52 protein-coding genes (1 of these 52 cut by a window edge) are annotated in these 56,685 nt (G+C 58.4%); 31 read left to right on the top strand and 21 right to left on the bottom strand.

Translation table 11 applies throughout. The features are described from left to right. The first annotated feature begins 263 nt into the window (after positions 1–263). The 3 genes from feoA to feoC are packed head-to-tail and all read left to right on the top strand — an operon-like array spanning position 264 to position 3,087. Entirely contained in the window at positions 264–491 is a 228-nt protein-coding gene (gene feoA / locus BJ885_RS20485) for a ferrous iron transporter A (RefSeq protein ID WP_008503050.1), read from the top strand. A 30-nt stretch (positions 492–521) separates the two neighbouring features. Then, positions 522–2,840: a Fe(2+) transporter permease subunit FeoB gene (gene feoB / locus BJ885_RS20480; RefSeq protein ID WP_121932676.1), complete on the top strand. Its 2,319-nt coding sequence runs from the start codon at positions 522–524 to the stop codon at positions 2,838–2,840. A gap of 10 nt (positions 2,841–2,850) precedes the next feature. Next, positions 2,851–3,087, top strand: coding sequence for a [Fe-S]-dependent transcriptional repressor FeoC (gene feoC, locus BJ885_RS20475; protein WP_024907906.1), 237 nt, complete (start codon positions 2,851–2,853; stop codon positions 3,085–3,087). A gap of 33 nt (positions 3,088–3,120) precedes the next feature. Here feoC and BJ885_RS20470 read toward each other — a convergent pair whose 3' ends face one another. Together BJ885_RS20470 and bioH are read right to left on the bottom strand one after the other, a co-directional pair. Then, positions 3,121–3,390, bottom strand: a complete 270-nt coding sequence (locus BJ885_RS20470) for a YdgH/BhsA/McbA-like domain containing protein (protein WP_023309499.1) — start codon at positions 3,388–3,390, stop codon at positions 3,121–3,123. Between the two features lie 111 nt (positions 3,391–3,501). Continuing rightward, positions 3,502–4,275, bottom strand: coding sequence for a pimeloyl-ACP methyl ester esterase BioH (gene bioH, locus BJ885_RS20465; RefSeq protein ID WP_121932675.1), 774 nt, complete (start codon positions 4,273–4,275; stop codon positions 3,502–3,504). Between the two features lie 36 nt (positions 4,276–4,311). Between bioH and gntX the strand changes: the two genes are divergently transcribed. From gntX to gntT, 3 genes are all read left to right on the top strand, one after another. After that, the gene (gntX, locus tag BJ885_RS20460) at positions 4,312–4,995 is read left to right on the top strand and encodes a DNA utilization protein GntX (RefSeq protein WP_121932674.1); all 684 of its coding nucleotides are present in this window, start codon (positions 4,312–4,314) and stop codon (positions 4,993–4,995) included. Positions 4,996–5,056: 61 nt separating this feature from the next. Then, positions 5,057–5,632, top strand: a complete 576-nt coding sequence (gene nfuA, locus BJ885_RS20455; RefSeq protein WP_008503055.1) for a Fe-S biogenesis protein NfuA — start codon at positions 5,057–5,059, stop codon at positions 5,630–5,632. 394 nt (positions 5,633–6,026) lie between these two features. After that, positions 6,027–7,343 (top strand): gluconate transporter, encoded by a 1,317-nt coding sequence (gntT, locus tag BJ885_RS20450; RefSeq protein ID WP_029742207.1) that lies wholly within the window; start codon positions 6,027–6,029, stop codon positions 7,341–7,343. Between the two features lie 67 nt (positions 7,344–7,410). Here the strand turns inward: gntT and malQ are convergent, their stop codons facing one another. Then, positions 7,411–9,489 carry a 4-alpha-glucanotransferase gene (gene malQ / locus BJ885_RS20445; protein ID WP_121932673.1) on the bottom strand — a complete coding sequence of 693 codons (2,079 nt, stop codon included), beginning with the start codon at positions 9,487–9,489 and terminating at the stop codon, positions 7,411–7,413. Positions 9,490–9,498: 9 nt separating this feature from the next. After that, positions 9,499–11,892, bottom strand: a complete 2,394-nt coding sequence (malP, locus tag BJ885_RS20440) for a maltodextrin phosphorylase (protein ID WP_121932672.1) — start codon at positions 11,890–11,892, stop codon at positions 9,499–9,501. A gap of 586 nt (positions 11,893–12,478) precedes the next feature. Here malP and malT point away from each other — a divergent pair. After that, complete coding sequence (malT, locus tag BJ885_RS20435; RefSeq protein WP_023309505.1) at positions 12,479–15,184, top strand: HTH-type transcriptional regulator MalT; 2,706 nt, start codon at positions 12,479–12,481, stop codon at positions 15,182–15,184. Between the two features lie 62 nt (positions 15,185–15,246). Here the strand turns inward: malT and BJ885_RS20430 are convergent, their stop codons facing one another. From BJ885_RS20430 to glpE, 3 genes are read right to left on the bottom strand one after another with little or no spacing between them, the layout of a single operon-like run. Further along, the gene (locus BJ885_RS20430) at positions 15,247–16,005 is read right to left on the bottom strand and encodes a DeoR/GlpR family transcriptional regulator (protein ID WP_008503060.1); all 759 of its coding nucleotides are present in this window, start codon (positions 16,003–16,005) and stop codon (positions 15,247–15,249) included. 16 nt (positions 16,006–16,021) lie between these two features. Beyond that, complete coding sequence (gene glpG / locus BJ885_RS20425; RefSeq protein ID WP_121932671.1) at positions 16,022–16,852, bottom strand: rhomboid family intramembrane serine protease GlpG; 831 nt, start codon at positions 16,850–16,852, stop codon at positions 16,022–16,024. A 47-nt stretch (positions 16,853–16,899) separates the two neighbouring features. After that, positions 16,900–17,232, bottom strand: a complete 333-nt coding sequence (glpE, locus tag BJ885_RS20420; RefSeq protein WP_006177908.1) for a thiosulfate sulfurtransferase GlpE — start codon at positions 17,230–17,232, stop codon at positions 16,900–16,902. Between the two features lie 188 nt (positions 17,233–17,420). On the opposite strand from glpE, the gene glpD reads away from it, so the two are divergent. Beyond that, positions 17,421–18,929 (top strand): glycerol-3-phosphate dehydrogenase, encoded by a 1,509-nt coding sequence (glpD, locus tag BJ885_RS20410; RefSeq protein ID WP_121932670.1) that lies wholly within the window; start codon positions 17,421–17,423, stop codon positions 18,927–18,929. 95 nt (positions 18,930–19,024) lie between these two features. Here glpD and glgP read toward each other — a convergent pair whose 3' ends face one another. The 6 genes from glgP to asd all read right to left on the bottom strand — a co-directional run bounded on the left by glgP (position 19,025) and on the right by asd (position 29,746). After that, complete coding sequence (gene glgP, locus BJ885_RS20405) at positions 19,025–21,472, bottom strand: glycogen phosphorylase (protein ID WP_029740650.1); 2,448 nt, start codon at positions 21,470–21,472, stop codon at positions 19,025–19,027. 18 nt (positions 21,473–21,490) lie between these two features. Then, positions 21,491–22,924, bottom strand: coding sequence for a glycogen synthase GlgA (glgA, locus tag BJ885_RS20400; protein ID WP_023309509.1), 1,434 nt, complete (start codon positions 22,922–22,924; stop codon positions 21,491–21,493). Beyond that, a complete protein-coding gene (gene glgC, locus BJ885_RS20395; protein ID WP_121932669.1) occupies positions 22,924–24,219 on the bottom strand; it encodes a glucose-1-phosphate adenylyltransferase in 1,296 nt (431 codons plus the stop codon). The genes glgA and glgC overlap by 1 nt, the downstream gene beginning before the upstream one ends. Before the next feature lie 17 nt (positions 24,220–24,236). Continuing rightward, positions 24,237–26,210: a glycogen debranching protein GlgX gene (gene glgX / locus BJ885_RS20390; RefSeq protein ID WP_121932668.1), complete on the bottom strand. Its 1,974-nt coding sequence runs from the start codon at positions 26,208–26,210 to the stop codon at positions 24,237–24,239. Further along, entirely contained in the window at positions 26,207–28,393 is a 2,187-nt protein-coding gene (gene glgB, locus BJ885_RS20385) for a 1,4-alpha-glucan branching enzyme (protein WP_029740652.1), read from the bottom strand. Before glgB ends, glgX begins: the two co-directional genes overlap by 4 nt. Positions 28,394–28,642: 249 nt before the next feature. Then, positions 28,643–29,746, bottom strand: a complete 1,104-nt coding sequence (gene asd, locus BJ885_RS20380) for an aspartate-semialdehyde dehydrogenase (protein ID WP_059347490.1) — start codon at positions 29,744–29,746, stop codon at positions 28,643–28,645. Positions 29,747–29,923: 177 nt separating this feature from the next. Here asd and yhgN point away from each other — a divergent pair, with 177 nt between their 5' ends. Beyond that, the gene (yhgN, locus tag BJ885_RS20375) at positions 29,924–30,517 is read left to right on the top strand and encodes an NAAT family transporter YhgN (protein WP_003861574.1); all 594 of its coding nucleotides are present in this window, start codon (positions 29,924–29,926) and stop codon (positions 30,515–30,517) included. Positions 30,518–30,616: 99 nt separating this feature from the next. Here yhgN and tusA read toward each other — a convergent pair whose 3' ends face one another. Continuing rightward, positions 30,617–30,859, bottom strand: a complete 243-nt coding sequence (tusA, locus tag BJ885_RS20370) for a sulfurtransferase TusA (protein WP_008503071.1) — start codon at positions 30,857–30,859, stop codon at positions 30,617–30,619. Between the two features lie 167 nt (positions 30,860–31,026). Here tusA and BJ885_RS20365 point away from each other — a divergent pair, with 167 nt between their 5' ends. Continuing rightward, positions 31,027–31,692 carry a 7-cyano-7-deazaguanine/7-aminomethyl-7-deazaguanine transporter gene (locus tag BJ885_RS20365; RefSeq protein WP_023309514.1) on the top strand — a complete coding sequence of 222 codons (666 nt, stop codon included), beginning with the start codon at positions 31,027–31,029 and terminating at the stop codon, positions 31,690–31,692. Positions 31,693–31,764: 72 nt separating this feature from the next. Further along, entirely contained in the window at positions 31,765–32,322 is a 558-nt protein-coding gene (locus tag BJ885_RS20360; RefSeq protein WP_023309515.1) for a DcrB family lipoprotein, read from the top strand. Between the two features lie 4 nt (positions 32,323–32,326). Here BJ885_RS20360 and BJ885_RS20355 read toward each other — a convergent pair whose 3' ends face one another. Next, entirely contained in the window at positions 32,327–33,544 is a 1,218-nt protein-coding gene (locus BJ885_RS20355) for an MFS transporter (RefSeq protein WP_121932667.1), read from the bottom strand. Between the two features lie 145 nt (positions 33,545–33,689). Here BJ885_RS20355 and BJ885_RS20350 point away from each other — a divergent pair, with 145 nt between their 5' ends. The 20 genes from BJ885_RS20350 (at position 33,690) to acpT (ending at position 50,784) form a co-directional block, all read left to right on the top strand. Further along, positions 33,690–34,739 (top strand): AI-2E family transporter, encoded by a 1,050-nt coding sequence (locus BJ885_RS20350; protein WP_023309517.1) that lies wholly within the window; start codon positions 33,690–33,692, stop codon positions 34,737–34,739. 337 nt (positions 34,740–35,076) lie between these two features. Continuing rightward, positions 35,077–35,466 (top strand): hypothetical protein, encoded by a 390-nt coding sequence (locus tag BJ885_RS20345; protein ID WP_121932666.1) that lies wholly within the window; start codon positions 35,077–35,079, stop codon positions 35,464–35,466. Positions 35,467–35,535: 69 nt separating this feature from the next. Next, complete coding sequence (locus tag BJ885_RS20340; RefSeq protein ID WP_121932665.1) at positions 35,536–36,600, top strand: methyltransferase; 1,065 nt, start codon at positions 35,536–35,538, stop codon at positions 36,598–36,600. 68 nt (positions 36,601–36,668) lie between these two features. Further along, positions 36,669–37,391 (top strand): beta-ketoacyl synthase chain length factor, encoded by a 723-nt coding sequence (locus BJ885_RS20335; RefSeq protein WP_121932664.1) that lies wholly within the window; start codon positions 36,669–36,671, stop codon positions 37,389–37,391. Continuing rightward, on the top strand, positions 37,388–38,203 hold the full coding sequence (locus tag BJ885_RS20330; protein ID WP_032662215.1) for a 1-acyl-sn-glycerol-3-phosphate acyltransferase: 816 nt from the start codon (positions 37,388–37,390) through the stop codon (positions 38,201–38,203). The genes BJ885_RS20335 and BJ885_RS20330 overlap by 4 nt, the downstream gene beginning before the upstream one ends. Then, positions 38,184–38,441, top strand: a complete 258-nt coding sequence (locus BJ885_RS20325; RefSeq protein WP_008503081.1) for a phosphopantetheine-binding protein — start codon at positions 38,184–38,186, stop codon at positions 38,439–38,441. Before BJ885_RS20330 ends, BJ885_RS20325 begins: the two co-directional genes overlap by 20 nt. 10 nt (positions 38,442–38,451) lie before the next feature. Further along, complete coding sequence (locus BJ885_RS20320) at positions 38,452–38,703, top strand: acyl carrier protein (protein WP_024908875.1); 252 nt, start codon at positions 38,452–38,454, stop codon at positions 38,701–38,703. 6 nt (positions 38,704–38,709) lie between these two features. Next, positions 38,710–39,297, top strand: a complete 588-nt coding sequence (locus BJ885_RS20315) for a hypothetical protein (RefSeq protein ID WP_121932663.1) — start codon at positions 38,710–38,712, stop codon at positions 39,295–39,297. Continuing rightward, positions 39,290–40,651 (top strand): AMP-binding protein, encoded by a 1,362-nt coding sequence (locus tag BJ885_RS20310; protein WP_121932662.1) that lies wholly within the window; start codon positions 39,290–39,292, stop codon positions 40,649–40,651. Before BJ885_RS20315 ends, BJ885_RS20310 begins: the two co-directional genes overlap by 8 nt. Continuing rightward, positions 40,638–40,991, top strand: a complete 354-nt coding sequence (locus BJ885_RS20305) for a hydroxymyristoyl-ACP dehydratase (protein WP_045888417.1) — start codon at positions 40,638–40,640, stop codon at positions 40,989–40,991. The genes BJ885_RS20310 and BJ885_RS20305 overlap by 14 nt, the downstream gene beginning before the upstream one ends. Continuing rightward, on the top strand, positions 40,982–42,673 hold the full coding sequence (locus BJ885_RS20300; RefSeq protein ID WP_121932661.1) for a glycosyltransferase: 1,692 nt from the start codon (positions 40,982–40,984) through the stop codon (positions 42,671–42,673). The genes BJ885_RS20305 and BJ885_RS20300 overlap by 10 nt, the downstream gene beginning before the upstream one ends. Before the next feature lie 3 nt (positions 42,674–42,676). Further along, entirely contained in the window at positions 42,677–43,099 is a 423-nt protein-coding gene (locus BJ885_RS20295) for a thioesterase family protein (RefSeq protein ID WP_061716356.1), read from the top strand. After that, positions 43,096–43,701, top strand: a complete 606-nt coding sequence (locus BJ885_RS20290; RefSeq protein WP_029740662.1) for an outer membrane lipoprotein carrier protein LolA — start codon at positions 43,096–43,098, stop codon at positions 43,699–43,701. The genes BJ885_RS20295 and BJ885_RS20290 overlap by 4 nt, the downstream gene beginning before the upstream one ends. Continuing rightward, on the top strand, positions 43,670–45,994 hold the full coding sequence (locus BJ885_RS20285; protein WP_121932660.1) for an MMPL family transporter: 2,325 nt from the start codon (positions 43,670–43,672) through the stop codon (positions 45,992–45,994). The genes BJ885_RS20290 and BJ885_RS20285 overlap by 32 nt, the downstream gene beginning before the upstream one ends. Continuing rightward, positions 45,991–46,569, top strand: coding sequence for a DUF3261 domain-containing protein (locus BJ885_RS20280; protein WP_047646807.1), 579 nt, complete (start codon positions 45,991–45,993; stop codon positions 46,567–46,569). The genes BJ885_RS20285 and BJ885_RS20280 overlap by 4 nt, the downstream gene beginning before the upstream one ends. A gap of 1 nt (position 46,570) precedes the next feature. Next, positions 46,571–47,740 (top strand): beta-ketoacyl-[acyl-carrier-protein] synthase family protein, encoded by a 1,170-nt coding sequence (locus tag BJ885_RS20275; protein WP_121932659.1) that lies wholly within the window; start codon positions 46,571–46,573, stop codon positions 47,738–47,740. Further along, positions 47,737–48,210: a hypothetical protein gene (locus tag BJ885_RS20270; RefSeq protein ID WP_063441614.1), complete on the top strand. Its 474-nt coding sequence runs from the start codon at positions 47,737–47,739 to the stop codon at positions 48,208–48,210. The genes BJ885_RS20275 and BJ885_RS20270 overlap by 4 nt, the downstream gene beginning before the upstream one ends. Continuing rightward, positions 48,207–48,938 carry a 3-ketoacyl-ACP reductase FabG2 gene (locus BJ885_RS20265; protein ID WP_032662188.1) on the top strand — a complete coding sequence of 244 codons (732 nt, stop codon included), beginning with the start codon at positions 48,207–48,209 and terminating at the stop codon, positions 48,936–48,938. The genes BJ885_RS20270 and BJ885_RS20265 overlap by 4 nt, the downstream gene beginning before the upstream one ends. After that, positions 48,935–50,164: a beta-ketoacyl-ACP synthase gene (locus BJ885_RS20260; protein ID WP_029740667.1), complete on the top strand. Its 1,230-nt coding sequence runs from the start codon at positions 48,935–48,937 to the stop codon at positions 50,162–50,164. The genes BJ885_RS20265 and BJ885_RS20260 overlap by 4 nt, the downstream gene beginning before the upstream one ends. 2 nt (positions 50,165–50,166) lie before the next feature. Continuing rightward, complete coding sequence (gene acpT / locus BJ885_RS20255; protein ID WP_121932658.1) at positions 50,167–50,784, top strand: 4'-phosphopantetheinyl transferase AcpT; 618 nt, start codon at positions 50,167–50,169, stop codon at positions 50,782–50,784. Here acpT and arnF read toward each other — a convergent pair. The 6 genes in view from arnF to arnC are tightly spaced (each overlapping or abutting the next) and all read right to left on the bottom strand, a layout consistent with a single transcriptional unit that may run on beyond the window. Then, positions 50,732–51,121: a 4-amino-4-deoxy-L-arabinose-phosphoundecaprenol flippase subunit ArnF gene (arnF, locus tag BJ885_RS20250; protein WP_047646803.1), complete on the bottom strand. Its 390-nt coding sequence runs from the start codon at positions 51,119–51,121 to the stop codon at positions 50,732–50,734. The genes acpT and arnF overlap by 53 nt on opposite strands. After that, positions 51,118–51,453: a 4-amino-4-deoxy-L-arabinose-phosphoundecaprenol flippase subunit ArnE gene (arnE, locus tag BJ885_RS20245; protein ID WP_047646802.1), complete on the bottom strand. Its 336-nt coding sequence runs from the start codon at positions 51,451–51,453 to the stop codon at positions 51,118–51,120. Before arnE ends, arnF begins: the two co-directional genes overlap by 4 nt. Next, positions 51,453–53,108 carry a lipid IV(A) 4-amino-4-deoxy-L-arabinosyltransferase gene (arnT, locus tag BJ885_RS20240; RefSeq protein WP_121932657.1) on the bottom strand — a complete coding sequence of 552 codons (1,656 nt, stop codon included), beginning with the start codon at positions 53,106–53,108 and terminating at the stop codon, positions 51,453–51,455. Before arnT ends, arnE begins: the two co-directional genes overlap by 1 nt. Further along, a complete protein-coding gene (gene arnD / locus BJ885_RS20235) occupies positions 53,105–54,007 on the bottom strand; it encodes a 4-deoxy-4-formamido-L-arabinose-phosphoundecaprenol deformylase (protein WP_121932656.1) in 903 nt (300 codons plus the stop codon). Before arnD ends, arnT begins: the two co-directional genes overlap by 4 nt. Next, on the bottom strand, positions 54,004–55,986 hold the full coding sequence (gene arnA, locus BJ885_RS20230) for a bifunctional UDP-4-amino-4-deoxy-L-arabinose formyltransferase/UDP-glucuronic acid oxidase ArnA (protein ID WP_047646799.1): 1,983 nt from the start codon (positions 55,984–55,986) through the stop codon (positions 54,004–54,006). Before arnA ends, arnD begins: the two co-directional genes overlap by 4 nt. Next, positions 55,983–56,685, bottom strand: the 3' portion of a protein-coding gene (gene arnC / locus BJ885_RS20225) for an undecaprenyl-phosphate 4-deoxy-4-formamido-L-arabinose transferase (protein WP_121932655.1). It continues 281 nt past the right edge of the window; the window shows 703 of its 984 coding nt (coding positions 282–984); the start codon falls outside the window, past its right edge; its stop codon occupies positions 55,983–55,985. The genes arnA and arnC overlap by 4 nt, the downstream gene beginning before the upstream one ends.

The following is a 56,685-nucleotide window of genomic DNA, read 5'->3' as shown; positions in this document are numbered from 1 at the left end:
GTCCTCATGGGTGAGGGGAATAAAATCATATCGAAATATATGAAACCGATTGCATAGCCATATTTAAACCACGGATTATCACCCCGTTAACAAATACTCCCCTTTTCGTTTTCCAGGCAATTCAGCAAATATTGAGCCAGGTCAAACAGGCCGTAAATTAATACCGTAAACAACATTCCGTCACAGTTTTAATATTGCTGATAAAAACTATTCTCATTATCATCCCATAGTAGATAATTTAACCTTTCGTGGAATCAGGCGTTATGCAATTCACTCCAGACAGTGCATGGAAGATTACCGGTTTTACCCGCGAAATTAGCCCGGCCTATCGGCAAAAGCTGCTGTCGCTGGGCATGCTGCCCGGCTCGTCATTCCAGGTCGTGCGCGTGGCGCCGCTGGGCGATCCGGTTCATATCGAAACCCGCCGCGTAAATCTGGTGCTGCGTAAGAAAGACCTCGCGTTAATAGAAGTCGAAGCCTTATCCCGATAACAAGCCAGCGGTTTCAGTGAGTCTAAAAAAATGAAAAAGTTAACTATTGGCTTAATTGGCAATCCTAATTCCGGCAAGACCACCCTTTTTAACCAGCTGACCGGAGCCCGCCAGCGCGTGGGCAACTGGGCGGGCGTGACGGTTGAGCGTAAAGAAGGCCAGTTCACGACAACGGACAGCCAGGTGACGCTGGTTGACCTTCCCGGCACCTACTCCTTAACCACCATTTCGTCGCAAACTTCGCTCGATGAGCAGATTGCCTGCCACTATATTCTTGGCGGCGACGCGGACCTGCTGATCAACGTGGTCGACGCTTCCAATCTCGAACGTAACCTTTATCTGACGCTGCAGCTGCTGGAGCTGGGGATCCCCTGCATCGTGGCGCTCAACATGCTCGACATTGCGGAGAAACAAAAGCTGCGTATCGACGTCGATGCCCTCTCCGCGCGCCTGGGTTGCCCGGTCGTTCCGCTGGTCTCGACGCGCGCTCGCGGTATTGATGCGCTGAAGCTGGCCATTGACCGTCACCAGGGAAATCATGACATTGAGCTGGTGCATTACGCGCAGCCTCTCCTGCGCGAAGCCAATGTGCTGGCGCAGGAGATGGACAACAGCATGCCTGCGAAACAGCGCCTGTGGCTCGGCCTGCAGATGCTGGAAGGGGATATCTACAGCCGCGCTTACGCAGGGCATGCGGCCGATAAGCTGGACGCGACGGTGGCCCGTCTTAGCAACGAGCTGGACGACCCGGCGCTGCACATCGCCGACGCGCGTTACCAGGCCATCGCCTCGATTTGCGACGTTGTCAGCAACGCCCTGACGGCAGAGCCCAGCCGCTTTACGGCAGCGGTGGATAAAGTTGTGCTTAACCGCTTCCTCGGTTTGCCCATCTTCCTGCTGGTGATGTACGTGATGTTCCTGCTCGCCATTAACATCGGCGGCGCATTCCAGCCCATTTTCGACGCCGGTTCCGTCGCGGTCTTCGTACACGGTATTCAGTGGGTGGGTTACACCCTGCACTTCCCGGAATGGTTAACCATCTTCCTCGCGCAGGGGATCGGCGGCGGTATCAACACCGTTCTGCCTCTGGTGCCGCAGATCGGCATGATGTATCTGTTCCTCTCGTTCCTGGAAGATTCCGGCTACATGGCGCGCGCCGCGTTCGTGATGGATCGTCTGATGCAGGCGCTGGGTCTGCCGGGTAAATCCTTCGTCCCGCTGATTGTCGGCTTCGGCTGTAACGTACCGTCGGTGATGGGCGCACGCACCCTGGATGCGCCGCGCGAGCGTCTGATGACCATCATGATGGCGCCGTTTATGTCCTGCGGTGCCCGTCTGGCAATCTTTGCGGTCTTTGCCGCAGCCTTCTTCGGTCAGCAGGGCGCGCTGGCGGTCTTCTCGCTGTATGTGCTGGGCATCGTGATGGCTATTCTTACCGGTTTAATGCTGAAGCACACCATCATGCGCGGTGAAGCGTCGCCGTTTGTGATGGAGCTGCCGGTGTATCACGTGCCGCATCTGAAAAGCCTGGCGATCCAGACCTGGCAGCGCCTGAAGGGCTTTGTGCTGCGCGCCGGTAAGGTCATTGTCATCGTCAGCATTTTCCTGAGCGCGCTGAACAGCTTCACCCTCAGCGGGCAGGCGGCAGATAGCATCAACGACTCTGCCCTCGCCTCCGTCAGCCGCGTCATCACGCCGGTCTTCAAACCGATTGGCGTGCATGAGGATAACTGGCAGGCAACCGTCGGGCTGTTCACCGGCGCGATGGCGAAAGAGGTGGTTGTCGGCACCCTGAACACGCTTTACACCGCCGAGAACATTCAGGAACAGGAATTTAATCCGGCAGAGTTTCATCTCGGTCATGAACTGCTGGGTGCCGTAGAGGAAACCTGGCAGAGCCTGAAAGACACCTTCAGCCTGAGCGTGCTGGCGAACCCTATTGAGGCCAGCAAAGGCGACGGCGAAATGGCGACGGGTGCCATGGGCGTGATGGGCGAGAAATTTGGCAGCGCGTCTGCGGCCTACAGCTACCTCATCTTTGTTCTGCTCTACATTCCATGCATCTCCGTGATGGGGGCGATTGCGCGCGAGTCCAGCCGCGGCTGGATGGGCTTCTCCATCCTGTGGGGGTTAAACATTGCGTACTCGCTGTCGACGCTCTTTTATCAAACCGTTAACTTCAGCCAGCATCCTCGCTACAGCCTGGTCTGCATTCTCGCGGTTGTGCTGTTTAACGCGATCGTGCTTGGTCTGCTGCGGCGGGCGCGCAGCCGCGTCGACATCGACCTGCTGGCAAACCGTAAAACCGCCGCGACCTGCTGCAGCAGCCCGGCGGGCGACTGTCACTAAGGAGCACACCATGGCATCGTTGATTCAGGTTCGTGACCTGCTGGCACTGCAAGGGCGGATGGAGGCGAAACAGCTGAGCCTCAGCCTGCATACGCCGCAGCCGATGATCGATGCCATGCTGGAAAGACTGGAAGCCATGGGGAAAGCCGTGCGGATTCAGGAAGACGCGGACGGCTGTCTCTCCGGCAGTTGTAAAAGCTGTCCGGAAGGAAAGGCCTGCCTAAGAGAGTGGTGGGCGCTGCGTTAACAAAGCCGGGCATCGCTGCCCGGCTTTATCGTATTACTTGTAGACGTCCGCCGTTGCGCGTACGTTTTTGGTCTGTTTTTCTGCGCTGGTGACGACATAGTACGTTCCGCCCAGCTCATCCGCTTTCTTCGACAGCTCTTTTCTCGCGTCCATCGGCGCGGTGGTGTCAGACGTAGAAATCTCACCAATTTTCGTCAGATTCATGCCGGCAACTTTATCTTTTTCCAGCTCTTTTGCCGCAAAGACGCCAAATGACAGTGACCCAATAACCAGAGAAGTGACAATACCTGTAACAAGTTTCATAGCCTGACTCTCCATAGGATTGTTGTTTTGATTATCGTAGGCAGAACAACCGCAACGACATCAGGAGTATGGTTGCGGTGTGTAACTTTTTCCAGGCTGGATAGAAAATAATCAGTCTAAACGTTGACTTAACGCAATCAGCGCTGAACAAAACTCCGTCGGATGAGAGATAAACGGGGCATGTGCGGCTTTGGCAATGATCTGCGATTCGCTGTCCGGCCAGAGCGAATCCAGCAGCGGAACCACTTTGCGCGGCACGATCCCGTCGAGGTAACCATAGATACGCAGGTGCGGCACCGTCAGCGCGGCCAGCGGCTCGCGCAGGTCAACCGTTTTCAGGAGTTCAAGACCGCCGTTTAGCACCTCAACCTCCGGCATCGGCAGCGAAAGCACGGTCTGCTTCAGCGTTCGGGCATCCTTACGCGCGGTGTCAGTGCCCATTGTCTGCAATGCAAGGAACCGCTCTACGGTCCGCTGGAAATCGTCGCTCAGCTGCTGCTGGAAGCCCGCCAGCACGTCAGGCTTGATCCCCGGCCACTCTTCCTGCGCGCTAAAACAGGGCGATGACGCCACCGTCACCAGCGCTTTTACGCGGTCAGGCCGCGACAGCGCAATCTGGCTTGCCACCAGCCCGCCCAGGCTCCAGCCCAGCCAGACCGCGTTTTGCGGCGCAGCGTCCAGAACCTGCTGCGCCATCTCATCAAGCGACAACGCGCCATACCCGCGGCTGCGGCCAAAGCCGGGTAAATCCACCAGATGCAATGTGAAATGCGAGGCAAGTTCCTCACGTATGCAATGCCATATCTCCGCATTCAGGCCCCATCCGTGCAGCAGCACAAGATGGCAATTTCCTGTCCCTACGGTCTGCCACCACAGCGTCTTCATCAGTTACTGTTCTCTTTTTTCACATGGAGGTTGCACATGCTAACAGTACCCGGCTTGTGCTGGCTATGCCAAATGCCGCTGGCGCTCGGCCGGTGGGGCGTCTGCTCCGTCTGCACGCGATCGCTGGAATGGCGTATCGGGACCTGTCCACAATGTGGTTTACCGGCCACAAATCCCTCTTTGCCCTGTGGTCGTTGCCTGAAAAAATCCCCGCCGTGGAGCGCGCTGGTGGCCGTGGATGATTATGTCCCCCCGCTGAGCAGACTGGTTCATGCGCTGAAGTTTTCCGGGCAGAGCTCGCTGGCACAGCCCCTTGCCCGCCTGCTATTGCTGGCGGTTTTGCAGGCGCGACGTCAGCGGGCTCTGGCGAAAATCGACATGGTGGTGAATGTCCCTTTATACCGACGTCGGCACTGGCGGCGCGGCTATAACCAGAGTGACCTGCTCTGCCGTCCCCTCGCGCGGTGGCTCGGCTGTCGGTACGAGGCCCGCGCGCTTACACGTGTTCATGCCACCGCTATCCAGCATCAGCTCAGCGCCCGGCTGCGCAAAAGAAACCTCAAAAATGCCTTTCGCCTTGAATTGCCGGTCGACGGTCTCCATATCGCGATTGTGGATGATGTCGTCACCACGGGCAGTACCGTTGCTGAACTTTCCCGACTGCTTTTGCGAAGCGGCGCCGCGTCGGTTCAGGTATGGTGTCTGTGCCGTACCTTGTAGCCCTTCTTCAATGGGCGTATGATTATACCCAGGTAATTTAGTCAACTATTAGGCCAAAGCTATGATCCGTATTTCCGATTCTGCACAAGCGCACTTTGCCAAACTGCTGGCAAATCAGGAAGAAGGGACGCAGATCCGCGTGTTTGTGATTAATCCAGGCACTCCGAATGCAGAATGTGGTGTTTCTTATTGTCCTCCGGACGCTGTGGAAGCGACTGACACTGCCCTTAAATTTGAACAGCTCACCGCCTACGTTGATGAGCTGAGTGCACCGTATCTTGAAGATGCGGAGATCGACTTCGTCACCGATCAGCTGGGTTCTCAGCTGACCCTGAAAGCGCCGAACGCGAAAATGCGTAAAGTGTCTGACGATGCCCCGCTGATGGAACGCGTTGAGTATCTGCTGCAATCCCAGATCAACCCACAGCTGGCGGGCCACGGCGGTCGTGTTTCCCTGATGGAAATCACCGACGAAGGTTTTGCCATTCTGCAGTTTGGTGGCGGCTGTAACGGCTGTTCCATGGTCGATGTAACGCTGAAAGAAGGGATCGAGAAGCAGCTTCTGAACGAGTTCCCGGAACTGAAAGGCGTGCGTGACCTGACCGAGCACCAGCGCGGCGAGCACTCTTACTACTAATTCAGTATCCGTCCGTATTGCCCGGTGGCACTGCGCTTACCGGGCCTACAAAAATAGTGAGGTCTGATGCCCTCACCCCAGCCCTCTCCCACGGGAGAGGGTGAAAATATTAAAAACGGTAACCTCGTGGTTACCGTTTTGCGTTTACCTCTCCCTCTATATGTTGACCTGCGTCTCATAATTCAAATTTACCCTCCCTGGGTGATTCTCAATCAAGTCATGTTACCCGTATCATTCTCGTGGGCACTCAGCATCCTTATAACAGCCGACTAAACTTAATGGTTTCGAAGGCATCAGTATGAGTGCCGTTAACACTCTGTTCCCAGTTGGGACAATCGGAATTTGTCGTTGAAACAATGACGTTACCCATAACAATTCAAAGGCCAGGTAAATCATGCCATTAGTCATCGTTGCTATCGGTGTTGTGTTATTACTGCTCTTGATGATCCGCTTCAAGCTGAACGGATTTATCGCTCTGGTTCTGGTGGCACTTGCAGTCGGTCTGATGCAGGGTATGCCGCTGGTTAAAGTTATCAGTTCCATCAAAGCCGGCGTCGGCGGCACGCTCGGCAGCCTGGCGCTGATCATGGGCTTCGGCGCCATGCTCGGCAAAATGCTGGCGGACTGCGGGGGCGCACAGCGTATTGCCACCACCCTGATTGCCAAATTCGGTAAACAGCACATTCAGTGGGCCGTGGTGTTAACCGGTTTTACCGTCGGTTTCGCGCTGTTCTATGAAGTGGGCTTCGTGCTGATGCTGCCGCTGGTGTTCACCATCGCGGCTGCGGCAAACATCCCGCTGCTGTATGTTGGTGTGCCAATGGCTGCGGCGCTGTCCGTGACTCACGGCTTCCTGCCGCCGCACCCGGGCCCAACCGCTATCGCAACCATTTTCCACGCGGATATGGGTAAAACCCTGCTGTTCGGTACGATTCTGGCGATCCCAACGGTGATTCTGGCAGGCCCGGTTTACGCCCGCTTCCTGAAAGGCATTGATAAGCCGATCCCGGAAGGTCTGTACAGCGCCAAAACCTTCACCGAAGAAGAGATGCCTGGCTTTGGCGTCAGCGTCTGGACCTCTCTGGTACCGGTGATCCTGATGGCGATGCGCGCCGTGGCGGAGATGATCCTGCCGAAAGGTCATCCGTTCCTGTCCGTTGCGGAATTCCTGGGTGACCCGGTGATGGCAACGCTGATTGCCGTGCTGATCGCGATGTTCACCTTCGGCCTGAACCGCGGCCGTTCAATGGATCAGATCAACGATACGCTGACCTCTTCCATCAAAATCATTGCCATGATGCTCCTGATCATCGGCGGTGGCGGTGCGTTCAAGCAGGTTCTGGTCGACAGCGGCGTGGACAAATACATCGCTGCCATGATGCATGAAACCAACGTGTCTCCGCTCCTGATGGCCTGGTCTATTGCTGCGGTTCTGCGTATTGCGCTGGGTTCGGCGACCGTTGCGGCGATCACCGCAGGCGGTATCGTTGCCCCGCTGATTGCGACCACGGGCGTAAGCCCTGAGCTGATGGTTATCGCCGTCGGTTCCGGTAGCGTGATTTTCTCTCACGTTAACGACCCTGGCTTCTGGCTGTTCAAGGAGTACTTCAACCTGACGATCGGTGAAACCATCAAATCCTGGTCCGCGCTGGAAACCATTATTTCGGTGTGTGGTCTGGTCGGGGTGCTGCTGTTGAATATGGTGGTTTGATGTAAAAAAGCCGGGTGGCGCTACGCTTACCCGGCAATAAAAAACCCGCCACTGGCGGGTTTTTTTATCACTTCTTCGCGTCCGCTTTTCGCCGCTTGTCCAAATCCTTAATCAGCTTGTTCACCCCATCATCGGCAAACATCTTCTCAAGCGTTGTGGACAGCTTGCGACGCCAGTTCTTGTACTGATAGCTGGTGCCTGGAATGTTCACCGGCTCCGCCATATCAATCCAGTCTTCCGGCTGCAGGCCCAGCAGGGCGCTGTTGCTGTCGGCAATATAGCGCTGCAGGCCGCGATTGAGGGTCGCGGTCATCGACATCAACGACGCCTTATGTCCGGCACGTTTCGGCAGACAGCCCTGCTTGTGAAGCGCATCCAGCAGCCCCTGTTTGGAGAGCTCGCGATCCTGATACAGGCCGCGCAGAACCTCTTCATCAGGATACAGCCCCAGCGTTTTGCCGAGCGTCAGGTCGCCGCTTTCCCAATAGCCACGAAGCGTAGGAAGGTCATGCGTCGTCGCGACTGCCATTGACTGTTCAGGGTACGCTTTCGGCGCGCGGAAGGTTTTCTCATGGTCGTTTTCAAAATAGAGCACTTTATAGGAGTAGACGCCGCTGTCGCGGAGCTTGCTGACAATTTCCACCGGCACGGTACCGAGATCTTCACCGATCACCATGCACTGGTGGCGCTTACTTTCCAGCGCCAGGATCGACAGCAGATCGTCAACCGGGTACTGCACGTACGCCCCGTGATCGGCGGTTTCACCGTACGGGATCCACCACAGGCGCAGCACGGACATCACGTGGTCGATGCGCAGCGCGCCGCAGTTCTGCATGTTGGCGCGCAGCAGGTCGATGAACGGCTCGTAGGCGCGCGCCGCCATGACGTGCGGATCCATCGGCGGCAATCCCCAGTTCTGGCCGAGCGGGCCAAGGATATCCGGCGGCGCGCCGACGGAGGCTTTCAGACAGTAAAGCTCGCGGTCGCACCAGGTTTCCGCGCCGCCTTCCGCCACGCCCACGGCCAGGTCGCGATAAAGGCCGATCGGCATCTTATAGCCCTGGCTCACCTGCCAGCAGGCGGCAAACTGGCTGTACGCCAGCCACTGCAGCCACAGGTAGAAGTCCACTTCATCGGCATATTTTTCACAGAACGCTTTCACTTCAGGCGTGTCGACGGACTGATAGGCGTCAGGCCAGACCGGCCAGCCCCAGCGCATTTCGTCCTCTTTCACCTGATACGCGTGCAGCGCATCAAACGCCGCCTGCCAGTACAGGCTCTCGCCCTCCTGCGTCACAAACTGGCGGAACGCGGCCATCTGCTCGTCATCGCGCTGCGAAAAGCCTTTCCACGCCAGACGCAGCGCGGCCATTTTCAGCGCCGTGACGGTGGAATAGTCCACCCAGTCTGCGTCGCGCGCCTGCTTCAGCGCCTGCTGCGTGGTGCTGAGTTTCCACCACGTCTGCGCCTCTTTGCTGTTTTTGAAGTCTTCTAACGCGTTAACGTCGATATAAATCACGTTCAGCCAGCGACGGGACGACGGGCTATACGGGCTGGCGCTCTCCGGGTTGGCCGGATAGAGCGCGTGGATCGGGTTGAGGCCAATAAACGCGCCGCCGCGCTCGCCCACGGAAGCCAGCATCTTTTTCAGATCGCCAAAATCACCGATGCCCCAGTTGCTGTCGGAGCGCAGGGTGTAGAGCTGCACGCAGGCGCCCCACAGCTTTTTGCCTTCGAGCAGCGCCTGCGGCTCGTAGCAGCGTTTTGGCGCGACGATCACCCGGCAGTGGAAACGCAGGTCATCTTGGGTGAGCGTGAGGGTGTGATACCCCTCCGGCAGCTTCGCCGGAAGGTTTAACGTTTTGCCGCCGGTGGCGTGGCCTTTGTGCTGATGCCCCTCTTCGGTGGTGAGCAGCCAGCTAAACTCGCCGCGCCCCTCCACCGCCAGCGGCATCTTTTTGCCTGCGGTGAACACCTTCACGTTCGGCACCGGCGCAACCGACGCTTTCGCGTCGGCTTTGTGCATGGCGTCCAGCAAACGTCTTTTGGTGTCGGCGCCAATAGACTGCGGTTTGCCGTGCGCATTTATGTAACTGAGGCTGATCCCCGCCGCCTGCGCGGCGCTGTCCAGACGTTTACTCTCCATCGCGCTTCCTTAGCGTTTTGCCTGCCAGATACGGGCCTGATAATCACGGATTGAACGGTCAGAGCTGAACATACCGCAGCGGGCAGTGTTCAGAATGCACGCGCGGGTCCACGCCTCCTGGTCACGATACATCACGTCGACCTGCTTTTGCGCTTCTACATAGGCCGTGAAGTCCGCCATCACCAGATACGGGTCACCGCCGTGTTTGTCCATGCTGTGCAGCATCTGGTCAAACGCGTGCTTGTCGCCGTCGCTGTATTTACCGCTTTCCAGCTCCTTCAGCACCGCGTCGAGCACTTTGTCTTTCTTACGCCATTTCACCGGGTCATAGCCTTTGGCCTTGATGGCTTTCACCTCTTCCACGGTATGGCCGAAGATAAAGATATTCTCTTCACCGACCTTCTCGGCGATTTCGACGTTGGCCCCGTCGAGCGTACCGACGGTCAGCGCGCCGTTCAGCGCCAGCTTCATGTTGCCGGTACCGGACGCCTCTTTCCCTGCGGTAGAGATCTGCTCGGAGATATCCGCCGCCGGGATCAGCAGTTCAGCCGCCGAGACGCAGTAGTCCGGCAGGAACACCACCTTCAGCTTGTCGCCCACTTTCGGATCGCTGTTGATCGCCGCCGCCACTTTATTGATGGCGAGGATAATATTTTTCGCCAGGTAGTAGCCCGGCGCCGCTTTCGCACCGAACAGGAACACGCGCGGCACGCGGTCAGCCTGCGGGTTCTCGCGGATCTCTTTGTACAACGCCAGAATGTGCAGCAGGTTCAGGTGCTGACGTTTGTACTCGTGCAGACGTTTAATCTGGATATCGAAAATGGCGTTCGGGTTGATCTCAATCCCGGTACGCACTTTCACAAACTCCGCCAGGCGAACCTTGTTCTCCAGCTTGATCGCACGGTACTGCTCGCGGAATTTCGCGTCGTCAGCGTATTTTTCCAGGTTGATGAGCTGGTCCAGATCGTTGGCCCACTCTTTCTTCAGGGTCTTATCCAGCAGGCCGGCCAGCAGCGGGTTGCACTGCTTGATCCAGCGACGCGGCGTGATGCCGTTGGTCACGTTGTGGAATTTGGTCGGCCACAGCTGGTGGTATTCCGGGAAGAGATCTTTGACCACCAGATCCGAGTGCAGCGCCGCCACGCCGTTCACCGCAAAGCCGCTAACCACGCACATGTTCGCCATGCGCACCTGCTTGTCGTGAACCACCGCCAGCTTCGCCCAGACCGCTTTGTTGCCCGGCCAGGTTTTAGCCACCAGGGTTTTAAACTGGTCGTTAATCTTGTTGATGATCTGCATGTGGCGCGGCAGCAGCGTTTTCACCAGCTTCTCATCCCAGCACTCGAGCGCCTCTGGCATCAGAGTGTGGTTGGTGTAGGCAAAGGTACGGCTGGTGATGGCCCAGGCGTCGTCCCAGCTCAGCTGATGCTCGTCGATCAGCACGCGCAGCAGTTCCGGGATGGCAATCGTCGGGTGCGTATCGTTGAGCTGAATCACTTCGAAGTCCGGCAGCTGCGCCAGCTTGCGGCCCGCCAGGTGATGGCGACGCAGAATGTCCGCCACGGAGCAGGCGCACTGGAAGTACTGCTGCATCAGGCGCAGCTTTTTACCGGCCAGGTGGTTGTCGTTCGGGTAGAGGACTTTGGTCAGCTTCTCGGCGTCGATGCCCTGCTGCTCGGCGCGCAGGAAATCGCCGTCGTTAAATTTGGTCAGGTTAAACGGATGCGCGTGCTTCGCCTGCCACAGACGCAGCGGCTGCGCCACGCCGTTACGGTAGCCGAGCACCGGCAGATCCCAGGCTTCACCGGTAATGGTGAACGCCGGTTCCCAGAGCCCCTGCTTTGTCACTTTTCCGCCAATGCCGACCTGCACATCCAGCTGCGCGTTGTGGCGGAACCACGGATAGGTATTGCGATGCCAGTCGTCTGGCGCTTCCATCTGATGGCCATCGGCAAACGACTGACGGAACAGGCCGTACTGGTAGTTCAGACCATAGCCGATCGCCGATTGGCCGACGGTCGCCATAGAGTCAAGGAAACAGGCTGCCAGACGGCCCAGGCCGCCGTTGCCCAGCGCCGGGTCAGTCTCTTCTTCCAGCAGGTCGGTCAGGTTAATGTCGTGTTCTTTCAGCACATCGCCGACGTCCTGATACCAGCCCAGGTTCAGCAGGTTGTTGCCGGTCAGGCGGCCAATCAGGAATTCCATCGAGATATAGTTCACGTGACGCTGGCCTTTAACAGGCTTCGCCACCGGTTGAGCATCCAGCTGCTCTGCGAGCGCACCGCTCACGGCCTGCCACCACTGGTGAGGCGTCATCTCGTTTGCAGCATGAAGGCCAAAACGCTGCCACTGACGCGTCAGGGCAGCCTGGAATTGAGCTTTGTTGAAGGTAGGCTGTGACATAGGGGATCGGCATCCTTTAGAAAGAAAACACAAGTTGGCGCTAGTGTGCCTGGCTCATTTCCCCTCTTCCTCCTCCTGTGGGGGATTAGACAGGGAGGAGTAGCGGGGATGAGCATAAAAGTGTGATCGAGGCCACTCTCAGAGCATAGTTCGAGTGTGCCCGGAAGATAAAAAAGTAACCGGGGAGAATGTCAAAGAAATGAAATGCAGTTTCGGGTGAAATTAATCCGTTCTGAAATGATTACTTACGTAGAATAATAATTTAGTCATCGGGTTACATCTCCGGAGACTATTACTCTCACTCAACTTTACCCGCACTTTATTAAATTTGACGTCACTATACCTTTCTGAAACCAGTTTCAGCGCAGCGGTAACGAATCCAGACAAGCCAGTAGTGACGCGGCATTAAGCCCCTTTCGAGAAAGTTCCAACATTTGCCTGAATGTTTTGTGACAGAGTGCAAATTCAGAACCACAAAACCCAGACATAACTTGCAATAGTTCTCTTTCTGTTCGACCTTATATCCTATTAATTACGAAGCGCAAAAAAAATAAAATCTCTCGTTCCCCACAGTGAAGTGAAACCTATGTTGATTCCGTCTAAATTAAGTCGCCCGGTTCGTCTTGACCATACAGTGGTCCGCGAGCGTCTGTTGGCTAAACTTTCCGGCGCGCATAATTTCCGACTGGCGCTGGTTACGAGCCCTGCAGGCTATGGAAAAACAACGCTCATTTCGCAATGGGCCGCGGGTAAAAGCGATCTTGGCTGGTACTCCCTCGACGAGGGCGATAACCAGCAGGAGCGTTTTGCCAGCTATCTGATTGCCGCCATACAGCAAGCCACCCATGGACACTGCGTCGCCAGTGAGGTGATGGTGCAAAAGCGCCAGTACGCCAGCCTGTCCTCCCTTTTCTCTCAGCTGTTTATCGAACTGGCCGAATGGCATCGCCCGCTTTACGTGGTGATTGATGATTACCATCTCATCACTAACCCGGTGATTCATGAATCGATGCGTTTCTTCCTGCGCCATCAGCCGGAAAACCTGACTTTAGTGGTGCTGTCACGCAACCTGCCGCAGCTGGGTATTGCCAACCTGCGCGTGCGCGATCAGCTTCTGGAAGTGGGCAGCCAGCAGCTGGCCTTTACCCACCAGGAAGCGAAACAGTTCTTTGACTGCCGCCTGACATCACCGATTGAGGCCGCCGAAAGCAGTCGTCTGTGTGATGACGTTGCCGGCTGGGCCACGGCGCTGCAGCTTATCGCGCTCTCCGCCCGACAAAACAACAGTCCGGCGCATCAGTCTGCCCGGCGTCTGGCGGGCATCAACGCCAGTCACCTTTCTGACTACCTGGTGGATGAGGTGCTGGACAGCGTCGATCCCTCGACGCGTAATTTCCTGCTGAAAAGCTCTCTGCTGCGCTCCATGAACGATGCACTCATCGTGCGCGTGACGGGGTGTGAAAACGGCCAGCTGCAGCTCGAAGAGATTGAACGTCAGGGCCTTTTCCTGACGCGCATGGACGATCCCGGCGAGTGGTTTAGCTATCATCCGCTGTTTGGCAGCTTCCTGCGCCAGCGCTGTCAGTGGGAACTGGCGGTTGAACTGCCGGAGATCCACCGCGCCGCTGCCGAAAGCTGGATGGCGCAAGGCTTCCCGAGCGAGGCCATCCACCACGCGCTGGCCGCCGGTGATGCCAGCATGCTGCGCGATATCCTCCTCAATCATGCGTGGGGCCTGTTTAACCACAGCGAGCTGACCCTGCTGGAAGAGTCTCTCAAAGCCCTGCCGTGGGAAAGCCTGCTGGAGAACCCGCGTCTGGTACTGCTGCAGGCCTGGCTGATGCAGAGCCAGCACCGCTACAGCGAAGTGAACACCCTGCTGGCGCGCGCCGAGCAGGAGATGGAAAGCGAAATGGATACCACCCTGCATGGCGAATTTAACGCGCTGCGCGCTCAGGTGGCCATTAACGACGGCGACCCGGACGAAGCTGAACGGCTGGCGATGGTCGCGCTGGACGAGCTGCCGCTGGCTAACTTCTACAGCCGCATCGTTGCGACTTCGGTGCACGGTGAGGTGCTGCACTGCAAAGGCGACCTCACCCGTTCGCTTTCACTGATGCAGCAAACCGAACAGATGGCGCGTCGTCATGATGTCTGGCATTACGCGCTGTGGAGCCTGATCCAACAGAGCGAGATTTTATTCGCGCAGGGGTTCCTGCAGGCCGCCTGGGAAAACCAGGAAAAAGCGTTCCAGCTGATTCGTGAACAGCACCTGGAACAGCTGCCGATGCACGAGTTCCTGTTGCGTATCCGCGCTCAGCTGCTGTGGGCATGGTCGCGTCTGGATGAAGCGGAAAGCTGCGCCCGCCAGGGTGTGGATGTCCTTTCCAGCTTCCAGCCTCAGCAGCAGCTGCAGTGCCTGGCGCTGCTGGTGCAGTGCTCGCTGGCGCGCGGCGATCTCGATAACGCCCGCAACCATCTGAACCGCCTGGAGAACCTGCTCGGCAACGGTCAGTATCATAGCGACTGGGTCTCTAACGCCGATAAGGTCCGGGTGATTTACTGGCAGATGACCGGCGATAAAAAATCCGCCGCCAACTGGCTGCGTCAGACGCCAAAACCGGAATTTGCTAACAACCACTTCCTGCAGAGCCAGTGGCGCAACATTGCCCGCGCGCAGATCCTGCTCGGTGAAATAGAGCCCGCAGAGATTGTGCTGGAAGAGCTGAACGAGAACGCGCGCAGCCTGCGTCTGATGAGCGACCTGAACCGCAACCTGCTGCTGCTGAACCAGCTCTACTGGCAGGCGGGTCGTAAAAACGATGCCCAGCGCGTGCTGCTGGAAGCGCTGCAGCTGGCTAACCGCACCGGGTTTATCAGCCACTTTGTGATTGAAGGTGAAGTGATGGCGCAGCAGCTGCGTCAGCTTATTCAGCTCAACACGCTGCCGGAGCTGGATCAGCATCGCGCCCAGCGCATCCTGCGCGAGATTAACCAGCATCATCGGCACAAGTTCGCGCATTTTGATGAGAACTTCGTTGAACGTCTGCTGAACCATCCGGAAGTGCCGGAACTTATCCGCACCAGCCCGCTCACCCAGCGCGAATGGCAGGTTCTGGGGCTGATCTATTCAGGCTACAGCAACGAGCAGATTGCCGGCGAGCTCGCGGTGGCGGCGACCACCATCAAAACGCATATCCGCAATCTGTATCAGAAGCTGGGCGTGGCGCATCGACAAGATGCGGTGCAGCATGCGCAGCAGCTGTTGAAGATGATGGGGTATGGGGTTTAGGTTTTGTGCGGCCTGATGCCCTCACCCCGGCCCTCTCCCACAGGGAGAGGGGGAACGGCTTTTCAACACAACTCTAACTGCAAATTATTATCTTTAATCACCTGCATCACGCCCGCCGGCGGCATCACGTCGGTATAGACCGCATCCACCATGCTGATGCTGCCCATGTTCACCATCGCGTTACGGCCAAACTTGGAATGATCCACCACCAGCATCACGTGGCGTGAGTTTTCAATAATCGCGCGCTTGGTGCGCACCTCGTGATAGTCAAACTCCAGCAGCGAGCCGTCGCTGTCGATGCCGCTGATCCCGAGAATGCCGAAGTCGAGGCGGAACTGAGAGATAAAATCGAGGGTCGCTTCGCCGATAATCCCGCCGTCGCGGCTGCGCAGTTCGCCGCCCGCGAGGATGATGCGGAAGTCGTCTTTCTGCATCAGGGTATTGGCCACGTTCAGGTTGTTGGTGACCACGCGCAGGTTCTCGTGATCCAGCAGCGCATGGGCCACCGCTTCCGGCGTGGTGCCGATATCAATAAACAGCGTCGCCCCGTTCGGGATCTGGCTGGCGACCTTGCGGGCAATGCGCTCTTTCTCTGCCGTCTGCGTGGCTTTACGGTCATGCCAGGAGGTATTGACCGAACTGGACGGCAGCGCCGCCCCGCCGTGGTGGCGAAGAATGCGGTTCTGATCGGCCAGGTCGTTCAGGTCACGACGGATGGTTTGTGGGCTGACGGCAAACTGCTCCACCAGCTCTTCAGTGCTGACGTATCCCTGTTTTTTTACCAGTTCGATAATAGCGTCATGACGTTGTGTTTGTTTCATCAATTATCCCTGAGAATTATGTTCGTTTTCGCGCATGGAGCGTGTCGGCAAACGCCATCGCCAGCCCCACGGCCAGCCCGGCGACGTGTGCACCGTTGGCGATAGACATACCAAACAGATCAAACCATCCGGCAATTAGCCATATTAACGCAAAGGTTATTAATCCGCGCTGCAAATAGATGCCGCTTTCCGGATCGCGCTCCCCGCGAAGCCAGACATAGCCCATCAGGGCATACACGACGCCCGACAGCCCGCCGAACCACGGCCCGCTGAACTTGTGCTGCACATAGCCGCTCAGCAGGGCGCTGATAAGGGTGATAACGATCAGCTTGCCGCTGCCCAGACGCTTTTCAACAGCGCCGCCGAGATACCACCACCAGAGCAGGTTGAAGAGGATATGCATTACCGAGAAGTGCATCAGCGCGTGGCTAAAGTAGCGCCAGACGTCAAAATCAAGAGACGGATCATAGGGCCAGGCCAGGGCAATCATCACGCTCTGGTCGCCCACCACGTTCATAATAATGAAGACGATAATGCAGGCCGCCATCAGCAGCAGCGTAAACGGGCCCGCGCGTTCGCGGATGGTGGCAAGGAAGGGAAAACGGCTGTAGTACAGTCCGCTGTCGGTCTGCCCGGACTGCCAGCTGGCCGCCAGATAGCGCGGGTCGCCGGGGTTCTCAAGAAAACGCGCCAGCTCTTCGTTTACGCGCGCGGCCTGGCTCTCGTCGGCCAGCCAGACGTCGGTCTGGTTATGTTGCTGAATGGTCAGAATAACGCCCTGCGTCGCCATATAGTCGACAAACGCCTGGGCGACGCGCGGGTTGGTAAAAGAGGTGATCATCAACATGGGCAGCGGTCGCTTATTTCCACACAAAAGGGGATAGTATAGCGGGATCAGCGCTCAAAAGCGTATTCCACTTCTGCCGGGAAATGACGATGCCAGGCATCGAAGCCGCCGTCGACGCTGTATACCGCGTCGTAGCCCTGCTGAAGCAGATACTGCGCCGCGCCCTTGCTGCTGTTGCCGTGGTAGCACATGACCATCACCGGCGTCTCGAAGTCGTTATCGCGCATAAACGCGCCCAGCGTGTCGTTGGTGAGATGGAACGCGCCCGGCGTGTGGCCCATCGCAAAACTCTGCGGATCGCGGATGTCCACCAGCACCGCTTTTCCCTGGTGCATCTTCTGGTGGGCTTCTTCTACGTTAATACATTCAAACTGATCCATGGTGTTCTCTTTACAGTGGTCAACGACACAATTTTACCCCGTAGTGTACGTCCTGGCGGCGGGTAAACGCCATTATGTTATCCATATCACTCTAAATTGTTTTTTTGATGTTACCAAAAGCGCGTTCCTTTGCTATTATGAGCGATATCGAACATTTCTGAGCTTTAACGAAAGTGCATGAGGGTGTTATGGAAACCAAAGATCTGATTGTGATAGGCGGTGGCATCAACGGTGCCGGTATTGCGGTCGATGCCGCAGGACGCGGTTTATCCGTACTGATGCTGGAAGCTAACGATCTCGCCTGCGCGACGTCGTCCGCCAGCTCCAAACTGATTCACGGTGGCCTGCGCTACCTGGAACACTACGAATTCCGCCTGGTCAGTGAAGCACTGGCCGAACGTGAAGTGCTGCTGAAAATGGCGCCGCATCTGGCTATCCCGATGCGCTTCCGCCTGCCCCATCGCCCGCATCTGCGTCCGGCGTGGATGATCCGAATTGGTCTGTTTATGTACGATCATCTGGGTAAACGCACCAGCCTCCCGGGTTCGAAAGGTTTGCGTTTTAGCTCAGAATCGGTCCTTAAGCCTGAAATCGTGCGTGGTTTCGAATATTCCGACTGCTGGGTGGACGATGCGCGCCTGGTGCTGGCGAATGCCCAGATGGTCGAGAAGAAAGGTGGCGAGGTGAAAACCCGTACCCGCGCGACCGCTGCCCGTCGTGAAAACGGCCTGTGGATTGTGGAAGCGGAAGACATCGATACCGGCGAGAAATTCAGCTGGAAAGCGCGCGGCCTGGTGAACGCTACCGGCCCGTGGGTGAAGCAGTTCTTCGACGACGGCATGCATCTGCCTTCGCCGTACGGCATTCGCCTGATCAAGGGCAGCCACATTGTGGTGCCGCGCGTGCATACGCAGAAGCAGGCCTACATTCTGCAGAACGAAGACAAGCGCATCGTGTTTGTGATCCCGTGGATGGACGAATTTTCGATCATCGGCACCACCGACGTGGAGTACAAAGGCGATCCGAAGAACGTCGAGATCGACGAGAGCGAAGTGAACTACCTGCTCAAAGTGTATAACGCGCACTTCAGGAAACAGCTGTCACGCGATGACGTGGTCTGGACCTACTCCGGCGTGCGTCCGCTGTGCGATGACGAGTCTGACTCGCCGCAGGCGATTACCCGCGACTATACGCTCGATATTCACGACGTTGACGGTCAGGCGCCGCTGCTTTCCGTGTTTGGCGGCAAGCTGACCACCTACCGCAAGCTGGCCGAGCACGCGCTGGAAAAACTGGCGCCGTACTACAAAGGCATTGGCCCGGCATGGACCAAAGGCGCGGTACTGCCCGGCGGTGATATCGGCGATAACCGCGATGATTACGCCGCGAAGCTGCGCCGTCGCTTCCCGTTCATCACCGAAGGAATGGCGCGCCACTATGCCCGCACCTACGGCAGCAATACCGAGCTGTTCCTGGGCGATGCGAAGGACATTGCGGATCTGGGCGAGCATTTCGGCCACGAGCTGTACGAAGCCGAGCTGCGTTACCTGGTTGAGCATGAGTGGGTTCGTCGCCTGGATGATGCTATCTGGCGTCGTACCAAAGAAGGGATGTGGCTCAACGCCGAGCAGCAGTCTCGCGTGGCGCAGTGGTTGCTGCAAAATGCGGGGAAGCGTGAGCTGTCGCTGGCGTCGTAATACGATCGGTGCGGGCTGATGCCCTCACCCTGACCCTCTCCCACAGGGAGAGGGAACAAACACTAAAAACGGCAACCGAGGTTGCCGTTTTGCTTTTACAACCTCACCGGATCAATATGCCAGATCGTCTCGGCATACTCCTTGATGGTCCTGTCAGACGAGAAATAGCCCATATTGGCGATGTTATACATCGCGGCGCTGGTCCACTTCTCCTGCTGACGATACAGTTCGTCCACCTTATCCTGACAGTCCACGTAGCTGCGATAATCCGCCAGCACCTGGTAGTGATCGCCAAAGTTAATCAGCGAATCCACCAGATCGCGATAGCGGCTCGGTTCATCAGGGCTAAACACCCCGGTCGCGATCTGCGTCAGCACCTGACGTAACTCTTCATCCTCTTCGTAATATTGACGTGGCGAGTAGCCTTTCCTGCGCAGCGCCTCCACCTCTTCCGTCGTATTACCGAAGATAAAGATATTTTCTTCGCCCACGTGCTCCAGCATCTCGACATTCGCCCCGTCCAGCGTGCCGATGGTCAGCGCGCCGTTAAGAGCAAACTTCATGTTACTGGTGCCGGATGCTTCCGTACCCGCCGTGGAAATCTGCTCAGAGAGATCCGCCGCCGGGATGATCATCTGCGCCAGGCTTACGCTGTAGTTCGGAATGAAGACCACCTTCAGCTTGTCGCCAATGTCCGGATCCTGGTTAACCACCTTCGCCACATCGTTGATGAGATGAATGATGTGCTTCGCCATGTAGTAGGCAGAAGCTGCCTTACCGGCGAAAATCTTCACGCGCGGCACCCATTCGGCCGTTGGATCGGCCTTGATGCGGTTGTAATGGGTGATTACGTGCAGCACGTTCATCAGCTGACGCTTGTATTCGTGGATGCGTTTGATCTGAACGTCGAACAGCGCTTTCGGGTTTGCCACCACGTTGAGGTGCATCGCCAGCCAGACCGCCAGACGCTTTTTGTTCAGCAGCTTGGCTTCGCGCACGGCTTTGTTCACCGTCGGGAAATCAATGTGCTGTTCCAGCTCGCTCAGCTGGCTCAAATCGGTCCGCCAGGTACGGCCAATATTCTCGTCCAGCACCTCAGAGAGCGGCTGGTTGGCCAGCGCCAGCCAGCGGCGCGGCGTGACCCCGTTGGTCACGTTGCAGAACCGCGTCGGGAAGATCTTCGCGAAGTCCGCAAACAGCGACTGCACCATCAGGTTCGAGTGGAGCTCGGACACGCCGTTGACCTTGTGGCTGATGACCACCGCCAGCCAGGCCATGCGCACGCGGCGACCGTTCGATTCATCAATGATGGACGCGCGGCTCAGCAGCCCGGTATCGTTCGGGTACTGCTCCTGCAGCGTCTTGAGGAAGTAGTCGTTAATCTCAAAGATAATCTGCAGATGGCGCGGCAGGATTTTGCCGAGCATGTCTACCGGCCACGTTTCCAGCGCTTCGCTCATCAGCGTGTGGTTGGTGTAGGAGAATACCTGACAGGTCACTTCAAACGCGTCATCCCAGCTGAACTTATGCTCGTCGATCAGCAGGCGCATCAGCTCCGGAATGGAGAGCACCGGGTGGGTGTCGTTAAGGTGGATCGCCGTTTTCTCCGCCAGGTTGGCGTAGGTTTTGTGCAGCTGATGATGGCGGCTAAGGATATCCTGAATCGTCGAGGAGACGAGGAAATATTCCTGACGCAGGCGCAGCTCGCGGCCGGAGTAGGTCGAGTCATCCGGATACAGCACGCGGGACACGTTCTCGGAGTGGTTTTTGTCTTCCACCGCCGCAAAGTAGTCACCCTGGTTGAATTTACCGAGGTTAATTTCGCTACTGGCCTGGGCGCTCCACAGGCGCAGCGTGTTGGTGGCATCGGTGTCATAGCCGGGGATAATCTGGTCGTAGGCCACGGCCAGGATCTCTTCCGTTTCTACCCAGCGGGATTTTTTGCCTTCCTGCTGGATACGTCCGCCAAAGCGCACCTTGTAGCGCGTATTGTGGCGCTTAAACTCCCACGGGTTGCCGTACTCCAGCCAGTAGTCCGGCGACTCTTTCTGGCGCCCGTCGACGATGTTCTGTTTGAACATACCGTAGTCGTAGCGAATACCGTAGCCGCGGCCCGGCAGCGCCAGCGTTGCCAGCGAGTCGAGGAAGCAGGCGGCGAGACGCCCCAGGCCGCCGTTGCCGAGGCCCGGGTCGTTCTCTTCGTCGATCAGCTCTTCTAAATCTAACCCCATCTCTTCCAGGGCGGTTTTGACGTCGTCATAAATACCTAGCGACAACAGCGCGTTGGAAAGCGTGCGGCCAATCAAAAATTCCATCGACAGGTAGTAAACCTGACGCGTTTCCTGCGAGAGCTGGGCGCGGTTTGAGCGCAGCCAGCGTTCAACTAAGCGGTCACGCACCGCAAACAGGGTGGCGTTCAGCCACTCGTGCTTGTTGGCTATAACCGGATCTTTCCCGATGGTGAACATCAGCTTGTAGGCGATGGAGTGCTTTAACGCCTCAACGCTGAGCGTGGGTGAAGAGTAGCTAAATGGAGCGTTCATATCAGTAACTTCGCCTCGTTACATCAAGCGTTGATAGAGATCGCGGTATGACTGCGCCGCGACATGCCAGCTAAAGTCCATGGACATCGCCTGACGCTGAACGTAACGCCAGAGCGATGGACGGGACCACAAGACGAAAGCACGCCGAATCGCCCGAAGCAGCGACCAGGCATTACTGTCCTCAAAGACAAACCCGCTGGCGATACCGTCCGCCAGGTTTTCCAGAGAGCTATCGGATACGGTATCCGCCAGTCCGCCCGTGCGGCGTACCAGCGGCAGGGTGCCGTATTTCAGGCCGTAAAGCTGCGTCAGGCCGCAGGGTTCGAAACGGCTCGGCACCAGAATGACGTCCGCGCCGCCCATGATGCGGTGCGAGAACGCTTCGTGGTAGCCAATCTGCACGCCCACCTGACCAGGATGTTCCGCCGCGGCGGCAAGGAAACCTTCCTGCAGCACCGGGTCGCCCGCACCGAGCAGCGCCAGCTGTCCGCCCTGCTCCAGTAAACCGGGCAGCGCCTCCAGCACCAGATCCAACCCTTTCTGGCTGGTCAGGCGGCTGACCACCGCGAACAGCGGCACCTTGTCGTTAACCTTCAGGCCCATCGCAATCTGCAGCTGGCGTTTGTTTTCCGCTTTGTCTTCCACGGAGTCACGGCCATAGCGCGCCGCCAGCAGGAGATCGGTTTCCGGGCTCCAGATCTGTTCATCCACGCCGTTCAGAATGCCCGACAGGCGGCCTTCGCGATGGCGCTGCTGCAGCAACCCTTCCATACCGTAGCCAAACTCCGGCTGGGTGATCTCACGCGCGTAGGTTGGGCTCACCGCCGTGATGTGATCGGCGTAGTACAGCCCGGCTTTCAGGAACGAGATCTGCCCGTTAAATTCCAGCCCGTGCATGTTATAGAACGATAATGGCAGATCGATTTCACTCATGTGATGGGCATAGTACATCCCCTGATACGCCAGGTTATGCACGGTAAAGACCGATTTGGCCGGATGGCCGCGCGCCGCGAGATACGCCGGGGCAAGCCCGGCGTGCCAGTCGTGCGCGTGCACCACATCCGGGCGCCAGAACGGATCCAGCCCCGTCGCCATTTCTGCACCGACCCAGCCGAGCAGCGCAAAGCGCAGCACGTTATCGGTGTAGGCGAACAGGTTCGTATCGTGATACGGGCTGCCCGGTCGATCGTATAAGTGCGGCGCGTCGATCAGGTAAATCCCTACGCCATTGTAATGTCCAAACAGCAGGGTGATACGTCCGGCGAACGTTTCACGGCGGGTCACCACTTTTGCATCGGGAATACCGCGCCGGATATCCGGAAAGGCGGGCAGCAGGACTCGGGTATCCACGCCTCCGGCGATTTGCGCTGCCGGTAATGCACCCAGAACATCTGCCAGACCGCCCGTTTTTAACAACGGGAACATCTCAGAACATACATGTAAAACCTGCATCATCGCTCCTGTTTGATCTGCAGCTTCCGCAACATTTCCCGTGTGACTAACACGATCCCCTCTTCCGAACGATAGAAACGACGCGCGTCTTCTTCCGCGTTCTCACCAATCACCATCCCTTCTGGAATGACGCAGGCACGATCGATAACGCAGCGGCGCAGACGGCACGAGCGCCCTACCCAGACATCAGGCAGTAAGACTGCCGAATCGATATTACAGAATGAATTTATCCGCACGCGGGGGAACAGCACCGACTGCACCACTACCGAGCCTGAAATAATGCACCCGCCGGATACCAGCGAGTTGAGCGTCATGCCGTGGCTGCCGGAGCGGTCCTGCACGAATTTGGCCGGCGGCAGCGATTCCATATGGGTACGAATCGGCCAGTTCTGGTCGTACATATCCAATTCAGGCGTGACCGACGCCAGGTCGAGGTTCGCTTTCAAGTACGCTTCCAGAGTTCCCACATCGCGCCAGTAAGGTTCCGCATTGGGGTCGGACTGCACGCAGGACAGCGGGAAAGGATGTGCATACGCCATGCCAGCTTTCGTGATTTTCGGAATGATGTCTTTACCGAAGTCGTGGCTGGAGTTTTCGTCTTTGTCGTCTTCTTCCAGCAGCTCATAAAGATAATCTGCATCAAAGACATAAATCCCCATGCTGGCGAGCGATTTGGTGTCATCGCCCGGCATGGTTGGCGGGTTCGCCGGCTTTTCAACAAAGTCGATAATTTTGTCGTCGGCATCCACGTGCATCACGCCAAACGCCGTCGCTTCAGCAACGGGCACAGGCAGACACGCTACGGTGCAGCGCGCCCCTTTTTCGACGTGGTCGATGAGCATGTGGGAGTAATCTTGCTTGTAGATATGGTCCCCGGCGAGGATCACGATGTATTCCGCGCTGTAGCGACGAATGATGTCGAGGTTCTGCGTCACCGCATCCGCCGTTCCGCGGTACCAGTTCTCGCCGTGGACGCGCTGCTGAGCGGGAAGGAGATCGACAAACTCGTTCATCTCTTCGCTGAAGAATGACCAGCCGCGCTGGATATGCTGAACCAGCGTATGCGACTGATACTGCGTAATGACGCCAATACGGCGAATGCCCGAGTTGAGACAGTTGGAGAGCGCAAAGTCGATGATACGGAACTTACCACCAAAGTGAACAGCCGGTTTCGCGCGCTTGATGGTCAAATCTTTCAGACGGGTACCACGTCCACCCGCAAGTATCAGGGCAACCGTTTTTAATGGTAGCTGGCGCGCCAACATTAAGGGATCGTTCTTCTCTAATCTAACCATGACTAACTCCTTTTTTATCATCTTTGGAATACGCACACTCCGTGCGCAGGCCCGTGCCAGACAGCCATTACTACCGGATTATCCGCTCCGGCAAAGGGGGGAACAGCTCGCCATTCCCCTTCAGGTAAAACAATCTCTGCGACGTCATCCGTCGCGTTCAGCGTGACCAGCCATTTATCCGACAGCAGGATTTGCAGGCGTGGTACGCCGTGTTGCCACTCTTGCGCGCTTAACGGTTGCGCGTCTTGATTCAACCAGCGAACGTTGCCGTCACCCTCTTCCCACCAGCGGTCGGCGGTCAGCGCGGGGATCTGCTGGCGAAGATGGATCAGCGCAGCGGTAAAATGAATCAGCCCGCTGTTGGCTTCACCCCAGTCGAGCCAGGTTAACGTGTTGTCCTGGCAATACGCATTGTTGTTACCGTGCTGGCTATGGCCGTGTTCATCGCCTGCCAGCAGCATCGGCGTGCCCTGCGACAATAAAAGCGTTGTCAGCAAAGCATGAACGCTGGCACGTCGCCGCTCGATGACGTCCAGGCTTCCGCCTAACCCTTCTATACCATGATTAAAGCTATGGTTATTGTTAGTGCCATCGCGATTCTCTTCGCCGTTTGCCTCATTGTGTTTCTGATTGAAACAAACGCAGTCCCGGAGCGTAAAACCGTCGTGTGCCGTCAACAGATTGACGGTGGCCGACGGGCGTTTGCCGTCGCGCTTAAAGAGATCGCTTGAAGCGGCAAAGCGTCCGGCGAACTCCCCCAGCGACAGATTCCGTTCCAGCCAGAAGCGGCGCGCGGCATCGCGATAGTGATCGTTCCACTCGGCAAACAGCGGCGGGAAATTCCCGACCTGATAACCGCCTTCACCGATGTCCCACGGCTCGGCAATAAGCTTCACCTGCGAGAGCACCGGACAGTTTTTTATCGCCTCAAACAGCGGCGCCTGCTGGCTGAACGCTGGCGTGCGCCCCATCACGGGCGCCAGGTCGAAACGAAAACCGTCGACGTGGAACGTTTCCACCCAGTATTTCAGGCACTCATAAGCAAAATGCGTGACCGCCGGATGGCTGAGGTTGAGCGTGTTACCGCAGCCGGTCCAGTTCTCATAATCGCCATCCTGCCTGATCCAATAATAGCTACGGTTATCAATTCCGCGCATGGAGAGCGTCGGACCGTCGAGATCGCTTTCGGCACTGTGGTTCAGCACGACGTCCAGAATGACCTCAATGCCCGCCGTATGGAGCGCCTTCACCGCATCGCGAAATTCGTCCCGCGCCTTTTCCGGATGGGCGGCATAGCGTGGCTCAAGCGCGAACATCGCCAGCGGGTTGTAGCCCCAGTAGTTGCTTAGCCCCAGCCGCTGCAGGCGCGGCTCGCTGGCGAAATGGGCGACGGGCAGCAGTTCCAGCGCGGTGATGCCGAGGTGTTTCAGGTAGGCGATCATGGTGGGATGCCCGAGCGCCTTATAGGTGCCGCGCATCTCTTTGGGGATCGACGGGTGCAGGTACGTCAGCCCTTTGACGTGGGCTTCATAAATAACGGTATTGCCCCACGGCGTCTGCGGCGGGACATCGTCTTCCCAGTCATAAAGATCGTTCACCACCACGCTTTTTGGCGCGACGGGCGCGCTGTCGCGGTGGTCGGGCTCGCCGTAGCCCACGTGGAACAGCGGGTCGTCTTTAAATTCGCCGTCCACGCGGTGCGCGCACGGGTCAATCAACAGCTTCGCCGGGTTAAACCAGTGGCCCTGCGCCGGATCCCACGGACCGTGTACGCGAAAGCCATAGTGCATGCCTGGCCGTCCTCCGGCCAGGTAGCCGTGCCAGGTATCCCCCGTGCGCTCGGGTAAATCGTAACGGTGCTCGTTACCTTCCCCATCAAACACGCACAGTTCTACCCGCTCAGCGTGAGCGGAAAAGAGGGTGAAATTGACCCCCTTCCCGTCAAAACGCGCGCCGAGCGGTTCGGGTTTACCTGCCGAAAGCTGCGTCATTCGCCCTCCCGCATCAGCCAGATGGTGCCAAGCGGCGGCAGCGTCAGGCTCAGGGAGTTGGGTCGCCCGTGGCTTTCGATGGCGTCGCTCTGTACCAGCCCGCCGTTACCGGCGTTGCTGCCGTGGTAGTGCATCGAGTCGGTATTCAGGATCTCGCGCCATTTGCCCGGCTGGTTAATGCCGAAGCGATAGTGTTCGCGCGGCACCGGCGTGAAGTTGCTGGCGACGATGATTTCGTTACCCGCTTTGTCACGACGCACAAAGACAAACACCGAGCGCTCGTGGTCGTCCACCACCAGCCACTCAAAGCCATACGGATCGAAGTCGAGCTCGTGCAGCGCTTTGTGGTGGCGGTAGGTCAGGTTCAGGTCGCGCACCAGACGCTGCACCCCGTGGTGCCAGTTGTCGCCGCCTTCCAGCAGATGCCAGTCGAGGCTGGCGTCGTGGTTCCACTCGCGTCCCTGGGCGAACTCATTGCCCATAAACAGCAGTTTCTTGCCCGGGAAGGCAAACATCCAGCCGTAGTAGGCGCGCAGGTTGGCAAACTTCTGCCACGCGTCGCCCGGCATGCGGTCGAGAATGGATTTTTTGCCGTGCACCACTTCATCGTGCGATAGCGGCAGCATGAAGTTTTCGGTGTAGTTGTAGAGCATCCCGAACGTCAGCTTATCGTGATGATACTTACGGTGAACCGGATCCAGCTTCATGTAGTCGAGCGTGTCGTGCATCCAGCCCAGGTTCCACTTATACCAGAACCCCAGGCCGCCTAATGACGGCGGACGGGAGACGCCCGCAAAGTCGGTCGACTCTTCCGCCATGGTCACGGCACCGTCCACCTGCTCGCCGATAATGCGGTTGGTATTACGCAGGAATTCAATCGCTTCCAGGTTTTCACGGCCGCCAAACTCGTTCGGGATCCACTCGCCCTCTTTGCGGCTGTAGTCGCGGTAGATCATCGACGCCACCGCATCGACGCGCAGGGCATCAATGCCAAACCGCTCGATCCAGTACAGGGCATTCCCGACCAGGTAGTTTGCGACCTCACGGCGACCGTAGTTGTAGATCAGCGTATTCCAGTCCTGGTGATAGCCTTCGCGCGGGTCGCTGTGCTCGTACAGCTTCGTGCCATCAAACTCTGCCAGCGCAAAGTCATCCGACGGGAAATGGCCCGGCACCCAGTCGAGGATGACGTTCAGCCCGGCGGCGTGCGCGGCATCAATGAAATAGCGGAAGTCATCGCGCGTGCCGAAGCGGCGCGTTGGCGCATACAGCCCGGTGGGCTGATAGCCCCAGCTGCCGTCGAACGGATGCTCATTGACCGGCAGCAGCTCAAGGTGGGTAAAGCCCATCCATTTGGCATACGGCACCAGCTGGTCGGCAAGCTCACGGTAGCTCAGCCAGAAGTTGTTATCGGTGTGTCGACGCCAGGAGCCAAGGTGTACCTCATAGACGGAGATGGGCGCGTCAAAACGGTTGGCCTGTTTGCGCTCCTCCGTCTGGACGACCTTCTCCGGCAGGCCGCAAATCAGCGACGCGGTATCCGGGCGCATCTGCGCTTCGAAGGCATACGGGTCGGCTTTAATGCGCAGCTTGCCGTTGGCGTCGATCATCTCGAATTTATAAAGCTGCCCGGGGTGCGCCCCGGGGATAAACAGCTCCCAGATGCCGGTTTCCCGGCGCAGGCGCATCGGGTGGCGGCGACCGTCCCAGTAGTTGAACTGGCCGACAACGGAGACGCGCTGGGCGTTAGGCGCCCACACGGAGAACCGCGTGCCGGTAATGCCGTCCATGGTATCGGCATGGGCACCCAGCGTTTCATAAGGGCGAAGGTGCGTTCCTTCGGAGAGCAGCCAGGCATCCATCTCTTTAAGCAGAGGGCCGAAGCTGTAAGGGTCGTCAATCAGGTTTTGCTGACCGTGCCAGAGGACGGCGAGCTGATAGCGAAAAGGATTTTTACGGCGGGGCATTACGCCCGAGAAGAAGCCACGGGAATCGAGGCATTCTAGATTACCCACCTTGCGGCCGGTTTTGGGTTCAATCACCCAGACTTCTGTGGCATCCGGTAACAGTGCCCGAACTTCAAGGCCATCCTCAGTTTGATGCATCCCAAGCACAGAAAAGGGGTCAGCAAAATGACCCGCAATAAGCGCATTAATCACGTCTCTATCCACACGATCGGACATGGTATTCATCCTGTTTTTTATGTCGTCCTTTTTAAGCGCTCCGGGACGACTTTTAATGTGACCTGAACGGGACAGCACAAAAATGTGCATCCATTCTGCTCCGTTCGAACCTCAGGTAAGAAATGACTCTTCCTTAAAGCATAGCCAACGCTCTAGATGACTCCTGATAAAAAATAAGACATACGCGTGTTACTCCATGTAGTACGCAAAAAAAAGGGGTGAAAATCACCCCCGGTAGTTAACAAATTATTACGCCAGCTGGCGCAGCATGCGGCGCAACGGCTCGGCGGCACCCCACAGAAGCTGGTCGCCGACGGTGAACGCGGAGAGATACTCCGGCCCCATGTTCAGCTTGCGCAGACGGCCAACCGGCGTGGTCAGCGTGCCGGTAACGGCAGCCGGGGTCAGCTCGCGCATGGTGATATCGCGATCGTTTGGTACCACTTTCGCCCACGGGTTGTGCGCGGCCAGCAGCTCTTCCACGGTCGGAATAGACACATCTTTTTTCAGTTTAATGGTGAAGGCCTGGCTGTGGCAGCGCAGCGCGCCGATACGTACGCACAGACCGTCAACCGGAATGGTGTTCTCGGTCGCGAGGATTTTGTTGGTCTCAGCCTGGCCCTTCCACTCTTCGCGGGTCTGGCCGTTATCCAGCTGTTTGTCGATCCACGGAATCAGGCCGCCGGCAAGCGGTACGCCGAAGTTGTCCACCGGCAGCTCGCCGCTGCGGGTCAGCTGAGTCACTTTACGTTCAATATCAAGGATCGCGGACGCCGGGTTTGCCAGCTCGGTCGCGACGCTCTGGTGCAGCTGGCCCATCTGGGTCAGCAGCTCGCGCATGTGACGCGCGCCGCCGCCGGACGCCGCCTGGTAGGTCGCCACGGAGACCCACTCCACCAGGTCCTGCGCGAACAGGCCGCCGAGGGACATCAGCATCAGGCTGACGGTGCAGTTTCCGCCAACAAAGGTTTTCACGCCGTTGTTCAGGCCGTCGGTGATGACGCCCTGGTTAACCGGGTCAAGAATGATGATGGCATCGTCTTTCATACGCAGCGAAGAGGCCGCGTCAATCCAGTAGCCCTGCCAGCCGCTTTCACGCAGCTTTGGATAGATTTCGTTGGTATAATCGCCGCCCTGGCACGTGACAATAATGTCGAGTGCCTTCAGCGCTTCCAGATCGTAAGCATCCTGCAACGTGCCTGTGGTACCACCAAAGGACGGAGCAGCCTGGCCGAGCTGGGAAGTGGAGAAGAAGACCGGGCGGATAGCGTCGAAATCGCGCTCTTCAACCATGCGTTGCATGAGTACAGAGCCGACCATACCGCGCCAGCCGATAAAACCAACGTTTTTCATAGCATTTTTTTCCTGCTGAGGGTGTGTGCTGTTTGTGCAAGCCAGTATTGAACTGGGATATGCTTCACATTACAAAATGCTGCCAAAGTCGCAAGCGAAATTAATCGATGATTGCCCGGCAATCAGAAATACAGCTAATTATCATAATAACCTTAGAGAATTTCAGGGATAATTTACATGAGTGAAATCATTTCCGCAGCGGTTTTATTGATCCTGATAATGGATCCACTGGGAAACCTGCCGATCTTCATGTCGGTGCTCAAGCACACCGAGCCGAAGCGTCGCCGGGCAATCATGATCCGCGAGCTGCTCATCGCCCTGCTGGTGATGTTTATCTTCCTGTTTGCGGGTGAAAAAATTCTCGCATTCCTGAACCTGCGCGCCGAAACCGTGTCGATTTCCGGCGGGATTATTCTGTTCCTGATTGCCATTAAGATGATTTTCCCGAGCGCGGAAGGCAGCAGCAGCGGCCTGCCTGCGGGTGAAGAGCCGTTTATCGTGCCGCTGGCAATTCCACTCGTTGCCGGACCGACCATTCTGGCCACGCTGATGCTGCTGTCGCATCAGTATCCGAACCAGATGAGCCATCTGGTGATTGCCCTGCTGATCGCCTGGGGCGGGACGTTTATTATCCTGCTGCAGTCGTCGCTGTTCCTGCGCCTGCTGGGTGAGAAAGGGGTGAACGCGCTGGAACGCCTGATGGGGCTGATTCTGGTGATGATGGCAACGCAGATGTTCCTGGACGGGATCAGGGCGTGGATGAAAGGATGACTTTCTCCCTCTCTCCGTGGGAGAGGGCCGGGGTGAGGGCATCAGGCCGCAGAGGCCTTTTTGCCGGGTGGCGGCTTCGCCTTACCCGGCCTACAAAACTTAACCCTTACGAATCAAATACCGGTACGGCAGCGCCTCGGTCTGCTGTGCCACCAGCTCATGCTCCATAAAGGTACAAAAGCCGGGAATATCGCGGGTGGTGGCCGGGTCGTCGGCAATAATCAACAGCGTTTCACCGGTCTGCATGTTGCGCACGGTTTTGCGTACCATCATTACCGGTTCCGGGCAGCGAAGGCCCTGGGCATCAAGAGTGTGGTCTGGGCTGGAAAACAGGTCGGTCATGGTCTTCTCGGTCTGGTAAAAACGGCTGTAGTTTACGCCCGGTTGCGATCAATGCAAACCAGGTTAACGATTGCGTAAAAACTAACCATTGCAATGTCCTGCCAAAGCAGTATCATGCTGCGGTTTTTATTGGGTTCCCTCACCCCAACGTATAAAAAGGTCACAATATGACGTCGTTTTCTGAATCACAGCGCGTAAAAGCGTTGTTCTGGCTTTCGCTTTTCCATTTGCTGGTGATCACCTCCAGTAACTATCTGGTGCAGCTCCCAATCTCCATCTTTGGTTTCCATACCACCTGGGGCGCGTTCAGCTTCCCGTTTATTTTCCTCGCGACGGATTTGACCGTGCGTATCTTTGGTGCACCGCTGGCTCGCCGCATTATTTTTTCGGTCATGCTCCCGGCGCTGTTCATCTCGTACGTGGTTTCGTCACTGTTTTATATGGGAAGCTGGCAGGGCTTTGAGGCGTTAACCCACTTCAACCTGTTTGTAGCCCGTATCGCCGCAGCAAGCTTTATGGCCTACGCGCTGGGGCAGATCCTCGACGTGCATGTGTTTAACCGCCTGCGTCAGAATCATCGCTGGTGGATGGCGCCAACCGCCTCCACGCTGTTCGGTAACGTGAGCGATACGCTGGCCTTCTTCTTCATCGCCTTCTGGCGCAGCCCGGATGCGTTCATGGCTGAACACTGGATGGAAATCGCGCTGGTGGACTACTGCTTCAAGGTGCTTATCAGCATTGTGTTCTTCCTGCCGATGTACGGCGTGCTGCTCAATATGCTGCTGAAAAGGCTGGCAGATAAATCTGAAATCACGGCATTGCAGGCTGGTTAAGGGTTCGCTTTATCAGTTGTGATAAGATGAGCGAATGAGCCGTTATGGCCGTTTATCGAAAGGAAGAAGTCAATGCGCAATCTGGTTAAATATGTCGGGATTGGCCTGCTGGTTGTGGGTCTTGCAGCCTGTGATAACAGCGACACGAAAACGCCTGCTCAGGGCGCATCCGCAGAGAGCAACGCGACCGGCCAGCCGGTGAATCTGATGGATGGCAAACTCAGTTTCTCTCTGCCAGCCGATATGACTGACCAGAGCGGCAAGCTGGGCACCCAGGCGAACAACATGCACGTTTACTCCGACGCAACCGGGCAGAAAGCGGTCATTGTGATTGTGGGCGACGACACCAGCGAAGACCTGGCCGTCCTGTCCAAACGTCTGGAAGATCAGCAGCGCGGCCGCGATCCGCAGCTGCAGGTCGTGACCAATAAATCCATCGAGCTGAAAGGCCACACGCTGCAACAGCTCGACAGCATCATCTCTGCAAAAGGCCAGACCGCCTACTCTTCCGTGGTGCTGGGCAAGGTTGATAACAAACTGCTGACCCTGCAGATCACCCTGCCAGCGGAAGATCAGCAGAAAGCGCAGACGGCTGCTGAAAACATCATTAACACCATCGTGATCCAGTAACGCTTCACGACGATGACGTGGCCTCCGGTGCCTGCACCGGGGGCCATTTTTTTAGCCGCCACGTCAGCAGCAGCGCAATCACCACCAGACCCGCCGCGGCAAGATAGATCACCGGAACCCCTGCCCAGGCCATCACCAGCCCCGCCAGCGGGCCGGTAATGCCTAAAGACATATCCATAAACACCGTATAGGTCGCCAGCGCCGCCCCCTGATTCTGCTGCGGCACGGCTTTTACCGCCACCACGCCCAGCGCCGGGAAGACCAGGGAAAAGCCTGCCCCCGCGAGGAACACGCCCACTTTCGCGACCCAGGGCACCATCGCTATTCCGGTCAGCAGCAGCCCGACAATCTCTATCGCAAAGCAGATCATCGCCACGTTCAGCCCGCCCAGACGGTTGATGCCGTTAGGGAAAAGCAGACGGGCGCCAACAAACGCACAGCTGAACAGGGTTAACGCAAAGGCCGCGCCGTCCCAGCCTTTGGCGTCGTAGAACAGGGTAATGAAGGTCGCAATCACGCCGAAGCCGGTGGTCGCCAGCGCCAGGGCCATGCCGTACGGCCAGACGCGCCCCAGCACCGCCCGAAACGGCAGCGGCTTGCCTTTGCTGGCCTTCACTTTCGGGCGCGGCAGCGCAAAGAGGATCGCCAGCAGCGCGACCACCATAATGGTGATGGCCAGCCCATGCAGCCCGCCCAGCGCATAGCAGGCCACGCCGAGCGGCGCCCCGAGCGCCATCGCACCGTAGGTGACAATCCCGTTCCAGGAGATCACCCGGCCAATGTGCGGCGCGCCTACCACACCCACGCCCCACAGCGTTGAGCCGGTTCCCGCCAGACTTTGCCCGATGCCAAGAATGACGCGGCCCAGGCAGAGCAGCGCCAGGCTGACCAGCGGCCAGTGACCGGTTGCGGCAGCCAGCAGATAGCTCAGGCCACTGAGAAAACAGCCGCACAGCCCCACCACCACGATGCTTTTTGGACCGAACGTGTCCGCGTAGCGCCCGGCATGCGGGCGGCTGAGGAGCGTGGCGAAATATTGCAGGCTAATCACCAGCCCCGCCCAGAAGGCGCTGAAGCCCATCACGTCATGGACATAGCCCGGCAGGACTGCCAGCGGCAGGCCGATGGTCAGATAGCTGGCAAAGTTGAAAATCACAACGGAAACGATGCGCAGATTGAGGCGCAGTCCGCTCAGTGCCGGTTCAGCGGCAGGTTCGGGCATGGGGTTCTACCTGGATTTTTTACAACAGTGTTTCACTATTACCACGGCGCAATAAGAAAATCAGCCCCGACTTTCAGATTAACGGTGCCAGACGAAGCGAAGCCCGGGCACTACACTTATCGGGTCATCATATTAAGGAACACGCATGATCGCTAACCCGTCCGACAAAGCAGGACTCCACATCTTATTAAAACTCGCCTGTCTGGTGGTTATCCTTGCGGGTATCCATGCTGCCGCCGACATTATTGTTCAGCTCCTGCTGGCGCTCTTTTTTGCCATCGTGCTTAATCCTCTGGTCACCTGGTTTTTACGCCGGGGCGTCAGCCGTCCGGTGGCCATCACCATCGTCGTCATCGTGATGCTGATTGGCCTGACGGCGCTCTTCGGCGTGCTGGCGGCATCGCTGAGTGAATTCTCCACCATGCTGCCGCAGTACAACAAAGAGCTGACGCGTAAAATTGTCGCGCTGCAGGAGATGGTGCCCTTCCTTAATCTCCATATCTCACCCGAACGGATGCTGCGCAGAATGGACTCCGAGAAGGTCATGACCTACGCCACCACCTTGATGACGGGGCTTTCCGGCGCGATGGCCAGCATTCTGCTGCTGGTCATGACGGTGGTGTTTATGCTGTTCGAAGTTCGCCACGTCCCCTATAAGCTGCGCTTTGCGCTGAACAATCCACAAATTCACATTGCCGGCTTACACCGGGCGCTGAAGGGCGTCTCCAAATATCTGGCGCTGAAAACGCTCCTGAGCGTCTGGACCGGGGTGATTGTCTGGCTGGGGCTGATGCTAATGGACGTGCAGTTCGCGCTGATGTGGGGCGTGCTGGCCTTTCTGCTGAACTACGTGCCCAATATTGGCGCGGTGCTTTCCGCCGTACCGCCGATGATTCAGGCGTTTCTGTTTAACGGCTTCTACGAATGCATGCTGGTCGGCGCGCTGTTCCTCGTGGTGCATATGGTGCTGGGCAATATTCTTGAGCCGCGCATGATGGGGCACCGGCTGGGCATGTCGACGCTGGTGGTATTTTTATCCTTACTGATTTGGGGATGGCTGCTGGGCCCGGTCGGTATGCTGCTGTCAGTGCCTCTGACCAGCGTATGTAAAATCTGGATGGAGACCACCAAAGGCGGCAGCAAGCTGGCGATCCTGCTCGGGCCAGGGAGGCCGAAAAGCCGATTACCCGGGTAACGGACCTGCCTGTACAGGCAGGTTTAAACCGTCAGTAATACACCGTAAATTACCGCGCCCCTAATCCGTCGCGGTTTTTTTATTTGCGTTAAGGCGATATTCATTCTGTTTTTAATTACGCCGCGCGCATTACGTTCAAACGCAATTCATGATTTAACGCAAATTATAAAAAATGAAATCCTTATTTATTTTCCATGTTATTATTCCCGCCTTCGCTTCAACGTAATGCAAACATTAATATTGATTAAAAATTACACCTGGCGATAGCAAAAAGCCGGATGAATATTATTTGTAAAAACCACTGCCTTTAATTGTTATTATTGATATGGAGTTGTTGATGAAAAAGATCGTTAAATGGTGTGCTGCTGCCGTATTCGTTGGCGCGCTGGCAGGCTGCGCGCGTACCGCGCCAATCGCTCAGGTTCACTCTATTGTAAGCACAGGCCATACTGCCGATCAGGTAAAAACGGCAATTATGAAAGCAGGCCAAAAACGCGACTGGATCATGACGGAAACCGGCCCGGGAATGATTAAGGGGCGTCTGCAGTCACGCGATCACTCGGTCCAGGTGAGTATTCCGTACACGGCAACAAGCTATTCAATCAACTATGAAAACAGCCTTAACCTGAAAGCGGCAGACGGTAAAATTCACAAAAATTATAACCGCTGGGTGAATAACCTCGACCACGATATTCAGCTGAACCTCTCCTCTGGCGCCGCGCTGTAATATTTTTCTAAAGTCGGGCCGCGTATGGCCCGATAACCTCTCTTTATTGCCCTCAAAGGTTACGCAGTCATGTACGAAAAGGACACACTCAGCGCACTGGATGCCATTACCGAAGCGCAGCGCATCGCCTTTGCCCCGATGTTATTCCAGACTGCGCTTTGTCTGCGTAACTCAGGCGTTCTCGCCTGGCTTGATAAACAAGGTAAAGAGGGGGCAGGCCTCGAGGAAATAACCGAACACAGCACGCTCGGCAGCTATGCCGTCAGCGTACTGCTGGATATGGGATTAAGCGGTCGAATTGTTACCCAACAGAATGGACGTTATTTCCTGGCGAAAGTGGGCCATTTTTTACTGCACGACGAAATGACCCGCGTAAATATGGATTTCACCCAGGACGTTTGTTACCAGGGGCTATTTCACCTGGCGGACTCCCTGCAGGAAGAAAAACCGGCCGGATTAGCCGTGTTTGGCAACTGGCCAACCATCTACCCGGCGTTATCCCAATTACCTGCTGCGGCGAAAGAGAGCTGGTTCGCCTTCGATCATTACTATTCTGACGCCGCTTTTGACGCTGCTTTGCCATATATATTCGCAAGCTCGCCGACAAAATTGTACGATGTGGGCGGAAATACGGGTAAATGGTCGTTACGCTGCTGCCGCTATGACGAAAATGTTGCCGTGACGATCCTCGATCTGCCGCAGCAGATAGCGCTGGCGCAGGAAAACATCGCAAAAGCAGGTTTTTCTCATCGTATTGCATTCCATGCTGTCGATATGCTTAGCCCAGCAACATTGCCGGGTGACGCCGACGTCTGGTGGATGAGCCAGTTCCTGGATTGTTTCTCTCCGGATCAGATTGTCGCCATGCTGACGCGCGTCGCACAGGCTATGAAGCCAGGCGCACGTTTGTGCATCATGGAGCTTTTCTGGGATGCTCAGAAATTTGAAGCAGCCTCTTTCAGCCTGAATGCCACCTCGCTCTATTTCACCTGTATGGCGAATGGTAATAGCCGGTTTTACAGCGTAGAGAAGTTTTATCGCTACCTGGAGAGCGCAGGTTTCAGCGTTGAACAGCGGCTGGACAACCTTGGGGTCGGTCATACCCTGCTGATATGCACCAAACGTGAACAATAGAGCAGCTTAGCTGCCCGGGTGGCCCAGCCTGCCCTTTGAATACGGTTATTTTTCGCGGACGCGCGTAGATGAAATTTTCACTGAACATTATCGACTGGCAGGCAAGAGCGCCAGGACTCAGCGATGCCACAGAGTGGCAGGCGTGGTCGCGCCTGCAGCTGGCCGTCGATCCAGCGGCCCCGCTTCCCCGCCTGACCGCTTTACCCATGATGACCGCGCGCCGCCTCAATTCAGGCAGTAAGCTGGCGGTGGATATTGGTCTTGCCATGCTGCAAAACCACGCCATTGATGCCGTCGTCTATTCCAGCCGCCACGGCGAGCTGGAGCGCAACGACCGTATTCTGCATGCTCTGGCGACCGGGCAGTCCGTTTCACCCACCGATTTCGCGATGTCCGTGCACAATTCCGCGGTGGGTAATCTCACGATCACCGCACGCCAGGCCATCGTCTCGTCATCTATTTCTGCCGGACTGGACACCTTCCAGCAGGCCTTATGTGAAGTGCTGAGCCTGCTGCAGGCGGGCTATTCCCGCGTCCTGCTGGTCGATTTTGACGGCGCGCTGCCGGAATTTTACCATCCGGCGCTACCGCCGCAGATGCCCACCTGGCCCTACGCGCTGGCGCTGGTGATTGAATCCGGCAACGGAATGCAGTGTGAAACCCGCAGCGGCAGCACGGGTGAAGAACCCGCCCTGGCGCAAAGCCTGATGTTCCTGCAGCGCTATCTCAGCGAGGAACGTCAGTTTGTGGTGCCCGGCGAACGTTTGCTGTGGCAATGGACGCGCGCATGAACCGCCTGGCCGCCCGTATCAACTGGCTATGGCGTCTGGCGATGACCGGCTTCTGCTTCGCGCTGTTTGGCGTGGGCGGGCTGTTGCTGTCGCTGGTCTGGTTCAACCTGCTGCTAATCGTCCAGCGCGACCGCGCCAGCCGTCGCCGCCTGGCGCGTCGCAGCATTGCGGCCAGCTTCCGCTTCTTCCTGACCGTGGCGCGCGGCCTCGGCGTACTGGACTATCGCATTCACAATCTTGACGCGCTGCGCAGCGATCGGGGTTGTCTGGTGGTGGCAAACCATCCCACGTTAATTGACTACGTGATTCTGGCGTCAGTGATGCCGGAAACCGACTGTCTGGTGAAGAGCGCGCTGCTGCGCAACCCCTTTGTCAGCGGCGTCATCCGCGCGGCGGATTACCTGATTAACAGCGAAGCCGAGCCCCTGCTCGCGGCCAGCCAGCAGCGTCTGGCTCAGGGCGACACGCTGTTAATCTTCCCGGAAGGCACGCGCACCCGGTTTGGCGAGGCTATCTCCCTTCAGCGCGGCGCGGCAAATATCGCCGTGCGCTGTAACAGCGATCTGCGGGTGGTGCTGATCCACTGTAGCGAACACCTGCTGGATAAAAAAAGTCGCTGGTATGATGTACCGCCAGAAAAACCCGTTTTCACCGTGGATGTCCGCGACCGCGTGAACATCGACGAATTTTACGATGCAAATGAACAAGAACCGGCGCTGGCGGCAAGGCAGTTAAACCGGCATCTACAGCATCGATTAACATCAGGCCTTCAATCTTTGTCAGGAATTAATGATGCAAGCGCTTTATCTTGAAATTAAGAATCTCATTATCACCACGCTGAATCTGGACGAGCTTACCGCAGAGGATATTGATACCGATGCCGCGCTGTTTGGCGATGGGCTGGGTCTGGACTCCATTGACGCGCTGGAACTGGGTCTGGCCGTGAAAAACCAGTATGGCGTGGTGCTTTCTGCTGAAAGCGAAGAGATGCGCCAGCACTTCTTTTCCGTCGCCACGCTGGCGTCCTTTATCAACGCTCAACGCGCCTGAGATGTGAACGATGACTGAACAAGAAACCATTTACCAGGAAGTCTGCGGCCTTCTGACCAAGCTCTTTGAAATCGACCCGCAGGACATTACGCCCGAAGCCCGTCTTTACGAAGACCTGGAGCTGGACAGCATTGACGCGGTGGACATGATTGTTCATCTGCAGAAGAAAACGGGCAAGAAAATCAAGCCGGAAACCTTCAAGTCGGTTCGTACCGTTCAGGATGTGGTAGACGCCGTCGAACAGCTTCTGCGCGAAGAGTAAGACGTCGTGCGTGGTGGACGGACGTTCCCGGTCATCCCACTGCTGACGGGGCTGATGCTGCTGGCGTGGCCCTTCCTGATTGGATTTGGGCTGACGCACAACAGCCTGCAGTGGCTGTTGCCGGTGATGGCGCTGTTAATGCTGCTGCGGCTGCGCCAGGCGCGGCGGAACGCTGGCCCGATGCGGTATGTGGTGCAGTGCGTGGCGCTCGCGGGCATTGCGCTCTGCGCGGCCAGCTACCTGCTGAAAACCCACCAGTGGCTGCTGTTCTACCCGGTGGTCGTCAACCTTGTGATGCTGGCCGTGTTCGGCGGTTCGCTGTGGACCGCGATGCCGCTGGTCGAGCGACTGGCGCGCCTGCGCGAGCCAAACCTGCCCCCGGAGGGCGTGCACTATACCCGCAAGGTGACCCTCGTCTGGTGCTGCTTTTTCATCGGAAACGGCGCGATGGCGCTGTTCACCGTGCTGCACGGCGACATGCATCTGTGGACGCTGTGGAACGGTATGGTGGCTTATATCCTGATGGGAACGCTGATGGCGACCGAGTGGCTGGTGCGCCAGCGGGTGATTAAAAAAGAGATGCACAATGACTAACCCCCTTCCGCTGGGCCAGTGGTTAAATGCGCCCCGCCCTGACGACATGCCCGTTGCCTGGCTTGACGATCGTACCTGGACGCTTGGCCAGCTGCGCCACGACGTGACCTTGCTGGTCGACACCCTGCGTCAGCAGGAAGGCGAGCGCTGGGCGCTGTGCTTTGAAAACAGCTACCTGTTTATCGTTGCGCTGCTGGCCTCGCTGCATGCCGGTAAAACGCCGGTTATTCCCGGCCATAGCCGCGTCTCGCAGCTTGAAGAACAGCAGTCGTTGTTTAGCGGCGTTCTGAGCGATCGGACTCTCGATTTCCATGGCAAGCTGATTGTGGTGGCCTCCAGCCATCAGACGGCTAGCCGCTGGTCGCCCCTGCCGGAGATTGACGAAAGCCGCTTCGTTGAGCTGTTCACCTCCGGCTCCACGGGTACCCCGCGCCGGGTGATTAAGCACATCGTCAGCCTGGATCGCGAAGCCCGTCTGCTGGCTGACCGCTTCGGCGAGCGGCTGACCGGCTGTAGCGTTGTCGCCTCGGTCGTACCGCAACATCTGTACGGCCTGACATTCCGCATCGTATTGCCGATGGCGCTGGGCCTGCCGCTGCATGCCGCGATGCTCTACTACGCAGAGCAGCTGGCCGCCCTTCCTCATGACCGGCATTACCTGTTCATCAGCAGCCCGGCGTTCCTGAAGCGCCTGGATACGGAGCTGCCCGCGCCGCCCGTCAGAATGCTGATTTCAGCAGGCGGAATGCTGCCGTGGTGTGACGTCGCCACCACCGCGGGTTGGCTTAACATCTGGCCGGATGAAATTTATGGCAGTACCGAAACCGGGATCCTCGCCTGGCGCCATCGCCAGCAGGATAACGTGCCGTGGCTCGCGTTCCCCGGCGTTATCTTCCATCAGGAAGATAACGCCTGTCGCGTCACGTCGCCACTGATCCATGAGGAAGAAGGACTCCAGCTGGATGATATCCTCCACTTCGACAGCGAGGGGCTGTTCAGCATCGCCGGTCGTCGCGGGCGGGTGGTCAAAATTGAAGAAAAGCGCATCTCGCTTAACGAGATCGAACGTCGCCTGCTGGAGCTCGACGGCATTTGCGAAGCGGCTGCGCTGCCGGTCACGCGCGGAGGCCGTCAGGGGATTGGCGCGCTGCTTGTCCTGGACGAAGCGGTTCGCCAGCGCGGGTATATGCAGGATAAAAAAGCGCAGGAGTTCGCCTGGCGTCGCGCCCTGCTGCCGTGGCTTGAGCCGGTCGCCGTTCCGCGCTACTGGCGCATTGTCGATGAAATGCCGGTAAACAGTATGAACAAGCGTGTCTATGCGCAGTTAGAGGAGTTATTTCATGAAAATTCATGAAATTGAGCGCCGCCAGACACAGCCGGAGAAGCTGGAAATCATTTTGCATCTCGACGCGGCGCTGTTCTGGTTTCAGGGCCATTTTGCCGTACAACCGCTGCTGCCCGGCGTTGCGCAGCTTGACTGGGTGATGCACTACGCCACGACGTTACTGGCACCGGGCTACCGCTTTCACAGCATTCAAAACGTGAAGTTCCAGGCGCCTCTGCTGCCGGAAACCACGGTGACGCTGGTGCTTGAGTGGCATGCCGAACGTCAGATGCTGACCTTCAGCTACCAGCGTCACGCCGGGGCGGAGCGCCATACCGCCAGCAGCGGGAAAATTCGGCTATGTCAGTGATCTTTCGCCCCTGCGTGCTGATCCCGTGCTACAACCACGGCGCCATGATTGCCCGCGTACTGTCGCGTCTCGCGCCGTTCGGCCTGCCGTGCCTGGTGGTAGATGACGGCAGCGAAGCGATCACCCGACAGGAGCTCGAGCGCCTGGCGGCAGAGCAGCCGCAGGTAACGCTGATCCGTCTGGCGGAAAACGCCGGGAAAGGTGCCGCGGTCATCAGGGGGCTGGAGGAGTGCGCGCGCGCGGGCTATACCCACGCCGTGCAGGTGGACGCGGACGGTCAACACGCCATCGAAGATATCCCCAAACTGCTGGCGCTGGCGGAGCGCCACCCGGACGCGCTGATTTCCGGCCAGCCCATTTACGATGATTCCATTCCACGCTCGCGGCTCTACGGACGCTGGGTAACCCACGTCTGGGTGTGGATTGAGACCTTATCCCTGCAGCTTAAAGACAGCATGTGCGGCTTTCGGGTCTATCCGGTCTCGCCCACGCTGCGGCTGGCAGCGCGTGAAACGCTCGGCAAGCGGATGGACTTTGACACCGAAGTGATGGTCCGTCTCTACTGGCAGGGCAATGCCAGCGTCTTTCTGCCCACCCGCGTCACCTACCCGCAGGACGGGTTATCCCACTTCGACGCGTTAAAAGATAACGTGCGGATCTCCCTGATGCATACCCGGCTGTTCTTCGGCATGCTGCCCCGCATACCCGGCCTGCTTTTCCGTCGACGCCGCCAGCACTGGGCGCAGCAGGACGAGGTCAAGGGCCTGTGGGGAATGCGCCTGATGCTGCGCGTCTGGAAGCTGATGGGGCGACGGGCCTTTACGGTGCTGCTGTGGCCAACGATCGGCGTGTACTGGCTTATCGCGCGTCCGGCGCGCCAGGCCTCGCGGCAGTGGATTGAGAGAGTGAAGCACGAGCTGCGTCAGCGGAACATGACCGTTCCCCCGCGGCTCAACAGCTTTTTCCATTTCATGCGCTTCGGCAACGCGATGCTGGATAAAGTCGCCAGCTGGCGCGGTGAGCTGAAGTTTGATCGCGACGTGGTCTTTGCCCCCGGCGCGAGCGAAACGCTTAACGTCGCGGCGCCGCAGGGCAAGCTGCTGCTGGCCTCGCATCTTGGCGACGTTGAGGCCTGCCGGGCGCTGGCCCAGCTGGACGGCAGCAAAATTATCACCGCCCTGGTCTTCAGCGAGAACGCCCAGCGCTTTAAGCAAATCATGAGCGAAATGGCGCCCCAGGCGGGCGTGAATTTGATATCGGTTACCGACATCGGCCCGGACACCGCGATTGCCATCAAAGAGAAGCTTGAGCGAGGAGAATGGGTCGCGATTGTGGGCGACCGCATCGCGGTGAATCCGCAGCGTGGCGGCGAGTGGCGGGTGATCTGGAGCCCGTTCATGGGCCAGCCAGCGCCGTTCCCGCAGGGGCCGTTTATCCTGGCCTCCATCCTGCGCTGCCCGGTGGTGCTGATTTTTGCCCTGCGCCAGCAGGGTAAGCTCGTCCTGCACAGCGAACCGTTTGCCGACCCGCTGCGCCTGCCGCGCGGTGAACGCCAGCAGGCGCTGCAGGAGACCGTCGATCGCTACGCGCAGCGGCTGGAGCATTACGCCCTCATGTCGCCGCTCGACTGGTTTAATTTTTTCGATTTCTGGCATCTGCCAGAGTCCAGAGAGAAGGAGTAAAGGGTGCTGACCGATCCCCGCTTTACGACTGAAGTCGAGATCACCGTTCCGTTCCACGACGTCGATATGATGGGCGTGGTCTGGCACGGTAACTATTTCCGCTACTTTGAGATCGCCCGCGAGGCGCTGCTCAATCAGTTTAACTATGGCTATCGCCAGATGAAGGCCTCCGGCTACGTCTGGCCCGTCGTCGATACCCGGGTAAAATACCGCGATGCGGTGACCTTTGAGCAGCGTATTCGCGTCCGCGCGCATATTGAAGAGTATGAAAACCGCCTGCGCATTGCCTATCAAATTTTCGATGCGCAGACCGGCAAACGCACCACCACCGGTTACACCATCCAGGTAGCGGTAGAAGAAGCCACCCGCGAAATGTGCTTTGTGAGCCCGGCAATACTGTTTGAACGAATGGGAGTGACGCCATGAAATGGTTGCCTTTGCTGGCGCTGATCGTCAGCCCGCTGGTCAGCGCCGTGACGCTGGATGAACTGCAGCAGCGCTTCACCGGGCAGCCCGTCGTGCGCGCGCACTTCGAACAGGTTCGCACCATAAAAGATATGCCGCAGCCGCTGCGCTCGCAGGGCGAGATGCTGATCGCCCGCGACAGCGGCCTGCTGTGGGATCAAAAAGCGCCGTTTCCGATGACGCTCCTGCTCGATGACAAGCGGATGGTTCAGGCCATTAACGGCCAGCCGCCGCAGACCGTCACCGCCGACAATAATCCTCAGATGTTCCAGTTCAACCATCTTCTGCGGGCCCTGTTCCAGGCCGACCGCAAGGTGCTTGAAGAGAACTTCCGCATCGATTTTAAAGACCTGGGCGCGGGCCGCTGGTCGCTGGTGCTTACGCCCAAAACGACGCCGCTGGACAAGATTTTCGCCACCCTCGATCTGGGCGGCGCGACCTATCTGGAGACGATTCGCCTCAACGACAAACAGGGCGATCGTACCGATATCGCCCTTTCACGCCACCAACTGACGCCCGCCAGCCTGACCGATGACGAACGCCAACGCTTTGCCGCACCGTAAATCCCTGCGCCCGGCGCTGCTGTGGGCCACGCTATGCCTCATTCTGCTGGGCGTGCTGCTGTCGCTGCTGCCCGGCGCGCGTCTGAACAGCAGCGTGCTGGCCATGCTGCCGAAGCAGACGCTGGGGGCGATCCCGCCGGCGCTCAACGACGGGTTTATGCAGCGTCTCGACCGCCAGCTGGTCTGGCTGGTCAGCCCCGGCAAAGAGCCCGATCCGCGCGTGGCGCAGCAGTGGCTGACGCTGCTGCAAAGCAGCGATTCGCTTAGCGAGGTCAAAGGCCCGATGGACGCCGCCGGGCAAAAGGCCTGGGGAGAATTCTTCTGGCAGCACCGGAATGGCCTGATCGATCCCGCCACCCGCGCCCGCCTGCAAAACGGCGGAGAAGCGCAGGCGCAGTGGATTTTATCTCAGCTCTATTCGGCCTTTTCCGGCGTCAGCGGCAAAGAGCTGCAAAACGATCCCCTGATGCTGATGCGCGGCTCGCAGCTCGCTCTGGCGCAAAACGGCCAGAAGCTGCGGCTGATGGACGGCTGGCTGGTCACACAAGATGAGGCGGGAAACTACTGGTATCTGCTGCACGGCGAGCTGACGGGCTCGTCATTTGATATGCAGCAGACCCACCGGCTGGTGACGACGCTTAACGCGCTGCAGGAGACGCTAAAAGCGCGTTTCCCGCAGGCGCAGCTGCTTTCTCGCGGGACCGTGTTCTACAGCGATTACGCCAGCCAGCAGGCCAAACGCGACGTCTCGACGCTGGGCATCGCCACCCTGCTTGGCGTGTTCCTGCTCATCGTCGCGGTGTTCCGCTCTCTGCGCCCGCTGCTGCTGAGCGTGCTCTCGATTGCCATCGGCGCGCTGGCGGGCACGGTGGTGACGCTGCTGCTCTTTGGCGAACTGCACCTGATGACGCTGGTGATGAGCATGAGCATCATCGGTATTTCAGCCGACTACACGCTCTACTACCTGACCGAACGGATGGTGCACGGCGCGGAGCACTCCCCGTGGCAAAGCCTGGCCAAAGTACGCAATGCGCTCCTGCTGGCGCTGCTGACGACCGTTGCCGCCTACCTGATTATGATGCTGGCCCCCTTCCCCGGAATCCGCCAGATGGCGGTGTTCGCCGCCGTGGGGCTGAGCGCCTCCTGCCTGACGGTGATTTTCTGGCATCCGTGGCTGTGCCGGGGCTTACCGGTACGCCCGGTTCCGATGATGGTTATCATGCTGCGCTGGCTGGCCGCCTGGCGACGCAATAAAAAATTGTCCGTTGGTCTGCCCGTCGCGCTGGCGCTGCTCTCCGCCGTGGGGATGAGCACCCTGAGGGTGGACGACGACATCGCCCAGCTGCAGGCCCTGCCGAAAGATATTCTGGCGCAGGAGAAGGCCATTACCGCCCTGACCGGACAGAGCGTCGATCAGAAATGGTTTGTGGTGCATGGCGCCTCGCCTCAGCAAACGCTGGAGCGGCTGGAAGCCTTTACCCCGGCGCTGGCACAGGCGCAAAAAGCGGGAGAGATTGCCCGCTGGCGTACCCTGCCGCTGAACTCGCTGGCGCGCCAGAAAAGCGATCTTACGCTGCTGCAGAACGCCGCGCCTGCGGTAACGAACGTGCTGAAAAGCGCCGGGCTCAGCGCCGTAGCCCCGAATCTCGACGCCATGCCGGTCAGCGTGGACGCGTGGCTTAAAAGCCCGGCCAGCGAAGGCTGGCGTCTGCTCTGGCTGACCCTGCCCAACGGGGAAAGCGGGGTGCTCGTGCCGGTGGACGGCGCGAAAAACAGCGCTTACCTCGGTGAACTGGCCGCGCGCCATGACGGCGTCGTCTGGGTCGATCGCAAAGCCAGCTTTGACAGCCTGTTTGCCCTCTACCGCACGCTGCTGACGGGGCTACTGTTTGCCGCGCTGGTGGTGATTGCCTGCGGGGCGATGCTGCGCCTCGGCTGGCGTAAAGGGCTGATAAGCCTGGTGCCGTCCGTGCTGTCGCTGACCTGCGGGCTGGCGGTGCTGGCCGCAGCGGGCCACCCGGTGAATCTGTTCTCACTGCTGGCGCTGGTACTGGTGCTCGGCATTGGCATTAACTACACGCTGTTTTTCAGCAACCCGCGCGGTACGCCGCTGACCTCAATGCTGGCGATTACGCTGGCCATGATGACCACGCTGCTCACGCTGGGCATGCTCGTCTTCAGCGCCACCCAGGCCATCAGCAGCTTTGGCATCGTGCTGGTGAGCGGTATTTTTACCGCCTTCCTGCTGGCTCCGCTGGCGATGCCGGATAAGAAAGAGAGAAAACGTAAATGAACGCTTTTTATCGCGCCGTTGCGCTGGCCGCGGCGCTGCTGCTGGCAGGCTGCAGCCATTCGACCGATACCAAAGAGACGCGTCCCCAGGCCTGGCTCCAGCCGGGCACCAGAGTGATGCTGCCGCCGCCCGGCATTAGCCCGGCGGTAAGCTCCCAGCAGCTGCTGACCGGCAGCTTTAACGGACAAACGCAGTCCCTGCTGGTGATGCTCAACGCGGATGCGCATAAGGTCACGCTGGCCGGGCTCTCTTCCGTGGGCATTCGTCTGTTCCTGGCAACGTACGATGAGACCGGTATTCATACCGAGCAGTCTATCGTCGTGCCGCAGCTGCCGCCCGCCAGCCAGGTTCTGGCCGACGTGATGCTCAGCCACTGGCCGATTAGCGCCTGGCAGCCGCAGTTGCCGAAGGGCTGGACGTTAACGGACAATGGCGATCGGCGCGAGCTGCGCAACGACAGCGGCAAGCTGGTGACGGAGATTGTCTACCTGCAGCGCAAGGGCAAGCGCGAGCCGATCAGCATCGAGCAGCACGTCTTTAAATACCACATCACCATTCAATATCTGGGTGACTGAGATGATTTATATATCCGCTGTTGGCATGGTCAACGCGCTGGGCAACTCGCCTGACGAGATTGCCGCGAACCTGACGGCAGGCGTGGCGCCGGGGATGTACGCCCGGACCGGCTGGTTGCAGGGTTTACCCGAAGCCGTACTGGGCGGCGTGGAAGGCGAGCTGCCGCCCATCCCGGACACCTTCTCCGCACACCGCACCCGCAATAACCAGCTGCTGCTGGCCGCGCTGGCGCAGATTCAGCCCGCCGTTGACGAGGCCATCGCCCGCGTCGGTCGCGACCGCGTGGCCGTGGTGCTGGGGACCAGCACCTCCGGGCTGGATGAGGGCGATGAGCACGTGCGCCGCATGACCCATGGCGAAGCGAGCACGCGCTGGCAGTATCCGCAGCAGGAGCTGGGCGATCCGTCCCGCTTCCTCGCCAACTGGCTTCAGCTCGAAGGGCCGGCCTATACGATCTCGACGGCCTGCTCTTCCAGCGCGCGGGCGATGATCGGCGGCAAACGTCTCATTGAAGCCGGACTGGTGGACATCGCCATTGTCGGCGGGGCCGATACCCTGAGCCGGATGCCCGTCAACGGCTTTAACAGCCTTGAATCCTTCTCCCCCACGCTCTGCGAGCCGTTTGGTCGCGACCGCCGGGGGATCACCATCGGTGAAGCCGCCGCGCTGATGGTGCTGAGCCGGGAGCCCGCCGACGTGGCGCTGATCGGGACGGGTGAATCCAGCGATGCGTACCATATTTCCGCTCCGCATCCGCAGGGCGAAGGGGCGATAAGGGCTATCGCTCAGGCGCTTAACGAAGCGGGTATGCAGCCGCAAGATATCGGCTACATCAACCTGCACGGCACGGCCACGCCGCTCAACGATCAGATTGAATCGCAGGTAGTACACGATCTTTTCGGGGAAAGCGTGCCGTGCAGCTCAACCAAACACCTTACCGGCCATACGCTGGGTGCCGCAGGTATTACCGAAGCGGCCCTGAGCTGGCTGATTCTGACGCGCGATCTGCCGTTGCCGCCGCAGGACTTCGCCCGCTACGCACCGGACGACACGCTGGCGCCTTGCGGCCTTCTGCACCAGCGCACCGCCCTGAAAAAGGCGGTCATTTTGTCTAACTCGTTCGCGTTTGGCGGCAATAACGCCAGCATCCTGCTGGGGAGAGCCTCATGAGCTACTTATCACCCGAAGCCTATTTGCCGCACGAGGCGCCGATGATGCTGCTGGGATCCGTTGAGAACGTTACGGACGACACGGCGGTCTGCCGCGTGGCCGTCAACGGGCAAAGCGTGCTGGCGCCGTTTCTCAATGCCGATGGCGACCTGCCGGGCTGGTACGCGCTCGAGCTGATGGCGCAAACCGTCGGCGTCTGGTCAGGCTGGCATCGCCAGCAGCAGGGGCAGGATCATATCGCGCTGGGCATGGTGCTCGGCGCGCGCGAGCTGGTCTGCGCCAGCGGGCATTTCGCCGCAGGCCTGACGCTGGACATCACCGTTAAGCTGCTGATGCAGGACGAACGCTTCGGCAGTTTTGAATGCGCGATTTCCGCGAATGAAGAGACGCTGGCCACGGGCCGGGTCAATACCTTCCAGCCGAGCGCAGAAGAATTAACATCGCTTTTTAATCAGGGATCTAACGCATGAGTCGTTCCGTACTGGTCACAGGGGCCAGCAAAGGCATAGGGCGCGCCATCGCCCGCCAGCTTGCCGCCGACGGGTTTACCGTAGGCGTGCATTACCATCGTGATGCCGCAGGCGCGCAGGAGACGCTGGACGCCATCACGCAGGCGGGTGGCAACGGTCGTTTACTCGCCTTTGATGTGGGCAACCGCGAACAGTGCCGCGAGGTGCTGGAGCAGGAGATTGAAGCCCATGGCGCATGGTATGGCGTGGTCAGCAACGCCGGAATTACGCGCGACGGCGCCTTTCCGGCGCTGAGCGAAGACGACTGGGACAGCGTGATCCACACCAATCTCGACAGTTTTTATAACGTCATTCACCCCTGCATTATGCCGATGATTGGCACCCGTAAAGGGGGGCGCATTATCACCTTATCGTCCGTGTCCGGCGTGATGGGCAACCGCGGACAGGTGAACTACAGCGCGGCCAAAGCGGGTATTATCGGCGCCACCAAAGCGCTGGCGATTGAGCTGGCAAAACGCAAAATCACCGTCAACTGCATTGCCCCGGGCCTGATTGATACCGGCATGATTGAGATGGAAGAAGCCGCGCTGAAGGAAGCGATGTCCATCATCCCAATGAAACGTATGGGCCAGGCTGAGGAGGTCGCCGGGCTGGCAAGCTATCTGATGTCGGATATTGCGGGCTACGTTACCCGCCAGGTCATTTCCATTAACGGAGGAATGCTATGACGCGTCGCGTGGTGATTACGGGCATGGGCGGCGTGACCGCCTTTGGCGAAAACTGGCAATCCGTTTCCAGCAGGCTGCTGGCGTATGAAAACGCGGTGCGTAAAATGCCGGAATGGCAGGTGTATGATGGCCTGCATACCCTTCTGGGCGCGCCGATCGACGATTTCACGCTGCCGGAACACTATACCCGCAAGCGTATTCGCGCCATGGGCCGGGTGTCGCTGATGTCGACCCGCGCCACCGAGCTGGCGCTGGAACAGGCGGGGCTGATTGGCGAAGCGGTGCTCACCAACGGTCAAACGGGTATCGCCTACGGTTCTTCGACTGGCAGTACCGGGCCCGTCAGCGAATTCGCGACCATGCTCACCGAAAAGCACACTAATAACATCACCGGGACAACCTACGTCCAGATGATGCCGCACACCACGGCGGTGAATACCGGCCTGTTCTTTGGACTACGCGGCCGCGTCATCCCGACCTCAAGCGCCTGTACCTCCGGCAGCCAGGCGATTGGCTACGCCTGGGAGGCCATTCGCCACGGCTATCAGACCGTCATGGTCGCGGGGGGCGCAGAGGAGCTTTGTCCGTCTGAAGCGGCGGTGTTTGACACGCTGTTTGCCACCAGCCAGCGCAATGACGCGCCTAAACACACCCCGTCGCCATTTGATACGCAGCGCGATGGTCTGGTGATTGGGGAAGGCGCAGGCACCCTGATTCTGGAAGAGCTGGAGCACGCCAGAGCGCGCGGGGCCACGATCTACGGTGAAATCGTGGGCTTTGCCACTAACTGCGACGCGGCCCATATCACCCAGCCTCAGCGTGAAACCATGCAGATTTGCATGGAGCAGTCGCTGGCCATGGCGGGATTAAGCGCCCGGGATATGGGGTATATCTCCGCGCACGGTACCGCCACCGATCGCGGCGATATCGCCGAAAGCCTGGCCACCGCCGCTATCTACGGTGACAGCGTGCCGGTGTCCTCGCTGAAGAGCTATTTTGGCCATACGCTGGGCGCCTGCGGCGCGCTGGAAGCGTGGATGAGCCTGCAGATGATGCGTGAAGGCTGGTTTGCTCCGACGCTCAATTTAACGCAGCCGGATGAGCAATGCGGTGCTTTAGATTATATTATGGGAGAAGCCCGTCAGATTGACTGCGAGTATCTGCAGAGCAATAACTTCGCGTTTGGCGGCATCAACACCTCGATCATCATTAAACGCTGGGCGTAACTATGTACCAGTTTGTACTGGGAAAAATCTCCACTCTTTGCGCGGACCCGCTGGCGTCAGCGCTCGCAGACAGGGCGCCTCAGGGTGCCCGACAGGCCTCCTGGCTTGCCGGGAGGACGCTGCTCGCCAGAACGTTATCCCCTCACCCGCTCCCCGACATCATTTACGGTGAGCAGGGGAAACCGGCCTTTGCGAAGGGTCATCCGCTGTGGTTCAACCTGAGCCACAGCGGTGACGATATCGCCCTGCTGATGAGCGATGAAGGCGAGGTCGGCTGCGATATCGAAGTGATTCGCCCGAGGAAGAACTGGCAGGCGCTGGCTAATGCGGTATTCAGCATGACGGAGCATGACGAGCTGGAGCGTGAAGCGCCCGAGGAACGGCTTTCCGCGTTCTGGCGTATCTGGACGCGGAAAGAAGCGATTGTGAAACAGCGTGGCGGCAGCGCCTGGCAGATTGTCAGCATCGACAGCACGGCGCAGACGCACGCGGTCAGTCAGCTACAGTTCGGCTCGCTGAGCCTTGCCGTCTGCACATCGACCCCTTATACCCTGACCAACGAGTCGATTATTCACGCTGGGACGTTCGGGGCAGAAAAATCACTAACACGCCCAGAATAATAAACCCGACGCCCACCAGCCCGTGCCAGGAGAAGCGCTCCCCCCAGCCCGGCAGCAGGATCGCGGCGGCCCACACCAGAATATAGCTGAGGCTCAGCAGGGCATAGGCTTTGCTGAGCGCCATACGGTGCAGCGCCAGATACCAGCAGCCCATGGACGCCACATACCCCGTCAGCCCCAGCAGCAGCGCGCCCGTGCCGGACGAGAAGTGCCACAGCGCGGAAACAAACACCAGGATCTCACTGACCGGTGGCAATGCCTGCATGGCATTGCGCAGCAGCAGCTGCGCCGCGCTGACTAACAGCACGCTGCATAAGGCCCAGAACGCTCCTTTCACAGGCTCCCTCCCAGCACAATAATCCCAATGATGATGAACCCTACCCCCAGCCAGTGATGCGCAGCAACGTGCTCACGCCAGAACGCCTTCGCCGCCAGCGTCACCCAGACAAAATTGAGGCTCAGCATGGGGTAGGCAATGCCGACGGGCAGGCGTTGCAGCACCACCAGCCAGACCAGCATCCCGCTGCCCAGCGCCAGCAGTGCCAGGCCAAGCCACAGCACGATGTGCGCCCCGCGCCGCCCTGCTTTCGCCGGACGGGTGGCTTGTTTCTGGCACAGCTGTCCCGCGCAGCTGAGCAGGCTTGCCAGTATCAGCCAGATCCAGGTCATCACTTCGGCAGATACTCCAGCAGGGCCAGACGCCCCTGAATATAGAGATTGTCCGGCTGCGGTAAATTCGCCTGTGAAATATCGTCGTGTTTTGACAGCAGCATCACCAGCGATACGCGCCCCTGCTGACGGTGCTCCGCCAGCCACTGCGCGAAGTCATCTTTATCAACATAACGATCTTTCGCATCGGGATAGTCCAGTCCGTAGCGCAGTTCGCCGCTTTGATCGAACATCGTGATGTCATTGCGCTTCAGCTCCCACGCCAGGCCCGCTGCCACGCCAACGTTATTGGCCAGCACGAATCGGCTTTCCTGAAGCGGCTCGCGCACGGTATCGACCAGCGACTGCGGCTGTTTGGAATCCACCACCAGGTTCGGAATGGCAAAACCAATCAGCAGCGCCAGCCCTGCAGGGCACAGTGCCGCCAGCCACCAGCGCTGCTGGCTCTGTCTGAACGTAAACCAGCCTACAGCGGCCCAGATGAGGAACGCCACCACCGCACAGAAGACTTTATACAGTTCGACCGACGTCCAGACCGGATGCTTAGACAGTCCCCACGGCGAGACCACCAGCGCCGCCACTACGCCGATAACGCCAAACGCCAGGTTAATCCCGCCGTTAATGCGTAACGCTCTGGCACCTTTTTCCGCCGCGAGGCAGGCATAGCGCGCCATCAGGATAGCCAGCGGGGCAAAGCACGGCAGGATATAGGTCGGCAGCTTGCCTTTGGCGATGCTGAAGAACAGCAGCGGCATCACCACCCAACCCAGCAGATAGAACCCGCCACCCGCGTTTTGTCGGTCATTCCAGCCAAGACGAATCGCGCCGGGCAAAAGCGCAAGCCACGGCAGGCTGCCCGCGATCAGGAACGGTATGTAGTACCAGAACGGGGCTTTGTGCTGCGCGTCGCTCTGGGCAAAACGCTGAATATGCTCAACCCAGAAGAAGTAACGCCAGAAGTCAGGCTCACGCTGCGCAATAGCCAGCCCCCACGGCAGAACAATCAGCACGCAGCTCAGGATCGCGAGCCAGCCAAAAATCAACACCTCTTTCCAGCGCTTCTGGGCGATCACCCACGGCAGCACGCCAATCACCGGTACCGCCAGCGCCAGGAAGCCTTTGGTCATCACCCCCATCCCGCAGGCCAGCCCAAGCAGCACATAGCCACCCGCTTTTCCGGCAACGGTTTGAGCCTGTGAGGCCAGCCAGAAGCTGCACATCGCCGCCACCAGCCACAGGGTGATGATAGGATCCAGCACCGCATACGTGCCGATGCCATACACCAGGAACAGGGTCAGGAAGATAAGACCGGAGAAAATAGCGGTCCGCTTATCTCGCCAGAGACGCCAGGCCATCCAGATGACCAGCAGCGCCGCTAACCCGGTGGAGAATATAGAACCGGCGCGCACGGCGAGGTTGGTGTGCCCGAACAGCAGCTGTCCGATGCTGTTGATCCAGTAGCCAGCAATCGGTTTTTCAAAGTAACGCAGCCCCAGAAAATGCGGGACAACCCATTCTCCGGATGCCAGCATTTCGCGGCTGATTTCCGCATAGCGGGTTTCATCAGGCTGCCAGAGCAGACGAATATCGACCGGAATGAGGTAGTAAACGATAAACAGTGCGAGAAGCGCTAAGCCATAACGGGCTGTTTTCATGGGACCGGACTCACGGTTTGTTGATAGCCAAGCCAGCCTTCCCGGCCAGCCATTTCATTGCGTACGACTTTACCCACGGGCAGGGTGCTGAGGTCGTCCGGCAGCAGCTCGCTCAACGGGCAAAATTCAATGCCCTCCTGAGCGGCCATCGTCAGCAGTTCATCGAAATCATGCTGATACGCAATCCCTTCCACTTCGGCATGGATGGTATACACCGGCGTACCGGCGTCACGATGGATGCGGTCCAGAATGTAGCGATTGAACTCATCAGCCTTCACCTCGCGCCCGACCACTTCATCCCAGGTGGGAAGCGTGACCGGAATTTGCACGGTACCGTAGCGATTTTCGCCTAACAGCGGCAAAAAAGGCCCGGTTCCGCGGCAGTCGCTGTTGTAGCGAAACGCAAAGGCTTCTTTGGCTTTCACGACGCGTTGATCCGCACGCCATCCCGCCACGGCGGAGCAGCGCACGGGCTGACCGGTAATGGCCTCCAGCTCTAGCATCCCACGCTCGACCTCACGGGACAGGCGCGGGATATCCCAGATGCCCGCCCAGGCTTGCCAGGCATGGTGGTCCCAGGCGTGCAGACCCACCTCATGATGCTGCGCCGCCTCGCGGATAACGGCTTCATTACCCGCGCCGATGCGTCTGCCGGGCCAGGCGGTGCCGGCCAGCAAAATATCCCAGCCGTAGAGGGATGCCGCGCGCGAGCGCAGCATTTTGAACAGAAATGCCGGTTTAACCAGACGCCATAAATGGCGTCCCATGTTGTCAGGCCCCACGCTGAAGAAAATGCTGGAACGCACACCGTGCTTGCTCAGCAGTTCCAGCAGTTTGGGTACGCCGTCACGCGTTCCCCTGAAGGTGTCGACATCAATGCGTAAACCGACTTTTTTCATGAGTCCTGTTCCGAAAGCTCCACGGTGCGCAGGAAGAAATCGAGCGTCTCATCGATGGTCAGCTCCATCTTCACCGTCGGCGTCCAGTTCAGGCAGCGCTTCGCGTTGCGGATGCTTGGCTTACGGTGCTCAACGTCCTGATATCCTTTGCCGTAGTAGCTGCTGCTTTCCACTTCGCGGAAACCGGCAAACGGCGGGAACTTGTCGCGCAGCGGATGGCGCTCAAAGCTGGCCAGCAGCATCTCTGCCAGCTCGCGAATGCTCGCTTCGTTGTCCGGGTTACCGATGTTGATGATTTCACCGTTGCAGCGGTTATCTTTGTTTTCGATGATGCGGAACAGCGCTTCGATACCGTCGCTGATATCCGTAAAGCAGCGTTTCTGTTTCCCGCCTTCGATAAGCTTAATTGGCGAGCCTTCCACCAGGTTAAGGATCAGCTGGGTGATCGCACGAGAGCTACCGATACGCGCCGCGTTGAGGTTATCCAGACGCGGGCCCATCCAGTTGAACGGACGGAACAGGGTAAAGCGCAGGCCTTCTTTCTCACCGTAGGCCCAAATCACGCGGTCCAGCAGCTGTTTGGAGACGGAGTAAATCCAGCGCTGTTTGTTGATCGGCCCGACCACCAGATTGGAGGTGTCTTCATCGAAGTTCTTATCGGTACACATGCCGTACACTTCAGACGTGGACGGGAAGATGATGCGCTTGTCGTATTTCACGCAGTCGCGGATGATCTTCAGGTTCTCTTCGAAGTCCAGCTCGAACACGCGCAGCGGGTTACGGGTGTACTCGATTGGCGTGGCAATGGCGACCAGCGGCAGCACCACGTCGCATTTTTTAATGTGGTATTCAATCCATTCGGAATGGATGCTGATATCCCCTTCCACGAAGTGGAAACGCGGGTTATCGAGGAAACGGCTGATGGCGTCAGAGCCGATATCCAGACCGTAAATCTCGTAGTTATCGTCCTTGAGCAGACGTTCGGTCAGGTGGTTACCGATAAAGCCGTTCACGCCGAGGATCAGCACGCGGGTACGGCGTTTGATGGCAACAACCGGTGCGCTGGTGATCAGCGCCCCGGCCACCAGACCCAGAGACTGCGCCAGCTGCGTGCCCTGAACGTACAGGCCGTTGTCGGTTTGTCCGGTGACGATCTCCAGCGCCTGCTCGCCGCAGCTCACAATCAGCGGAGTGACAGAGACGACGGTGCCCGGTTTGGCGGCAGGGATGTCGTCACGCACGCGGGATTTCCAGACGATAAATTTGCTTACGCCAGCAAAGCTGTACGCGCCCGGCCACGGGTCGGTCACGGCGCGCACCAGGTTGTGCAGCTGGCGGGCAGGCTTGTTCCAGTCCAGACGGCCATCTTCCGGCGCGCGGCGGCCGAAGCTGCTTGCCTTGCTCTCATCCTGCGCGGTCTCGCTGAAGGTGCCGCTGAGAATGGCGGGAAGTGCATCACGCAGCAGCGTCTGCGCCGTTGCATTCAGCTTTTGATGCAGCTGCAGTGCCGTTTCGTCCGCATCAATAGCGACCTTCTGCTGTGCCACGATAGCGCCCGCGTCAGCACGGCGCACCATGCGGTGCAGCGTCACGCCCGTCTCCGTTTCACCGTTCACCAGCACCCAGTTCAGCGGAGCGCGGCCACGGTAGGCGGGAAGCAGAGAACCATGAAGATTAAAGGCGCCTTTTGCGGCCAGACCTAAGATTTCGTCAGAAAGCAGGTTGCGATAGTAGAACGAGAAGATTACGTCAGGCGCGAGCGCGCGGATGCGATCCACCCACAGCGGATGGTTTACATCGTCCGGTGCATAAACCGGGATCCCGCGCTCGGCGGCGATACGCGCCACGGAGCCGAAAAAGTTATTCTCTCCGGCCGTGTCCGGATGGGTAAAGATTGCCGCAATGTCATAGCCCGCTTCCAGCAGGGCCAGCGTGCCCGTGCACCCCATATCGTGATAGGCAAATACAACAGCTTTCATGGGTGAATTTCCTCTTGAGATGCTTTGTGTTCCTGACGGACAACACGTTGAATAAAGTAGCGCGGACGCGCGCGAACATCGTTATAGATACGGCCAATGTATTCACCGAGAAGGCCCATCCCGACAAACTGGGCGCCGATGAACATAAACAGCACGGCAAAGAGCATGAAGACCCCTTCCGCCGCCCACTGCGGGCCAAAGACCAGTCGCAGCACCACAAGCAGAACGGACAGCGCAAACCCGGCCACGGCGATGATGCTGCCGAAAACGCTCAGCAGACGCAGCGGCGTGGTGGTCAGGCAGGTGATGAGGTCATACATCAGGTTGATGAGACGCATAAAGCTGTACTTCGATTCCCCGTGCTCGCGCTCGGCGTGCAGAACCGGAATTTCCGTTGCCTTGCGGGCAAAGGTGTTGGCGAGGATCGGAATAAAGGTGCTGCGCTCATGGCAGTGCAGCATCGCGTCGACAATATGGCGGCGGTAGGCGCGCAGCATGCAGCCGTAATCGCCCATCGCTTTACCGGTCGTGCGCTGGATAAGACGGTTGATGGTGCGTGAGGCCAGCTTGCGGAACAGACTGTCCTGACGGTTCTGACGTACCGTGCCGACCACGTCATAGCCTTCATCGGCTTTAGTGACCAGACGCGGGATCTCTTCCGGCGGGTTTTGCAGGTCAGCGTCCAGGGTGATGATCAGA

It is taken from the genome of Enterobacter sp. WP_7_1 (genome assembly GCF_003688535.1).
Classification (GTDB): domain Bacteria; phylum Pseudomonadota; class Gammaproteobacteria; order Enterobacterales; family Enterobacteriaceae; genus Enterobacter; species Enterobacter asburiae.
Note: the sequence above shows the minus strand (reverse complement) of the source record. Positions and strands in the feature narration are given on the sequence as shown.

Excerpts from the sequence above, each read along its gene's own strand:
- feoA (WP_008503050.1), top strand. The coding sequence starts at position 264 with ATGCAATTCACTCCAGACAGTGCATGGAAGATTACCGGTTTTACCCGC.
- feoB (WP_121932676.1), top strand. The coding sequence starts at position 522 with ATGAAAAAGTTAACTATTGGCTTAATTGGCAATCCTAATTCCGGCAAG.
- feoC (WP_024907906.1), top strand. The coding sequence starts at position 2,851 with ATGGCATCGTTGATTCAGGTTCGTGACCTGCTGGCACTGCAAGGGCGG.
- BJ885_RS20470 (WP_023309499.1), bottom strand. The coding sequence starts at position 3,390 with ATGAAACTTGTTACAGGTATTGTCACTTCTCTGGTTATTGGGTCACTG.
- bioH (WP_121932675.1), bottom strand. The coding sequence starts at position 4,275 with ATGAAGACGCTGTGGTGGCAGACCGTAGGGACAGGAAATTGCCATCTT.
- gntX (WP_121932674.1), top strand. The coding sequence starts at position 4,312 with ATGCTAACAGTACCCGGCTTGTGCTGGCTATGCCAAATGCCGCTGGCG.
- nfuA (WP_008503055.1), top strand. The coding sequence starts at position 5,057 with ATGATCCGTATTTCCGATTCTGCACAAGCGCACTTTGCCAAACTGCTG.
- gntT (WP_029742207.1), top strand. The coding sequence starts at position 6,027 with ATGCCATTAGTCATCGTTGCTATCGGTGTTGTGTTATTACTGCTCTTG.
- malQ (WP_121932673.1), bottom strand. The coding sequence starts at position 9,489 with ATGGAGAGTAAACGTCTGGACAGCGCCGCGCAGGCGGCGGGGATCAGC.
- malP (WP_121932672.1), bottom strand. The coding sequence starts at position 11,892 with ATGTCACAGCCTACCTTCAACAAAGCTCAATTCCAGGCTGCCCTGACG.
- malT (WP_023309505.1), top strand. The coding sequence starts at position 12,479 with ATGTTGATTCCGTCTAAATTAAGTCGCCCGGTTCGTCTTGACCATACA.
- BJ885_RS20430 (WP_008503060.1), bottom strand. The coding sequence starts at position 16,005 with ATGAAACAAACACAACGTCATGACGCTATTATCGAACTGGTAAAAAAA.
- glpG (WP_121932671.1), bottom strand. The coding sequence starts at position 16,852 with ATGTTGATGATCACCTCTTTTACCAACCCGCGCGTCGCCCAGGCGTTT.
- glpE (WP_006177908.1), bottom strand. The coding sequence starts at position 17,232 with ATGGATCAGTTTGAATGTATTAACGTAGAAGAAGCCCACCAGAAGATG.
- glpD (WP_121932670.1), top strand. The coding sequence starts at position 17,421 with ATGGAAACCAAAGATCTGATTGTGATAGGCGGTGGCATCAACGGTGCC.
- glgP (WP_029740650.1), bottom strand. The coding sequence starts at position 21,472 with ATGAACGCTCCATTTAGCTACTCTTCACCCACGCTCAGCGTTGAGGCG.
- glgA (WP_023309509.1), bottom strand. The coding sequence starts at position 22,924 with ATGCAGGTTTTACATGTATGTTCTGAGATGTTCCCGTTGTTAAAAACG.
- glgC (WP_121932669.1), bottom strand. The coding sequence starts at position 24,219 with ATGGTTAGATTAGAGAAGAACGATCCCTTAATGTTGGCGCGCCAGCTA.
- glgX (WP_121932668.1), bottom strand. The coding sequence starts at position 26,210 with ATGACGCAGCTTTCGGCAGGTAAACCCGAACCGCTCGGCGCGCGTTTT.
- glgB (WP_029740652.1), bottom strand. The coding sequence starts at position 28,393 with ATGTCCGATCGTGTGGATAGAGACGTGATTAATGCGCTTATTGCGGGT.
- asd (WP_059347490.1), bottom strand. The coding sequence starts at position 29,746 with ATGAAAAACGTTGGTTTTATCGGCTGGCGCGGTATGGTCGGCTCTGTA.
- yhgN (WP_003861574.1), top strand. The coding sequence starts at position 29,924 with ATGAGTGAAATCATTTCCGCAGCGGTTTTATTGATCCTGATAATGGAT.
- tusA (WP_008503071.1), bottom strand. The coding sequence starts at position 30,859 with ATGACCGACCTGTTTTCCAGCCCAGACCACACTCTTGATGCCCAGGGC.
- BJ885_RS20365 (WP_023309514.1), top strand. The coding sequence starts at position 31,027 with ATGACGTCGTTTTCTGAATCACAGCGCGTAAAAGCGTTGTTCTGGCTT.
- BJ885_RS20360 (WP_023309515.1), top strand. The coding sequence starts at position 31,765 with ATGCGCAATCTGGTTAAATATGTCGGGATTGGCCTGCTGGTTGTGGGT.
- BJ885_RS20355 (WP_121932667.1), bottom strand. The coding sequence starts at position 33,544 with ATGCCCGAACCTGCCGCTGAACCGGCACTGAGCGGACTGCGCCTCAAT.
- BJ885_RS20350 (WP_023309517.1), top strand. The coding sequence starts at position 33,690 with ATGATCGCTAACCCGTCCGACAAAGCAGGACTCCACATCTTATTAAAA.
- BJ885_RS20345 (WP_121932666.1), top strand. The coding sequence starts at position 35,077 with ATGAAAAAGATCGTTAAATGGTGTGCTGCTGCCGTATTCGTTGGCGCG.
- BJ885_RS20340 (WP_121932665.1), top strand. The coding sequence starts at position 35,536 with ATGTACGAAAAGGACACACTCAGCGCACTGGATGCCATTACCGAAGCG.
- BJ885_RS20335 (WP_121932664.1), top strand. The coding sequence starts at position 36,669 with ATGAAATTTTCACTGAACATTATCGACTGGCAGGCAAGAGCGCCAGGA.
- BJ885_RS20330 (WP_032662215.1), top strand. The coding sequence starts at position 37,388 with ATGAACCGCCTGGCCGCCCGTATCAACTGGCTATGGCGTCTGGCGATG.
- BJ885_RS20325 (WP_008503081.1), top strand. The coding sequence starts at position 38,184 with ATGCAAGCGCTTTATCTTGAAATTAAGAATCTCATTATCACCACGCTG.
- BJ885_RS20320 (WP_024908875.1), top strand. The coding sequence starts at position 38,452 with ATGACTGAACAAGAAACCATTTACCAGGAAGTCTGCGGCCTTCTGACC.
- BJ885_RS20310 (WP_121932662.1), top strand. The coding sequence starts at position 39,290 with ATGACTAACCCCCTTCCGCTGGGCCAGTGGTTAAATGCGCCCCGCCCT.
- BJ885_RS20305 (WP_045888417.1), top strand. The coding sequence starts at position 40,638 with ATGAAAATTCATGAAATTGAGCGCCGCCAGACACAGCCGGAGAAGCTG.
- BJ885_RS20300 (WP_121932661.1), top strand. The coding sequence starts at position 40,982 with ATGTCAGTGATCTTTCGCCCCTGCGTGCTGATCCCGTGCTACAACCAC.
- BJ885_RS20290 (WP_029740662.1), top strand. The coding sequence starts at position 43,096 with ATGAAATGGTTGCCTTTGCTGGCGCTGATCGTCAGCCCGCTGGTCAGC.
- BJ885_RS20285 (WP_121932660.1), top strand. The coding sequence starts at position 43,670 with ATGACGAACGCCAACGCTTTGCCGCACCGTAAATCCCTGCGCCCGGCG.
- BJ885_RS20280 (WP_047646807.1), top strand. The coding sequence starts at position 45,991 with ATGAACGCTTTTTATCGCGCCGTTGCGCTGGCCGCGGCGCTGCTGCTG.
- BJ885_RS20275 (WP_121932659.1), top strand. The coding sequence starts at position 46,571 with ATGATTTATATATCCGCTGTTGGCATGGTCAACGCGCTGGGCAACTCG.
- BJ885_RS20270 (WP_063441614.1), top strand. The coding sequence starts at position 47,737 with ATGAGCTACTTATCACCCGAAGCCTATTTGCCGCACGAGGCGCCGATG.
- BJ885_RS20265 (WP_032662188.1), top strand. The coding sequence starts at position 48,207 with ATGAGTCGTTCCGTACTGGTCACAGGGGCCAGCAAAGGCATAGGGCGC.
- BJ885_RS20260 (WP_029740667.1), top strand. The coding sequence starts at position 48,935 with ATGACGCGTCGCGTGGTGATTACGGGCATGGGCGGCGTGACCGCCTTT.
- acpT (WP_121932658.1), top strand. The coding sequence starts at position 50,167 with ATGTACCAGTTTGTACTGGGAAAAATCTCCACTCTTTGCGCGGACCCG.
- arnE (WP_047646802.1), bottom strand. The coding sequence starts at position 51,453 with ATGACCTGGATCTGGCTGATACTGGCAAGCCTGCTCAGCTGCGCGGGA.
- arnT (WP_121932657.1), bottom strand. The coding sequence starts at position 53,108 with ATGAAAACAGCCCGTTATGGCTTAGCGCTTCTCGCACTGTTTATCGTT.
- arnD (WP_121932656.1), bottom strand. The coding sequence starts at position 54,007 with ATGAAAAAAGTCGGTTTACGCATTGATGTCGACACCTTCAGGGGAACG.
- arnA (WP_047646799.1), bottom strand. The coding sequence starts at position 55,986 with ATGAAAGCTGTTGTATTTGCCTATCACGATATGGGGTGCACGGGCACG.